This window comes from Serratia oryzae, from assembly GCF_001976145.1.
Lineage (GTDB): Bacteria > Pseudomonadota > Gammaproteobacteria > Enterobacterales > Enterobacteriaceae > Chania > Chania oryzae.
The window spans coordinates 51-49,960 of the sequence record NZ_MOXD01000016.1 but is presented as its reverse complement, the minus strand read 5'-3'; the positions used below and the strand labels follow the sequence as shown (position 1 = coordinate 49,960).

The following is a 49,910-nucleotide window of genomic DNA, read 5'->3' as shown; positions in this document are numbered from 1 at the left end:
TTTAATTATATCGAGTGCGATTACAATCGTTGGCGTCGCCACAGTGCCTGTGGTGGTCTTAGCCCGGAACAATTTGAAAAACAGAACCTCGCTTAGCCATGTGTCCATTGTTCGTGGGTAAGATCAAACCCGCATCCAGGGAAATAGAGGCGGGTGTGATTAATCAATGCAGGCGATTATTGTTGCCGTAACGATTTAACGTTCGGTGTTCTGGTGGTGGCGGTGCCGGAATAGTTTCCGGTGGCAACGGTTGCCGAATAACATGCTCAATACTTTCCCGCGTTTTAAACGTGCTGGAGCAGTCGATATTCTGGCACTGGTAATACGCCTCTTTGGTCTGCTCGGTTAAATAACGGCTGGTGCGAGTATGCGCGCCACTGCGGCAAAAGGGACAACGCATCATGATTTAATCCCTCGCGCTTTGAATTGCTTGCGTTTTTCCGCTATTTCCGTTGCCAACCGCATGCGCTTGATCGGGTTGTCACGCAGCGCCGGTAATATCCCCGTTTCCTCGGGCTGTGCCAGTCCGATTTCACTCAGCACCGGGTGCTCAATATTCTTTTGCGCCGTAGCCGTAATAACATGCGCAGTCAGCGCCCTCAAGACGCTCTGTTCAATCACGCTCATCGGGTTATCGTGGTAAACACTGTAGGCTTTCTTTGCCAAAGAGCAGGCATTCACAACACCGGCGGTCAGAAGCACTTTCTCAACCTGTGGTCATTGCGTGCTCGGCAAATGCGTTCAACGCTCCCCTGTGCGCGGCAACCGGCCCCGGCCGGTTTTTTTGTGCGTGCGGGTTGCCACTGTTCACGCAAAAGTGAACAGTGTGACCAGTTTTCCTATAAGTCTTTATTTCTGAGGTAAACCCAATTGACTTATCGAAGACTGTTCCAGTCAGGCAACTTATTCACCCGCCGCCGCCAGTAATGGAATAAAGCAGTGAATAAACCAAACAGCAGCCCAGTTGTGAAACTGGTTTGCAACGCTGTTAATGCGCTATACCCCTCACTTCTCCAGATTGTAAACCACATAATTACGCCCCAAAGAGAGCCAAAGAAACCGCCAAAAAAAAGCATATTTAGCCAGAATGGCGCAAACGGCGGTGGCGGGATTTCCACTCCCCATTTCCATAACAGGCGTAGGATTGGTGGTGCATAATTACTCCGCCACATTTTTTTCTCTTCCATCAATGCCACTGCACGTCTTTTCTTTTCATCAAAGGTCATAATCGGAACCCCCGTCACTTCGCCGCCCAAAAAGATACCTGTAAAATACCCTTTTTAGTTATGTGTATTTATACAAGGAGCATTAATTAAATGAAGAAAATGATAATAGTTGCCGCCACTCTTTTCTTGGGCCTTACCCACTTTATCGCGGCTGCTGAGCCCCTGTCCATTGAACCGGGCTTGTGGCGCGACGGCGGTACCATAATGATCAACGGGCAAGCCCTAACTCACTCACCCGAGGATGATGAAGATGAAGAGTGCGTGTCAGCCGAGCAAGCTAAAGATTTGCGTGCTGCAATGGCGTCAAGCTATAAAGATTCTGGCTGCGAAATCACCTCATGGGACAGGGCTCCGGGAAATAAGCTAGAGATTGGGCTGGCGTGCGTTAACGAAGAGGGGAAATCTAAAGGCAAACTCAGCGGTGTATACACCAGCACCAGCTACGATCTCAAAGGGCGCCTGGATGGCACTCATATCCATGCAGGCCCATATTTTCTCGATATGCATATGTATGGAAAACGAATTGGCGAATGTCATTAATCCGTATTCGCACTAAAAGACGTTCCCCCTTCTGAGACTCAGAGTTGTTGGCTGCGCCAGTCAATCTGGCGCACTGTTCCCAAAGCTCCCCCATCCCTTTAACACACCAACCCGCACAGGGAAAAACAGTCTTATGCAAATTTAGGGTTTATAGCACCCAAAGTCGCAAACAGTGAAGTTAAGCAGGACTTTTCGAGCAGATCTCGCTATAACGAAACGGTATTTCATTTTTCTTTTAAAAGGGATGTTTTGTGGAACGCAGTCCGCTTCTTTTCACCAACAAAAAATTTGTCTTCTTCGGTGCCACCTTCTGCTGCCTCCTGTGGGGAAGCGCCTATCCGGCGATCAAAAACGGTTATGAGCTATTTAATATCTCGCCAGATGATATCCCCAGCAAAATGGTGTTTGCCGGTTATCGCTTTTTGCTGGCTGGGCTCGTACTGTTGATGTTTGCCGTTGCCAGCGGCAAATCAATCACCAACATGAAACCGCTGCATTACAAGCAGATGGCTATCTTGGGCTTAACCCAAACGTCGCTGCAGTACGTGTTCTTCTACATTGGCTTGGCGTATACCACCGGGGTCGCGGGTTCCATTATGAATGCGACCAGCACCTTCTTCAGCGTGCTGCTGGCGCATTACCTCTACCAAAACGATCGGTTAAGCTTCAATAAAATCATTGGCTGCGTGCTGGGTTTTGTGGGGGTGATGGTGGTCAATTTCAGCCCCGACCTCACCTTCACCTTCACGCTGATGGGCGAAGGTTGCGTAGTGCTGGCCGCCTTTATCCTCTCGGCGGCGACGATTTACGGCAAACGCATCTCTCAACATATCGACAGCACGGTGATGACCGGCTATCAGCTTGCTATCGGCGGCCTGGTGCTGACGCTGGGCGGCTATCTCTTTGGCGGTAAATTGACAGAATTCGGCTGGCAGGCGTTGCTGCTATTGGGCTATCTGGTCCTGCTGTCATCGGTGGCGTTTGCCCTGTGGAGCTTGCTGTTAAAGTACAACCGTGTCGGCATGGTCGCCCCCTTTAACTTCCTGATCCCGGTGTCGGGTGCCGTCCTTTCCGCTATCTTCCTCAATGAAAGCATTATGGAGTGGCGCAACGTTCTGGCTCTGCTGCTGGTGTGCAGCGGTATTTGGCTGGTAAACCGGATTAAACAGGTCTAAGCCACCGCTTTGCGCGGTAAGCCTGCAAACTTGCCGCGTTGCTTCCTTTCTCCGCGAACAGCGCCTTTTGCCGATAACGCAAAAACCCCGCGGCAAAATCCTTGTTGCAACGGGGGAGGGTTGTCAATGTAATGCTTGGGGTCGGTGATAACGCGGGTCATGAACCCGCGTTATTGGCTCTTAATGGCTCACCCTTATAACTTGCGGCGGTTCACTCAGCTCTTGTGTCATCAACAGAAATAAACCTACCCGCCACTATTTTCGCAATATTTTCTGCAAACGCTCCTGCTGCCAGCGGGTCAACCAGTCTTGCAAGAAAAAGACCTTTGCTCCTTGGAGCAGAATAAACGTCCCCCAGATGGCCAACGGCCAGATAAACCAGACGCTGGCCGGGGTGATAAAACGGTTGATGGCGTACAGGAACAGGTTCACCACCACATAAACCAGCAGGCTATGGTAGAAGCCGCTCTCTGCGGCAACCCTGGCCTTGGCTCTTTCAATCTGCTGATCCAGGGCATTATCGCGCTGCTCAATATAGGGCTGCTCACCGTTGCCAGAAATCTCTGTCACACTGATGTTAAAAACGGCAGCAATCGCACTGAGTGTCTCTAGGCTGGCCTGCTCACCATTCTCGATACGCTGTATGGTGCGCACGCTGAGGGACGAAAGCTCCGCTAGTTGTTCCTGTGACCAGGCTCTGGAAAGCCGCAGTTGTTTAATGCAATTCTGGCTCATGGACATCATCCTTTATAGGCGAATAGAAACTGTGCGCACTATGCAATGAAGCCACGCGCAACAACAGGTCAGCAACCCGACAGTAACCTGACACCTTGCCGACAGCATGAGTAAAGCACAATTCAGCCGCTTGGATAATACGTAGGAAGGCCCATTTACAATGCAAAGAGCAAGCAGACGTGATTTGTCACAACGGGCACTGGTAAAATTTTTACCTGCGCGTTATCGCCACCGTTGGCAGGTTGCGTGCATGATCGCTCCCCCTTACCGCGAGGAGCGATTTTCCACACAAACGCTTAACTGGCCGTTAGCGGTTCTGCCCGCCGTGGTTTAACCACCAGCGGCAACAGCAAAAACGCAGAAGCCAAGGTCGTTGCCGACAGCACCACAAAGAAGCCATCCCAACTCCAGGTTTCGAGCACTTTAGCCAGCGGCCAACCAGATAGCCCTGCGCCCAGGTACCCAAAAATACCGACAAACCCGGTTGCCGCCCCGGCAGAATCTTTATGTGCAGATTCTGCCGCCGCGATACCAATCAGCATCTGCGGGCCAAAGATAAAAAAGCCGATAAAGAAGAAACAGGTGGCATTAAACAGATAGCTATCAATACGCAACAGCCAAATCAACAGCACGCTGACAAAAATACCGAGCATAAAAATGATATTCATCGGCACCCGGTTACCGGCAAACAGCTTATCCGAGCCCCAACCGGCCACGATGGTGCCGATAAAGCCACCAATCTCCAGCATGGTCAGCGAAGAGTTGGCTTTCACCAGCGAATAGCCGTGATTCTGTATCAGATACAGGTTCCCCCAGTCGTTAATGCCGATGCGCACCACATAGACAAATACATAGGAGATCGCCAACAGCCAGATATATTTATTGGTGAAAATATAGCGTTTTAAGATCGCCATCAGCGGCAGTTTGGCGCTGGCCTGCTCCTGATCGAGCTCTTGCGCATCCTGCCGCCACTGCCCCACGGTCGGCAGGCCCATGGCTACCGGGCGATCGCGCAGGCGAAAGCAAAGGAAGCAACCGCTAACAATCGCAATAATCCCTGGCACGATCATCCCGTAGCGCCAGCCATAATTCACCGCCAATACTCCTGCCAGTAGCGGGATCACCGCTCCACCGACGTTGTGCGACGTATTACAGATGGCCCACCAGAATCCCCGTTCATTACGCGAATACCAGGTCGTGAGCAGTTTGGAGCAAGGAGCCCATCCCCAGCCTTGGAAGAACGCATTGGCGATCCAGAACACCATCAGGGCAAACAGCGAAGAACTGAAGCCAAACAGGATGTTGATCACCCCTGTCAGGATCAGCCCAATGCCCATAAAGTAGCGCGGGTTAGCGGCGTCGCTCAGCACTCCCGAGATAAAACGCGAAGCGCCGTACATAAAGTAGAACAGCGTCCCCATCAGGCCGACATCCGCCACGGTCAGCCCCAGATCTTTCAGCATCTCGGGCATCACGTAGTTAAAGCTTTTGCGCGTGAAGTAATACACCGCATAGCCGACGTACATACCGAGCATGATATGAATACGCCAGTAACGGTAGGTGCGGTTAACCTGCTCGGTCTCGGCGATTGCTGGCTGCTCCGGTGCTGATTTCATCCATTTGATCATCATATTCACCTGTCATGCGAGAGAGTTAGGCTGTGAACTGCTGTGATGGGTGAGCGCCGCCAGCACCTGCGCATGCAGTTGTGGATCGCCCGCGGCAACAACGGTGGATTTGGAATACAGGGTGAGCGGCTCGCCGTACCAATCGGTGATTTTGCCGCCGGCCCCTTCGATGATCGGCACCATGGCGCAGTAATCGACCTCGCGCATACCGCCGCTGTCGACGCTGAGATCGATACGGCCAGAAGCCAGGCAGCCATAGGAGTAGCAAGCCGCGCCGTAGATCCGCCATTTGCTGGCTTTGAGCAGATGGTTGTAGCCCGCCCGATGTTCAGGCAGCACAAACTCGGTATTGCTGGTGGACATCAGGGCATCAGCCAGATGTTTACAGGGGCGGGTGGTGATCACACGGCCATTCAGCGTGCTGGGCTGCCCGGCAACGCCGACCCAGCGTTCATCCAGCGCCGGGATATCAATGATCCCAACCACCGGCCGGCCATGGTGGCACAGCGCCAGCAGCGTGCCGTAAACCGGAACGCCCGCGATAAACTGTTTGGTGCCATCGATGGGATCGATCACCCATACCCACTCTTCGTTTTGCGCTTCGGCACCGAACTCTTCCCCCAAAATGCCATGGGTAGGAAATGCCTGGTTTAACTGCTCGCGAATTAACTGCTCGGTTTGCTGATCAATGAGGGTGACCGGGCTGAGATCGTCTTTGGTAGCAAATTCCCGGCCGCCGTAAAGGTAGCGCTGGCGTTCTTGTTTCAGTAACTGACGAGTCCGATCGGCGATGGATTCAGCTACCTGAGTGAAATACTTCAGTTCCATATTGATGCTCCCAGTTGCAGGTTCTTGTGAACAACGTTGCGGCTGACAGACTCTGTTTAACGGAAGTGAAAAGCCGCCGATGAATGAGACATCTAACGCTTATGTGTATGTTTTTTTGTTTATTTTTTGTTAAACAGAATCATCACTATGGTATTGAAGGGAGTCAGATGCTTGAGGGATTTCTTTAGCGAAGATGGCGAAATTGGCATAACGGTGGGCAAAAACCGCTTCAGGTCAGTATTAACACGGGTTAAAAACTCTGCGTGCATTTGATGGATAAATAATTTAGAATTTACTAAATTTAGAACTTACTAAAGTAATGATGACAACAAACCAAGACCTGCAAGCACTGCTCGCCAGCGCCGATGCTGCATCAAAACTGCTTAAAGCCATGAGCAATCCTCACCGCCTACTGATCCTTTGTATGCTGGTGGATTCCCCTGGCACGGGTGCGGGCGAATTGGCCGCCATCACGGGGTTGAGCCCGTCGGCAACCTCGCAGCATCTGGCCAGAATGCGTGATGAAGGGTTGATTGAAAACGCCAGAGATGGGCAACGCATCAACTACTTCATCAAAAACACCGCCGTGCAGGAAATCATCAGCACGCTAAAAGCCATCTATTGCCCATGAGGATGATATGAACGTAGAAACGATAACGTCACAAGACGCTCAACAGCGGCTAAAGCAAGGGGCACGCTTATTCGACATCCGCGATGCCGATGAATATGCCCATGAGCATATTGCCCAAGCCTGTCTGCTCTCTCTGTCGGTGATTGAAAAAGGTGAAAAACCGCAGCCGCTCTGCGAGCAGGATGTGGTTATTTTCCACTGCCAGTCCGGCAAGCGCACCGCGCAGAATGCGGCAGTGCTGGCAACCGCCGCTTCACCGGCCAAGGTTTATCTGCTCGAAGGCGGCATCAACGGCTGGAAACAGCAGGGATTGGAGGTAGTGAAAGATAAAAATCAGCCGCTGCCGCTGATGCGCCAGGTGCAGATTGCCGCAGGCTCGCTGATTCTGCTGGGTGCGGCCTTAGGCTACACGCTCACCCCGCTGTTCTTCCTGCTGCCCAGCTTTGTTGGCGCAGGGTTGCTGTTTGCCGGGCTCAGCGGCTTTTGCGGCATGGCGACGTTGTTAGCCAAGATGCCCTGGAACCAGCAGCGCACCTAGCCTGCCGCCAAGTGGCCCCTTTGGTCACCTTATGCTGCCGGTTTCAAAAATCGTATCTCTCTGCCCACACTAGAAAAAGTGTGAACTTGTTCTAGTCTTTACTAGGTACAACCACATCATTCCGTAGTGGCTAAGGGGTTCACGATGAGCGAAAGTTTAAAAGACAGCACCATTCTGTTGTCCAGAATACTGCTGATGGTTTTGTTTATTGTTTTCGGTTGGATGAAGCTGACCAACTTTGGTGCCACGGTAACGGCGATGGAGGGCTACGGCACCCCGCTGCCCTATCTGGCTGCGATCATTTCTGTGGTGGTTGAGTTTATTTTCGGTATTGCCATTGTCCTGGGGGCTTTTACCCGGCCGCTGGCCATTATTTATGCGGTCTATGTGCTGGGCACGGCTCTGATCGGCCATCCATTCTGGCGGATGACCGGGCCAGAAATGCTCGGCAACGAGATTAATTTCTTTAAAAACATCAGTATTATCGCTGGGTTACTGCTGCTCTCGGTCACCGGCGCGGGCCGTTTCTCACTGGACCATAAGTGGTTTAAACAGTAATTTTTTACTGCCAACGGCGTTTAACCGCGCCGTTGGCTTTGCCTTTTAACGTGGCTTCGGGCAGTTCTGCTCTTTCCATCCGTACAACCACGCCAACGCCCGATAAAACTCCTGCTGCGATTTGCCTTGCCACAACAGGTTGCGCACCGAACGTTCAACGCCTTTGGCATGATACAGCCGCCCCATTTCACGGGTAGACCAAACGATGCGTGTTCTGGCGCAAAAAATGACATTCCTTCCGGTGTGCGACAACGCTTTCTCAATCAGCCGATCGGCAATTTCGCCGAAGAAAACGCTTAACGGCTGCGCTTGGCGTGGCGTTCGAAGTTATCGGCCTTCGCCGCAGCAGATTTGCGCAGCGTCACATAGCAGGCACCGTCACCACCGTCGCGCGGCAGCGCCCGGCAAAAGGCCTGCACCTGCTCAAACTGTGCCAGCCATTTGGCCACGTAGCTGCGCACGATATTCGCGTGGCTCTGATCTTCCCGCCCGCGGCCATGTACGATCAGCAGCGAACGCAGGCTCGCCTGCTGCGCCTGCATAATAAAGCGGAACAGTTCCTGGCGGCAGGTTTCTACCGGGCGCTTCAGCAGATTCAGGCTGGCCTGTGGCGGGTAGTGCCCACTGCGCAGTTTGTCCAGCACGCCCTGCTGAATGCCTTCCCCCTTGTATTCCAACGGGATATCGCACGCAATAATGTCGAGAAAACCGGTACTGAGGAAGTTTTCCAACTGTAACGCCTGCGCTTCGCGGCGGGCGCGTTTGTCGATGGGATCTTGCGGTTTAAAATACAGCGTCTGCTGCCCCTCGGCTAACGGGGTTACATCGGCCATGGCCTGCTCAAAAAAACCTTTGTCTTCGTTGCTCATTTCGCGTCACTCTCGGGGGAAGTTATGCCAACCAATAAACGACCTGAGGATCCTTGTGATGGGGGGGAATAAAGAAGATTGTAAAACGCCCCACACAGGTTGCAAGCCAGGAATTAGCCGCAACGGGTGAGCTTCTGAGCCATTTTCGTTATACTGCAGGCCATCATCGAGTGCCGCAAAGGGAAAAAACCATGACCATGCGTGAACTGGATATCCAGTTTCAGAATGCAATGAATGAGTTGCAGGCCAGCTTTGAAAAACAGCACCGCGAATGGCAGCAAAGTTATCAGGCTTTGCAACAACAATTAGAAGCAGCCCAACAGCGAGAAATGGCCCTGCGGATGCAGAATGAGCAACTGATGCGCAAGCTGAGCACCGCCAGTTCCGTGCCGGAGCAACATGCGCTGATCAAGCAGATCAAAATGCTGGGGGCGCACCTGGATGCCCTGGCAAAAGACGCCGCCACCTTCAATCGCTATGCCCATAATCAGCAACACGCCAGCGGCAATTTCAGCGGCGAGCAACACGGATAATTTCAGGCGCTGTTTGCAGCGTCTCCTGCCAACTGCTGGCGCTCCAAGACGGTAAGACATCATCAATGACGTGGATCATCATCGCCGCCCTGATCGTAGTATTTATTATTGGTTACCGCATTCTGACTTCCGACACCCGCAAAGCGGTAGATTCGCTGGCACACCTGCTGAAAGTCAAACCGATGCTGATTGAGTCGATGCTGCAAGAAATGGGCAACCGCAACAGCCAGACGTTTATCCGCATGCTGAACAACGGCTACACCGAAGAGATGCATCAGGCCGCCTATCTGCTGTTTATCTATCTGACGTTTATCAAGCAGGCAGACGACGAACAGATTGGCCTGTGGCGCGAAGCGCTGTTGCGCGCCGGGCTGTCGCCAGAACTGCATGCCGAGCACACGGAGGCCGCGCTGTTTTATTTCGCCGATCTGGATTTGGATGCGTTCGAACTGGCACAGTTCCGCCGCGCCTATAACGAGCGCTATAACCGCGAAGCCTTGGCTAATTGGTAAGTTTTCCCCGGTAAACGATGGGGATAGACAGCAGAAATAACAAAGAAAACCCGACGTCTCCCAACCTCAAAGACTGCTGGTCAGGAACAGATCCCAGGCAGCAACCAGGCCACACAGCGTTACGGCACTGAAGATCACTTCAAACAGATAGCGGTTAATCATGATGACGTAACCTCAAAAGAAGACACCCGGAGAACCGGGTGTCAGGATATTTCACTGATGACGCGGAACCGTTAGCGGCTCCGCAGTCTTCACTTACTTAGCGGCTGGAGCAGCGGCTTTTTTGCTGGCTTTGTGGTGTTTTTTAGCAGCCTGAGCTTTCTGATCTACAGGGGCTTTTTTGTCAGCTTTGTGGTGCTTTTTAGCAGCCTGAGCTTTCTGATCTACAGGGGCTTTTTTGTCAGCTTTGTGGTGCTTTTTAGCAGCCTGAGCTTTCTGCTCTGGGGCTTTTTTGGTGGCTTTCTTGTGTTCTTTCTTATGATGAGTCGCTTTTGCAGGCGCTTTGTCACCACTTGCAGGAGCGGCCATGGTATCAGTCGCCGCTGGGGCAGCCGCCGGTGCTGCAGTATCAGCAGCGAAAGCAATTGAAGACAGACCCATAGTGGCAGCAACGATCAGCGCTAATACTTTTTTCATCTTTAATTCCTCAGAGAGTGTTTTTTCGGTAAGCCCCATTTGGGCCGTTAAACAGATAATAAAGGAATCAATTCAGTACTTCCGTGAGTGATTGGTTTCGCCGAGTAACCAAATGTACAGAGCTTGTGAACCCTGTACGGCAAAGTTTGTTTAGTTCCATGATCCCAATCGCTGCCAACGGTGACTTTATCGCTGCCGGTTGCTGAAGATGGCCGATAGCATGCCGAGATAATGACGAACTTTCCGCGCTCGCCTGCACAGGTCAAAAAATGGTCTATACTGAGGAGATATATGCGAAACGGAGAATCGAATGTTCAAGAAAGCCGAAAAAGTCGAACGAGACATCGATGAAGACGTAGCCCTGCTGGCCGATACGCTGGATGAGGTATTACGCGATTCCGCCAGCAAAACCAAAGAGGAGATAAGCGAACTGCACCGCAAGGCAAAAGGCGTTTTACGTGATGCCCGTGCGCGCTTCAACGACTCCAGCAGCCTGACGCAGCATGCACGTGACATGGCAGATCATGCCAATAGCTATGTGCGAGACAAACCCTGGCAGGGTGTCGGTATCGGTGCCGCCGTTGGCATCGTCATCGGCCTCCTGCTCGCCCGGCGTTAAACACCCCCTGTAGCTAAAAAGATGAAATAGATGTGCGTCTGGCCCACGGGAAACCGTGGGCCGTTTAGTTTTATACCCTTCATACTTCAAGTTGCTTGTGTGTTGGCTGCGTTACTCGGCCCATATTGGGATTCGCTCTGTTGCCGCCTACAAGCAACTCGAAGTATTTTGGGTATAGTAATACCCCAATTCTCTCTGGCTGCGGATCGCCAGCACAAGCGCCGTGTCGATATTGGGAATATAGCGGTAAAGTGCCACATAACCTCTGGTTTGATAACCAATCACCAGTTCACGCATCCCTTTATTTACCACTCGGCCGATCAGAAGGTTATGTTCCAGGACGGAAATAGCCTGAATAATCTCCTGGATCCTCAATATTCCCTTAAAAAACCCCGCCGGAAGGCAGGGCAACTCACACATCAGAAGAAATGCGCCAACGCCAGCAGCGACAGCGAAACGTTAATCGCACCACCGATACGCGTGGCGATCTGGGCGAATGGCATCAGTGACATACGGTTACCCGCAGTCAGGATCGCCACGTCCCCCGTACCGCCCTGCCCACTCTGGCAACAGGAAACGATGGCCACATCGATCGGGTACATACCAATCTTCTTGCCGACCAAGAAACCGGTGCCCACCAGTGCGCACACCGTTGTCACAATTACGATCAAGTTCTGCACGGTGAAAGCATTGACCAGTTCCTGCCACGGCGTGATCGCCACCCCCACGGCAAACAGAATGGGATAAGTCACCGCCGTACGGAAAAACTTATATACCACCTGCGAACCTTGCTGAATGCGCGGAGAGACCCCGTGCGCCAGCTTCACCGCCACGGCGGCAAACAGCATACCAACCGGCGCAGGCAGGCCAATCATCCGGTTCAGCAACATCCCGACCATATACAGCAGGATCGCCAGCAGGGCACCACAGGCAATGGTGCTCACATCCACGCTCTTACCGCTGGCCTGCTCGGCCACCGGCATCTCGCTCTCCCCCTGTTTGCTTGGCATCAGGCTGCCTTCGCCAGTTAAATGCGGGTAACGTTTCCCCATCTGGTTGAGCAAACCCGCGATCACAATGGCGGTCAGGCCGCCCAACATCACGATCGGCAGAATGCGCCCCAGTGCCACACCCTGCTCCATATGCAAGATAGCGGCATAGCCCATCGACAACGGAATCGCCCCTTCCCCGACGCCACCGGCCATAATCGGCAAGATCAGGAAGAAGAAAATCTGGAACGGCTCCAGGCCAAGCACCATACCGACCCCCATCCCAACCAGCATGCCGACAACTTCGCCACACAGCATAGGAACAAAGATCCGCAAAAACCCCTGAATCAGCACCTGGCGATTCATACTCATAATACTGCCGACGATAATGCAGCAGATGTAGAGATAAAGAATATTGGTCGACTTATAGAATTTGGTGGTAGACTCCACCACCACATCCGGCAGCAGGCCATAATGCACCAGCGCGGAAGGAATAAAGGTGGCACAGATGGCTGCGGCCCCCATTTTCCCCACCAGCGGTAAACGCTTACCGAACTCACCACAGGCAAAACCGAAGAAGGCCAGCGTGGCCACCATCACCACGATATCGCTGGGTAATTTACCTGCCAGACAGTCCAGTAAAATAAGCACCCCAGCCAGAATAAAGAATGGCAGCGGAATAATGCCTATTTGGTAATTATCCAGAATATGCCACCACTTTTCGCGCAGCGAACGCGGGGGCGTTTTATCTTTGGCAACGAGGTAGGAATCATCGGTTGTGCTCATAATCTGGCCTCTTATTTATTTGTCCGGCCATCATAGAGAAATGCGCAGATTAACCGCTGTGATTATGTTCAAAGTTAAACAGGGTTTTTAATGGTGGTTATGGTTTCTATGGTGTTAATAGGCTTTATGTAAAATAACACGTGGAGTTAATGGTGTTAACAATACTGCCATTTTAAATTTTACTGGCTTTATTGCACGACAATATACTCATTAACCCGCACTATAAAGCTGCGCAGGCAGTCACAACATGATCAGGGGCAAGATTACTTTAACGATGTCTCATGATAGGGTAAGTGCTCAAACAGACTTCAGGGCCAGCAGCAAACCATGCGGATAAAACTCTCATTTCAGATCAAACTGTTTCTCTGCCTGGTGGCCTTTTCCTCCCTGCTGTTGACGTTAATTGGCGCTTACACCTACTACCAACTGGATGCCCAGTTGCACCGCGATCTCGGGGCTCGCGCCCAGGTACAGGCACGGGAAATTGCCCTGATCCCGACGCTGGTCGATACGGTAAAGAATAATGATACCGACGGTATTGCCGCGCTGATGAATAAAATCCGTGCCAGCAGCGATGCCAGTTATATTGTGATCGGTGATAATCACACCATGCACCTTTACCATTCCGAGCACAGTAACTTGCTGGGCACGCCGATGATCGGGGGGGATAATAAAGAGGTGTTGGAAGGAAAAAGCATTATTTCTATCCGCAAGGGGGGAATTGGCGTTTCATTACGCAGCAAAGCCCCGATTATGGATGAAAATAACCAGGTGATTGGCATTGTCTCGGTGGGCTATCTGAAATCCCATATCGACAGTTTAAATGCCCGCACCCTGACACAAATTGTCGGATCCATTGTCCTACTATTAATCGCTTTATTTATTTTCTCCTGGTTATTATCCAAAAATTTAAAACGTCAGATGTTTTCCCTAGAGCCCAAAGAGATTGCGCTGCTGGTGCGTCAGCAAAAAGCCCTGCTGGAGGCCATTTATGAAGGGGTTATCGCCGTTGATCCACAGTTGCGTATCATCACCATCAACCACGCCGCCCGCGAGCTGCTGGATCTGCGCCAGCCCGCCAGCAGCCTGATGGGGCGCGAAATCAGCGAAGTGATCCAATCACAACCCGATTTCTTCAGCATGACGCAGTTAGAGCAAGATACGCACGACGAAGTGTGTCGTTTCAACCACGCCCGGGTGATCGCCAGCCGGGTCAGGATCATGCAGGAAGAAGAGTTACAGGGCTGGGTGATCAGTTTTCGCGACAAAAATGATATCAACACCCTCAGCAGCCAGCTCAGCCAGGTGAAACGCTATGCCGATAATCTGCGTATCATGCGCCATGAACAGCTGAACTGGACCGCTACCCTGGCCGGTTTGCTGCATATGCAGCGTTATGACGAAGCCGTGCGCTACGTGGAGGCCCAGTCTGAAGGCGCACAGGAGATCCTCGATTTTATCTCCCAACGCTTCAGCTCTGCCGCGTTATGCGGCCTGCTGCTGGGTAAGTATGCCAGCGCGCGTGAAAAAGGCATTGAACTGCGTTTTGATCCGGCCTGTCAGCTGCGCCAACTCCCGGCATCGCTCAACGAAACCGAACTGATGTCGATTATCGGCAACTTGCTGGATAATGCGGTGGATGCCACACTGCATTGCTCTGCGCCGCACGACGCGGTAGAACTCTATATTAATGACAGCAGTAATGAACTGGTGATTGAAGTGGCAGATCGCGGCCCCGGCATCGCCGCGCAGGTGCGTGATACGCTGTTTGAACAAGGCGTCACCACCAAAGACAAAGGCGATCACGGTATTGGCTTGCATCTGGTGGCCAGCCACGTTGCGCAGGCGCATGGCAGTATAGAAGTGTCGGACAACGATCCGCACGGTGCCATTTTCTCGCTGTTTATACCGAAAGCTTAAGCACCTGGACTCACCCTATGCAACATGAAACATTGGACGTTCTGATCGTGGAAGATGAGCCGCAGCTGGCCACACTGCATACCGAATTTCTTGAGAAGAACTTTAACCTGCGGGTGGTCGCTTATGCCGCCACACTGGCGGAAGCCAAAGCCAAAGTTAACGCTCATCAACCGCGCCTGATCCTGCTGGATAATTTTCTGCCGGATGGCCAGGGGATCGCGCTGATGGAAGAAGCGGCGGTGAAAAACCCGGCCTGTTCAGTGATCTTCATCACCGCGGCCAGCGACATGCACACCTGCAGCCAGGCGATCCGCAACGGCGCGTTCGACTACATTATCAAACCGGTGTCTTACAATCGGCTGCGTAATTCACTGGAGCGCTTTATCCAGTTTGCTCAGACGCAGCGCACGTTCAAGGTGATCGACCAAAGCAGTGTCGATGCGCTATATAACCTGCACGCCAAGCAGTTTGCCAACGAAACCGGTGCCAAAGGGATCGAGGCCAACACGCTGGAACTGGTAAAGGCGTTGTTCAATAATCAACCGGATGTCGCGCATGCGGTAGAAGACGTGGTTGAACAGGTCGGCATCAGCAAAACCACCGCGCGCCGTTATCTGGAGCACTGCGTTACCACACAGTTCGTACGCGTCGAAATGCGATACGGCAATATCGGCCATCCACGGCGCTTGTATCGTAAGGTTTAGCCGAGCGCAGGCACCCATTGCCATTGAACTGTCATATTACGAAGATATTCTGCAATGGCGATATCCCCTTGATATCAGCTTGTGCCGTTTGACATTGATGTGTGTCTATTTTCACCCGGCACCAAAGCCTAATGCCGGTCAGTTAAACGCAAAACTGCATAATCGTGTGCAATTGCTAAAGGAGCCGCCCCCACCCCAAGGGAGAGGGAACTGGTTAGCCTTAACTGACAAGCATTAGGCACCAAAGCCGGGTTTTTTGTCGTTGTTATTCAAAAGGTATAGCGCAGCCCCACACGGATACGATATTGCTCCGCATTATAATCCAGCCAGCGATCCAACCATTGCAGTTCTAAATAAGGCATCCAGTGCGCGTCTATTTTATAACTGAACTTGTTGGTGATCTCCCAGTGGTGGCCTTTACCGTTTTTACTGTAGAAATCATTAACCCGAATAAAATAATGCGGTTCAAAGGTATAATTAAGCTCATCGGTGAGTTTAAAATTCCAGTAACTGGCAAACTCATGGGTATCATTACGCGCAGGCTGGCCGTTAAAATCGATGGAGTCATAGTTACTGCGGTTATAACGGTAACGCACGGTCAGGTTAAACATGGGCAGGAATTTATAGTTGTTATCCAGATACAGTGCCCCACCAGAGCCAGCGCTGTTTGAGTTAACCAACCCACCGGAGGAAACTGTCCATTTATCCGTTGGACGGAACAGCGGATACCAGCCCTCCAGCTCGTTGTAACTGTGCTTTAGCTGATCAAACTTGCCAATGTTATAAGCATTGGTAGCCATCACTCCGGCACCGCCATCAAAGTTGTAGCCCGCACGCAGAATAACCTCATTCAACTCCGAGGCGGTATTGTAAGCTTCGCGCGTTTCAAGATAAGCACGCCCGGCCTGAGCGCTGGCAGAGGCAATTAATGCCGTAACCAACAGCGCTGAATTGACTTTATTCATAATAGATTCCCTAACACTCTGAATAATAGAACGTAAACGGCCCACCGCCATGTAATAATACATGGCGACAGAGCGTTGTTTTAAATAATTAAACTTCTTTGATTATTTTCGCATTCATTACCGGCTGAAAGGTCACGTCCTTTCCTTTACGCATATTAATTTCATTTATAATCTGCATAAACAGTTGCTCATTTAATTTGTAGAAAGCCCCCATCATAATTGCCGCAGCCATCGCTAACAGACAAGGGTAAATAAAGATCAACTGACGTAAGCCCTCTAACACCGCTGGCGACTGCTCAATATTGGGGATATAGCCAATTTGCGTCAGCATGATTCCAGGAAGTAACCCCGCCAGCGCAGCGGAAATTTTGCGTGAGAAGGTATAACCGGTGTAAACCGAGCCTTCTGCACGGATGCCGGTCTTCCACTCGCCGTAATCGACGGTATCTGGCACCAGCGCCCAGTTCAGGCTGTTAACAAACGCCGTACCAAAAAAGGCCATACAGGAGAAAGCCACAAAAGACACCGAACTACTGCCCCAAGCGTAATTCAGCAGATCGCCCAGGCACCACAGTAACAACCCGCCGAGATAAACGCGTTTCTTGCCAAAACGCTTTACCGCCGCTGGCACCATCAACACGCCAATCAGAATGCAACCCATGCTGAAAAAACCCATGTAGGACAATAAATGGATATCGTGCAGCACGTACTGCGTGTAATAAACCTGGATCGCCAGCTTGATATTAAACGCCGCCAGCGTACACAGGTTGGCGAGACACAGCACCAGCAGCGGTGGATTCTTGAAAATGGCGCAGAATGATTTGAAGATCCCCGGTTTATGGTGATCCGGCACTACCTCAACATAGCGTTCTTTCACCCCGGTATAGCACCACCACATGCAGAATACGCCGCAGGTAGCAAACACCGTGGCCGCCACCAGATAGCCGATCTCCGGGCGGGCAGTAAATAGCACCTGGATCGGCACAAACCCGACGGTGCACAGCAGCAGGCCAAGCGTAGCACCACCTTGCCGCCAGGCGGCCAATTGTGCACGCTCATTCGGGTTCTTGGTGATCGCAGGCACCATCGCCCCGTAGGCACAGTTCATCAGGCTATAAAACAGGCCAAACAACATAAACAATACGGTGGCCAGCACGGTTTTGGCATTCAGGCTAAAACCACTATTGAGGAAGTTAGCCACCGCCAGCAACGCCACCGGCAGTGAGGCATAAAAAATAAAGGGGCGAAACTTGCCTTTAGCGCCGATATTACGCCGCGAATCCAGCAGCACGCCGGTCAGCATATCGGTGAAGGCGGTAAAGAATTTGGCGATCAGGAAGATCACCCCGCCGTAGATCGCGGGCAGCCCAAGAATGTCGGTATAGAATTTCAGCAAATACAGCGTGCCAATGCACAGCATCAGGTTAGAACCGAAGTCCCCCATACCGTAGGCCAGCTTTTCACGCAGCGGTAACCGCAGCGTGACGGGATCGTTGTAGGGTGTAGAGTTGGCCATATAACAGGTCCTTATTATTTTTATACCCTGCGTCTTTCAAGCTACAGCGTTGTTGGCTACACGCACTTGCCGCCTAGCTGTAACTTGAAATCCGGTGGGTACAGCATCCATTAATTACTGATAGCACTTATGTATCTATCGAATTAGCAGGCTGCATCTGTTTACACTGCCGGGCTCATCTTGCGCTTACGGGTTTCCAGCTCATCCACAATCTTGAGGTAGTTTTTCTCCGTCAGGTGGTAGAACAGGCCCATGGTCAAGGCCGTCAGCACGGCCAAGCCGCAAGGGTAGATAAAGATCAGTTGCCGCAACCCTTCCAGCGTGCTGGCCGCTTGCTGCACATTAGGCACATAGCCGATATAGGCCAGCATCACGCCGGGGAAGAATCCGGCCAACCCTTGGGAAACCTTGCGGAAGAAGGTAAAACCGGTATAAACGGTGCCTTCAGAACGCACGCCGGTTTTCCATTCACCGTACTCCACGGTGTCGGACACCAGCGCCCAGTTCAGGCTGTTAACGAAGGCGGTACCAAAGAATGCCAGGCAGGAGAACAGCACAAACAGCGTGGAGGTGTTGCCCCACAGGTAGTTCATCGCATCGCCGAGGATCCACAGAGACAGGCCGCCCAGGTAGACGTTTTTCTTACCAAAGCGTTTCACCACCGTCGGCACCAGCAACACGCCGAGCAGAATACAGCCCATGCTGAAGAAACCCATGTAAGACAGCAGGGTAATGTCGTTAAGCACGTATTGGGTGTAGTAGATCTGGATAGCCAGCTTGATGTTAAACCCGGCCAGCGTGCACAGGTTGGCGACACACAGCACGAACAACGGTTTATTGCCGGTGATGGCTTTAAAGGATTGCAGCAGGCCCGGCTTTGGTGCGCCCGGTTTAGGCAGCTCGACATAGCGCTCTTTCACACCGGAATAGCACCACCACATACACAGCATGCCAGCAAACGCGAAGATCGCCGCCGCTACCAGATACCCCACCTGCGTTTGGCCTTCAAACAGCGACAGGATCGGCACAAACCCGACGGTGCACAGCAGCAGCCCGATCGTCGCCCCGCCCTGACGCCAGGCGGCCAGTTGCGCCCGTTCCTGCGGGTTTTTGGTCATCGCAGGCACCATGGCGCCGTAGGAACAGTTCATCATGCTGAAGAACAGCCCGAACGCCATAAAGATCAGCGTGGCAATCACCGTTTTCGCCAGCACGTCGAGCGACATCCCAACGCCGATAAAGTTGGCGACCACCAACAGCGCTACCGGCATCGAGGCATACAGGATAAACGGCCGGAACTTGCCTTTGGGGCCGATATTGCGCCGGGAGTCCAGAATCAGCCCGGTACCGATATCAGTAAAGGCGGTAAAGAAGCGTGAGATCAGGAAGATCAGCCCGCCCCAGGCGGCCGGGATGCCCAACACGTCGGTATAAAATTTCAGCAGGTACAGCGTACCCACGCACAACAGTAAGTTAGATCCTACATCGCCCATACCGTAGGCAAACTTCTCGCGCAACGGCAGCGTCAATTTAACCGGATCCTGGTTGACTTCACTCATGGTGATTCTCCTTGGAACACACCCAATCCCGAGGTAGCCGCCATAGCCGCAGGGGCCAATGGCGGCGACAGTTTTTTTATGCTTACAGCGCCTTTAACGAGGCAAACAGATCGGCCCACTCACTGTTGGCGCGGTAGAACACCGGCGGCTGGCCGATTGGCGCCGCTACCGTCACTTCACACCCGCCGCTGTGCGGTTCACCGGTCCACAGGTTGATCCAGCTATCCTGCGGCAGATAAAGCGTCCAATCGCTGCGCCCTTCTTCATGCACCGGAGCCACCAGCAGATCGCGGCCAAACAGGTATTGGTATTTCAGGCTGTAGGTGTGCGCATCCTCTTCGTAATGCAGGAACAGCGGGCGCATCACCGGCAGGCCCGATTGCGCGTTCAGCGCCACTGCCTGCTTGATGTACGGTTTCATGGCGCTGAACACCCGGCTCATGCGGGCGAACTGGCGGATGGTTTCCACGTCGTGATCAAACTGCCAGTTATCGTCCGGGCGGTTACCCTCGTGGGTACGCATCAGCGGCGTAAAGGCGCAGAATTCACACCAGCGCATCAACAGCTCTTTGCTGCGTTTCATGTCGAACAAGGTGGTGTAACCGCCGATATCGCTGTGATGCAGGCCGTGGCCGGTCATGGCCAACGACAGCGCCGCCGGGATCACCGAGGCCAGGCCGTCGTCCAGGCTCCAGTCGACGTTCTGATCCCCCGCCCACATCATCACCGAATATTTCTGGCTGCCGGTGTAGCCTGCGCGCATAAAGAACAGGATCTCCCCCAGCTTGCCGCTTTCCACCAGCGCGTCGTAGTTGCACTTGGCCCATAGCGCAGGCCAGGCGTTATGCATAATCTCCGCATCCACGCCGTTGTGCATTACGGTGTCGGTTGGCAGGTATTCGCCAAAGTCCGCCATCCAGCCGTCAAGACCGAATTCAATCAGGTTCTTTTTGATGACGTTTTTGTACCAGTCATAAGCCTCTGGTTTGGTGAGATCGACCACCCCGGCATAGAACTCACCGAATTCGACCTGATAATCGTTACCGCTGTAATCCTTAGTCAGATAGCCCTGCTCGGCGGCTTCGGCGTACAACTCTTTTTCGATCGCCACATAAGGGTTGATGTAGCCGAGGAAACGCACGCCCTCTTTCTTCCACTGGGGAATACGCTTATCCAGCTCAGGGTACAGTTCGCTATCCCAGCGCCAGTTCCACATCAGGCGCTTGCCGAACGAGGTGATGCGGCGGCCCTCCCAGTCTTGTGCCCAGATGCCGCTGACCTTGACGCCGTGTTCGCGCATCAGATCCAGCTTCTGCTGGCAAACCTCTGTGCCACCCTGAATGCCGAGGATCACCCCGTCGTATACCCAATCCGGCAGCTCTGGCTGGCGCCCCAGCAGCGCGGTGAGCTTCTCCAGCAGGCCGATGTAGCTGCTGGCGCAGTCAAAGCGCAGCACGGCCTGATCCTGCCAGATCGCCAGTTCGTGGAAATCAGGAGCAGAAAAATCAAAGTTCATGTAGCAGCTGTTTTCTACATGGCAGTAATACTTCTGGCTGCTGACAAAGGTCGGCTGCGGGAAGAACGTCCAGTAATAGTCGCCACCGGCGTTCTCTTTGCAGTCCGCCTGCCAGGTGACGTAGCTCTGCTTGTTGCGCCCCACGCCCTGCTCGCTGGTCCACAGTGGGAACGGCTTGCCGCGCAGATCGAAGTAGGAAAACTGCTCGCCACAGCCGTAAACGTGATCGGCCTGCTGAGCGGCTAAGCGCAGCCACATGCGGTTGTTGGTCTGGTCGCTGTTGTGCAGTTGCATTTCCAGCCGCCCTTGCGCATCGGTGGTGATGCGCAGCGTGCTGTGCGCCACATCGCCACGGCTGAAACGGATGTTCCAGCCCTGCCCCTGCGGGGTGATGCTGACATCGGTCAGCGCCAGTTTTTCACTGAGCTGGTCTTTAATGCTGAAGTTGCCGCGGAACATATCGATATCCGCCTTGCCGCGCCCGATCCACAGGCAAGGAGCTTCCGGGGTATGGCGCAGCAACACGCGCTGTTGAAAAGTCAGGGTAAAGCCACCAGCCTGTTGCGTCAGTTCCAAGCCTTGCTGAGAAGTCATGTTCAATTCTCCAAAAGGTTAAATGCGGTATATTGCGAAAGCGTTAGCGCCACGCTTAGGTCAGCTCAATCACGTCCAGCCCCAGCAGATCGGCCACTTTGCGCAGCAGCGGGCGATGTTCGCCGTACACCAGCGAGGTGTGATGCTCCATCCCGGCGGCGATCAAGCGCTGGCGGTAGGTGTCGGCATCCACATCCAACCGTGCGGTGCCGGCGGTGCCGGAAAACGCCAGCGGAGCCTTGATCATCTCGCCGCCGGCCAGCATCAGGCGCAGCTTGCCTTCACCCTGGGTAATGCGACACAGCGTGATGCGCCCCGGTTTGAGGGCAAATTCAGACAGCAGCGGCAGCTTGCGGTTGGAGTGGATGGTGGCCTGCACCGGCCCATCGCGATCGGCCATTTCGATCGGTGCCTGGCCGCAGTGCCAGAACACCACGCTGTTATCCTGCGGATCGATATCCACCAGATCGGTATTGAATGCGGCATTGCCGGAAGCCCACTGCGCCATCAGCGAAGACAGCACGCCAAACATGTCAGCTTCACAGCCGCACGGCACTTTGTCTTCGTTCATCAGCGCCAGCGCGCCGCAGGCGGCACAGCCGTAGTCGGTGAAGAAATCCGGCCAGCAGCGTACGGCAATGCCGGTGTAACCTTCACGCTGCGCCTTTTCCCGCAAGGCTGAATACACCTTGAGGGTCTTGCGGGTGGCGGTCTGGTCCATTTCTGCCAGATTAGGGAAGTCTTTAGCGCGGCGGGCATAAGGCGCATCGGCCACGCTGTCCGGCAGCGCTTTCACTTCGTCGATAAACTCCAGCACCGGCTGGCGCGTCACTTCCACGCCAAAGTGCTGCTTCAACTGTTGCTGGTTATAGTTACAGGCGTCAAAACCCAGCGGATGCTCGCCGATCACCATCACTTTGGCCTGCTTAAAGCGCTTGACGATCGCCGCCGCCTGCGCCAGTTGCTGCAATTCGTTGATGACACGGCTATCGCTTGGCAGGCCGTGCAGGGTCTGTACCTTGATCGCTTCACGGCTCAGCGCGTGGCAGGCCAGATTCACCCCACAGAACGAGTTCAGGCGCAAACGGCCACCGGTACGCGCTTCGGGGAATGACCACAGCGCCGTCGGCACCGGGAAGTCACGCGCCACTTCGGTGGTCAACGAAGCATCGGTAAAGGTCACCTGCAGGATCAGCAGCAGATCGAGATTGGCCTGTTTGAGCGCGGGTAGCGCCTTCAGTGCCGATTCGGCATCAAACTGCAGCATCGGTTCCCCGACCAGTTCGATATCCATACCACTGAGCGCCTGCCAGGCCTGCGCCAGCATTTCCTGCGCATACGGCACGTCAAAGGTGTTGCGGCCTAACGCCAGCACGCCGACTTTTGCTTTATTTGTCATTATGTTGCTTCCAGTAATCGGTGAAGTTAATCAAGAGCTATGCCAAGGTGCTGAAACGGTGCTCGGTACGGCTGAGATACTTGTCACCTGGGCGTAACACCACGTTGCTGAAGTGGGCGTGGTGGATGCTGTCGGGGAAGGCCTGCGTTTCCAGGCAAATGCCGGAAAACGCCTGATAACGATGCCCTTCTTTGCCGTTCCAGACTTTATTGGAGAGCTTGAAGGCGTTATAGAACTGCATGCCCGGCAGCGAGGTGTGTACCTCCATCACGCGTCCGCTGTGCGGGCAAATCAGGCTGGCCGCAGGGCGCAGCGCGCCGTCGCCGGGTTTGAGCACGTAGTTCATATCAAAGTCCTGTGCCGGGCGGTGCAGCATCGCATCCCCCAAACGACGGGCGTTGCGGAAATCAAACGCCGTCCCCGCCACGCGGCGGATCTCGCCGGTGGGCAGCATGGTGCTTTCATCCACCGGCGTGATGAAATCCGCTTCGATCTTGAGCTGCTGATCGTGGATCAGGTGCGTATGGCCGCGCAGGTTGTAATGGCTGTGATTCACCAGATTGACCAACGTCGGCTTATCCGTTTGCGCTTCAAAGCTGAACGTCATCACGTTGTCTTCGGTCAGGCCGATGCGGTGGCGCACCTGCAGGTTGCCCGGATAGCCTTCCTCGCCGTCGGCAGAAGTACGGCTAAAAATAATGCCGTCGCCGTCTTCCTGCGCCTGCCAGACATACTTGTCAAAGCCGCGCACTCCGCCGTGCAGATGCTGGCCGGTGGTCAGTTCGTTGGTGGCTAACACATATTCCTGGCCGTCAAGCTTGAAGCGCCCACCGGCGATGCGGTTGGCACAGCGCCCGGCGATCGCGCCAAAGAACGGGTGCCCGGCCTGGTAAGAGGCCAGATCGTCAAACCCCATCACAATATCTGCTGCTTGGCCGTGCCGATCCGGCACCCACAGTTGGGTGATGATGCAGCCGTAATCGGTCACACACAGCCGCATGCCGTTAGCGTTGCTCAACGTGAACAGGGAAACCGCCTGTCCTTGATGCTCACCAAAATGCTGGCGTTGAATGGTTGTCATAGTCTGTCCCTAATGGTTTAAAACTGTGCAGCCTTGCCGTTGCTGCCAAACAGCCGAATTTTTTCCACCACTTTCTCTTTCATCACGTCGCGGCCATGCCCAAGCGAAACCGCCAGCACAAACTCTTCCGGGTCTTTGTTCAGCACTTCCGCCACGCCTTGGGTGAAAGCCTGACGCAGTTCGGTATCCACGTTGATCTTGGCCACGCCCAGCGCCACCGCTTTACGGATTTGCTCATCCGGCACGCCGGAACCGCCGTGCAGCACGATGGGCTTACGGACGATTTCGCGGATCTCATGCAGGCGGTCAAACGCCAGCTTAGGTTCCTGCTTGTACAGGCCATGGGCGGTGCCGATCGACACCGCCAGATAGTCCACAGTGGTAAGTTCGGAAAACTTCAGCGCTTCATCACTGCTGGTGATCAGGGCGTCTTTTTCATCGACCGAGATGTCGTCTTCGGTGCCGCCGATCTTGCCGATCTCCCCTTCCACGCCGATATTCAACGCGTGGGCCACATCCGCTACCGCACGGGTGATACGCACGTTTTCGTCGAACGACAGATGCGATCCGTCAAACATCACCGACTGGAACCCTGCCTGAACCGCCTGCATGGTTTGCGCAAAGCTGCGGCTGTGATCGAGGTGAATACATACCGGCACGGTAATATCCTGCATAAAGGCATCGATCATTGCTTTCATCGGCTCCAGGCCCATCACGCTGATCACTTTCTGGCCCACCTGAATCATGATCGGCGCCTGTTCCTGCTCGGCAGCCAGCAAAATGGCGCGAATGGTTTCAGCGTTATGGGCGCTAAAGGCACCGATGGCGTAGCCGTTTTTCCACGCGTGCTGAACCATGGTGTAACCGGATAAATAAGGCATTTTCTCTCCCCTGTGCGCGCTGAATATCAGGCGCTTGCGTTATCAATTAATGTTTGCCTGCCAGGCCGGAAGCCACGCGAACCTGCTCCAGAATGGCGCTCCAATCCTGACGCCCGCGCCCGCTGGCGCGCGCCTGGCTGTAAACTTCGCGCGCCGCCGCGCCCAGTGGCATGGCAACGTGCAACTGGTTGGCGACATCCAGCGCGATCCCTAAATCCTTGTGCGCCAGGTCGATCATGAACGCCGGGCTGAGATCGCCCTTCAGCACCTTGTTTGGCCAAGTGGTGGTGAAATGCCCTTTGCCTGCTGGCGTGCCGCTCATCACTTGCAGCGCCACGTCGAACGACAGCCCTAAGGCTTCACACAGCACCGCCGCTTCGGCCGACAGCGCGTTGAGCGCGATGCTCATGTAGTTGTTGATCAGCTTCACGCGGATGCCCATACCCGGCCCACCGGCGTTGATCAACTCCGAACCCATCGCCATCAGCACTGGCGTAGCACGCTGTACCTGCTCAGCGGTGCCACCGGCCAGGATCAGCAAGGTGCCTGCCTGAGCGTGATCGGAAGTGCGCCCTACCGGGGCGTCCATCAGGCTGAAACCGCGCGCCTGCATGTCGGCGATCAGCCGGTCGGTTTGTAGCGGGTGAATGGTGGACATGTCGATTACCAGCGCCGCAGGCGATAGCGTGCTGCACACCCCTTCGGCACCGAACAACACCTCACGCACCAGATCGCCATTTGGCAGCATGGTGATCACTAACTCTGCATCCAGCGCCGCCTGCGCCGGGCTGGCCGCCGCCGTTGCACCCTGCGCCACCAAAGCGCTGACCGCCGCTGGGCTGATATCAAAAACGCTCAACCGGTGGCCCTGCTTAATCAGGTTGCTGGCCATCGGCGCTCCCATTTGCCCTAGCCCGATAAATGCGATCTGTGCCATGGTTCTCTCCTGTTTGTTACGGTTGTCCGCTTTGTGTCAACTTATGCGTCACAATTCAGATTGTTTTTGTCTGTTTTTGATCGTATTTGTAATTTATGGTCAAAAAATTGACATGCGTCACTCTTTTAACATTTGAGAAAATTAAAATGGTGGCATCGTGATCGGCCGCCACTTTTTGGCGCAAACCGTTTTGGCAACAACAGAGGACCCAGACCATGACTCGCATTGCCTGTGTAGGTATTACGGTGCAAGACCGTTTGTATTACGTGGAAAAGCTGCCACAAGGGGGCGGGAAATATGTCGCCAACGACTACCGTGAAATCGGCGGTGGCCCGGCGGCAACCGCCGCCGTTGCCGCGGCCAGACTGGGGGCGAAGGTCGACTTCATTGGCCGCGTTGGTGACGATGCCACCGGGCAAACGTTGCTGGCTGAGTTAGCCAGCTATGGCGTCAACGTCGGCTACACCCGCCGTTACCCGCAGGCGCGTTCGTCACAGTCGGCAGTGCTGGTGGATGCTCAGGGTGAGCGGATCATCATCAATCACCCCAGCCCGGATCTGCCAGAAGAGGCCGGCTGGTTGAGCGAGATCGATTTCAGCCAGTACGACGTGGTGTTGGCGGACGTACGCTGGCATCAGGGGGCACTGGCGGCTTTTACGCTGGCCCGCCGTGCCGGAGTGACCACGCTGCTGGATGCCGATGTGACGCCGCAGGATATCCGCCCGCTGGTGGCGTTAGCCGACCATGCCGCCTTTTCCGAACCAGGATTAGCACGCATGACAGGAGAAACTGAGGTTGAAAAAGGATTACGATTAGCAAAAAATGACAAAAATGGACAAATTTATGTCACAAAAGGGAAACAGGGTTGTTTCTGGCTGGAAAACGACCAGCTAAAACATCAGCCGGGCTTTAAGGTCGAGGTGGTCGATACTACCGGTGCTGGCGACGTTTTTCACGGTGCACTGGCGGTCGCACTGGGTTCACAACCGGATATCGCACAGGCGGTACGCTACGCCAACGCAGTTGCAGCGCTGAAGTGTACCCGACCAGGCGGGCGCGCAGGCATCCCCAACTGTGATCAAACAGGCTCTTTCTTGGCCAGTTTTGTATAAAATGATCAACTGATGACAATATTCAAGAGAGCAAAACATGAGTCTGACTGAACTTACCGGCAACCCGCGCCACGATCAGCTGATTCAGTTGGTCGCCAAGCGTGGCTACATGAATATCGACGAACTGGCTCAGTTGCTGGCGGTTTCAACCCAGACGGTACGGCGCGATATCCGCAAGCTGAGTGAACAAGGGTTAATCACCCGCCATCACGGCGGCGCTGGGCGTGCCTCCAGCGTGATCAACACCGCGTTTGAGCAGCGCGAACTCTCTTATACCGAAGAAAAAATCGCCATTGCGGAGGCGATCGCCGATTACATTCCCGATCGCTCCACGGTATTTATCACCATTGGCACTACGGTTGAGCATATCGCCCGGGCGCTGATGAATCATAGCCACCTGCGGATTATCACCAATAGCCTGCGGGTGGCGCATATTCTGTACAAAAATACCGAGTTTGAAGTCATGGTGCCGGGGGGCACGTTGCGGCCTAACAACGGTGGCATTATCGGCCCCAGCGCGGTAACGTTTGTTGAAGGCTTTCGCGCCGATTATCTGATCACCAGCGTGGGGGCGATCGAGGCCAATGGCGATCTGTTGGAATTTGATGTTAACGAGTCCAGCATAGTGAAAGCGATGATGACTCATTCACGCCATATTCTGCTGGCGGCGGATCACACTAAATTCCATGCTTCAGCGGCGGTAGAGATTGGCAATACACGCCTGGTCACGGCACTCTTTACCGATGCGCCACCGCCGCTGCCGCTGGAAACGCTGCTGCAACAGCAGCAGGTGGAACTGGTGGTTACCTCAGCCACCGCCGAAGAACCGACGCTTTAATTTCCGGCGGTCAATCCGCCGGATTTTCAGTTAATCATTAATGCGCGCATAGCCTTATTCTGCGTGCATTAATTGACCCATATTATCCATCGATTACAGAGACTCATTATCCACGAAATACACCCATAATTAGGCATTATCAATACGCCTGAAACAGCCTAATTAACCCATCGCATAATCCCTCAACCGACCATTATATTAACATTAAGGGTTGTCTCAGATTGTCAGTATGTTAGGGTATGTAGCACTCTTATTTTCTATTAGGAAATTTTTATCGCTCGATAATACATCACAGGAAACCGATATTTGCATGGCAATTAAACTCGAAGTAAAGAATTTATATAAGATATTTGGTGAGCACCCGGAACGGGCATTTAAGCTGATAAAAAGAGGCCTGACAAAAGATCAGCTACTGGAAAAAACAGGGTTATCATTGGGCGTAAAGAACGCCTCTCTGGCCATTGAAGAAGGCGAGATATTTGTCATCATGGGGCTTTCCGGTTCCGGTAAATCCACCCTGGTACGCCTTCTCAATCGTCTGATAGAACCCACGCGCGGTCAGGTGTTGGTTGACGGTGAAGATATCGCCCAAATATCTGATACTGCGCTGCGTACGGTGCGGCGAAATAAGATCAGCATGGTGTTTCAATCATTCGCGTTAATGCCGCATATGAACGTATTAAATAATACCGCTTTCGGCATGGAATTAGCGGGAATACCGTTACAGGAACGTCAGGAAAAAGCACTGGATGCCTTGCATCAGGTTGGGCTGGAAAATTATGCCCACGCTTATCCTGATGAACTCTCTGGTGGGATGCGCCAGCGAGTGGGATTAGCCCGCGCGCTGGCGAATAACCCGGATATATTGTTAATGGATGAGGCCTTCTCTGCCCTTGATCCGTTAATTCGTGCCGAAATGCAGGATGAACTCGTCAAATTACAGGCTAAACATCAGCGTACTATCGTGTTTATTTCCCACGATCTGGATGAAGCCATGCGTATTGGCGATCGTATTGCCATTATGCAAGGCGGCGAAGTGATTCAGGTGGGAACACCGGATGAAATATTAAATAATCCGGCCAATGATTACGTGCGCACGTTCTTCCGCGGCGTGGATATCAGCCACGTTTTCAGCGCCAAAGATATTGCCCAACGCCGCCCGGTTACGCTGATCCGTAAAACCCCCGGTTTCGGCCCGCGCTCGGCGCTGCAGCTGCTGCGCGAGGAAGACCGTGACTATGGTTATGTGGTTGAACGCGGTGAGAAATTTATCGGCGTGGTGTCGATAGACTCGCTCAAGCAAGCGCTGGCGGCCAAGCAAACGCTGGACGATGCGCTGCTGGATACCCCGTTCCCCGTGCCTGCGGATATGCCGCTGAGTGAGTTGATCTCACTGGTAGCGCAAGCCCCCTGTGCCGTGCCGGTGGTAGGGGAAAATAACAACTATATCGGAATCATTTCCAAGGCCATGCTGTTGCAGGCCTTAGACAAAGAGGGCCCAACGAATGAGTAATCAACAGGATCCGTGGGCAACCGCCTCAACAACCGTCAACGATGCCAGCGCCGCCGCCAGCAGCGATCCCTGGTCAAGCAGCGCACCGGCCGCTCATGATGCCGTCAACCAGACCGCACAGGGCGCCGACTGGCTGAACAGCGCTCCGGTTCAGCCGGAACACTTTAACCTGCTCGACCCTTTCCATAACACCTGGATACCCTTGGATTCGTGGGTCACCGAAGGCATCGGCTGGCTGGTGCTGCATTTCCGCCCGCTGTTCCAGGGTATTCGCGTACCGGTAGATTTCATCCTTAGCGGTTTCCAGCAACTGCTGTTGGACATGCCAGCCCCAATCGCCATTGTGCTGTTCTCGCTGATCGCCTGGCAAATCACCAGCCTGGGGATGGGGGTGGCAACGCTGGTGTCGCTGGTCGCCATCGGCGCGATCGGTGCCTGGTCGCAAGCCATGGTCACGCTGGCGCTGGTGCTCACCGCACTGTTTTTCTGCATCCTCATCGGCTTGCCGTTGGGCATTTGGCTGGCACGCAGCAAACGTGCCGCCAAGGTGATACGGCCGCTGCTCGACGCCATGCAGACCACGCCCGCCTTCGTCTATCTGGTGCCGATCGTCATGCTGTTCGGTATCGGTAACGTGCCTGGGGTGGTAGTCACCATTATCTTCGCGCTGCCGCCGATTGTGCGCCTGACCATTCTGGGCATCAACCAGGTACCGGAAGATCTGATCGAAGCCGCAGAATCCTTCGGTGCCAGCCCGCGTCAGCTGCTGTTTAAGGTGCAACTGCCGCTGGCGATGCCGACCATTATGGCCGGTGTTAACCAGACGCTGATGCTGGCGCTGTCGATGGTGGTGATCGCCTCGATGATTGCCGTCGGTGGCTTGGGCCAGATGGTGCTGCGCGGAATTGGCCGCCTGGATATGGGGCTGGCCGCCGTCGGTGGGGTGGGTATTGTCATTCTGGCGATTATCCTCGATCGCCTTACCCAGTCGCTGGGGCGCGATCGCCGCAGCAAAGGGATTGGCCGCTGGTACGCCCACGGCCCTATCGGGCTGATGACGCGTCCGTTTATCAAAAAAGCCTGACTCAGCCGTCTAATGCTTGTCAGTTAAGGCTAACCAGTTCCCTCTCCCTCGGGGAGAGGGAGGCCACACCTTTAGCACCTGCTGCATAATTATGCGGCTTTGCGCTTAACCGATCAGCATTAGACTCAACCGTCTGTCTTATTGTCTTTACCGCCGGTGGCGCTTTGCCCCGGCGGGCTATACCCAAAACGAGAGGAATAACTATGCGCACCACAGGAATCTGGGCGATTGCCCTTACCACACTGCTCGGCTCACAGGTTGCCTCCGCTGCTGATTTGCCGGGAAAAGGTATTGTGGTACAACCGGTACAAAGCACCATTTCTGAAGAAACCTTCCAGACGTTGCTGGTCAGCAAAGCGCTGGAAAAACTCGGTTATGAGGTGAAAGAACCCCGTGAGGTGGATTACAACGTGGCCTACACCTCCATCGCTTCCGGCGATGCCACCTTTATTGCCGTGAACTGGGATCCGCTACAGGCCGATCAGTACCGTTCGGCCGGGGGCGACAACAAGTTCTATCGTGAAGGGATCTACGTCAGCGGTGCCGCGCAGGGCTACCTGATCGACAAAAAAACCGCCGACCAGTATCACATCACCAACGTCGAGCAGCTAAAAGACGCGAAAATTGCCAAGCTGTTTGATACCAACGGTGACGGCAAGGCGGATCTGACCGGCTGTACGCCAGGCTGGGGCTGTGAGGCAATGATTAACCATCATATTAAAGCTTACAGTTTGAGCAACACCGTTGAGCATAACCAGGGCAACTATGCCGCGATCATTGCCGATACCATTACCCGCTTCAAGGAAGGCAAACCGGTGCTGTACTACACCTGGACGCCTTACTGGGTCAGCGATGTGCTGGTTCCGGGCCGCGATGTGGTTTGGCTGCAGGTGCCCTTCTCGTCGCTGCCAGGTGAGCAGAAAAACATCGATACCAAGCTGCCTAACGGCGCCAACTATGGTTTCCCGGTCAATAACATGCGGATTGCGGCCAACAAGCCGTGGGCACAGGCCAACCCGGCGGCCGCCAAGCTGTTCTCCATCATGAAATTGCCGATTGCCGACGTGAATGCGCAGAACCTGCGGATGCATGAAGGCCAGTCTTCACAGGCTGACATTCAGAATCACGTTAATGGCTGGATCAAGGCCCACCAGGCAACCTTCGATGGCTGGGTGAAAACCGCAGCAGAAGCGGCAAAGCACGCTGTGCACTGAGGGGCACTCCGACGGCTTACGCCGTTACGGCCCCTTAGGCATGCTCCCCCTAATAACTGGCTTTTTCAGCAGTCTGTGGGCGCAGCACGCTGCGCCCTTTCCACTGTAGATAAACAGCCCAAACCGTTATGCGGTTTTGGGATCAGTTGGAATTAAACATTGTTTTAACAACCTGCCTTGCACGATACTCTGCACCACTGAATATTCTTTTAACTGCATACTGATGAAGCCGCACACCGAAAATCAGGGCCTGAGCCCAGCATTAACCCTTATCATTGCCATGGCTACCGGCCTGGCCGTCGCCAGCAATTACTATGCCCAACCATTGCTGGAAACCATTGCGCAGAGCTTTAGCCTGTCGGTTAATCAGGCTGGGTTTATCGTTACCGCCGCACAGCTCGGCTATGCGGTCGGCCTGCTGTTTCTGGTGCCGCTTGGTGATATGTTTGAACGCCGCGGGCTGATCGTATTTATGACGCTGCTGGCCGCCGGTGGCATGCTGATTACCGCGCTTTCCAGCACCTTATCCATGATGATCCTCGGCACCGCCCTCACCGGATTATTCTCGGTGGTGGCGCAGTTGCTGGTGCCCCTGGCCGCCACGCTGGCCCGCCCGGAGAAACGCGGTAAAACCGTCGGCATCATCATGAGCGGCCTGTTGCTGGGGATCCTGCTGGCGCGGACCGTTGCCGGAGCGCTGGCAGCCATCGGCGGTTGGCGCACCATTTACTGGGTTGCCAGCGTGCTGATGATCCTGATGGCGCTGATCCTATGGCGCGCCCTGCCGCGCTATAAGCTGCATTCCGGCCTGAATTACCCGCAGTTGCTGAAATCCATCTTCTCGCTGTTCTGCTTCACGCCGCTGTTGCGCACCCGCGCCATTATTGGCGCCCTGTCATTCGCCAACTTCAGCATCTTATGGACTTCAATGGCGTTCCTGCTGGCCGCACCGCCGTTCAATTATTCCGAAGGGGTGATTGGCTTGTTCGGCCTGGTCGGTGCTGCCGGTGCGCTGGCGGCGTCACGCGCCGGGCACCTGGCGGATAAAGGCAAGGCGGGGCTGACCACCAGCGTTGGTCTGATACTGTTGCTGCTGTCCTGGATCCCGATTGCGCTGGCGAAGCACTCCCTGTGGGCCTTGATTGTCGGTATTTTGGTGCTCGATCTGGCGGTACAGGGCGTGCATGTCACTAACCAAAGCGTGATTTACCGCATTATGCCGGAAGCACGCAACCGCCTGACGGCAGGCTATATGACCAGCTATTTCATTGGTGGGGCTGTGGGTTCCGTACTTTCTGCCAGTGCCTACCAACATGCGGGCTGGAACGGCGTTGCGGCGATTGGCGGAGTTTTATGCCTGCTGAACCTGCTGACCTGGTGGCGAGGGAAACGCTATGATCCACAGGGATCGGTAATTTCTTAGTTAGCAAACATATAGTTTTTTTTGTTATTTATTAGAGTGCAGAGAGTATAAACCCTACTAACTCTCTGGTATTGTTATCGGGATAAATTATTAGTACCCCCATATCCGATAACCTTCAAAATGCAGGTCGATGGCAGTTGAGTAAACCTCAATGAGTTTTCACTCCGGTAAATGGAGTGAAAACAAACCCATCGACGCATATTAGGGGATGACGGATATATTCTGTAACCCGAATACTCATGCAAAACTTTGTTACTGCAGCTTTCTGTTCCTATTTTACTTTCTTCGTCAATACAGAGAACTGCGGAATTAATCTGCATTAAGTAAATAAATCTTATGTATTTCAACCGAGCGGGAAAGCTCAATATGCGTCGCCACACATAAAGCCATATGATTTGTCATGTTATTCATTTACAAACGGCTTACAAATGACACGAATTGCTAAATTATTCCCCTTGCTGAAGATTTACATTATTAATCACTCTCGTTACTATATCGAGCGAAATTAATGAGGCTAAAAATTATGGAAAGTTCGTTTGCTCCCATAGAACAAATGCTTAATTTCCGCGCCAAGCGCCAGGCAAACTTCCCTTATCAGGAAATTCTGCTGACCCGCCTTTGCATGCACATGCAAAGTAAGTTACTGGAAAATCGCAATAAAATGCTGAAAGCACAGGGAATCAATGAAACCTTGTTTATGGCGCTCATTACGCTAGATGCGCAAGAAAACCACAGTATTCAGCCTTCTGAGCTAAGCTCAGCCTTAGGTTCTTCACGCACCAACGCAACCCGCATTGCCGATGAACTGGAGAAACGTGGTTGGATTGAACGCCGGGAAAGCGACAATGACCGTCGGTGCCTGCACCTGCACCTGACCCCAGCCGGAGAGGCGTTTATCGCCCAGTTGCTGCCCCCGCAGCACCAATGTCTGCATTTCCTGTGGTCCACGCTGAATGACGAAGAGCGGCAGCAGCTTGAAAAACTGACGCGCAAACTCTTGGCCCGCCTGGATCAGATGGAAGTTTCAGAACAGTTATCCCAATAATTTCTGTTCAGGTAATTAATTTATGCGATCCCCGTTAACCTGGAGATTCACCCCGCTGTGCGCTGTTTTATTGCTGGCGGGGTGTGCATCTACCGACAATATTGCCCCGCAATCCAAACTGATGGATCCGCAACACCTGCAGCTTGCGCAGCCTAAGGGCAGCTCACTGGCCGTTAGCCCGCAGTGGTGGCGCGCGCTGAACGATCCACAGCTTGATGCACTGATGGCCCAGACGCTGCAAAACTCACCGTCGCTCAAGCAAGCGGCTGCCCGCGTGCGTGAAGCCCAGAGCCTGGTAGGTGAAGCCAGCGCTGCCAACGGCCCACATCTGGATCTCAATGCCAGCAGCGATCGCATGCGCATTTCCCAAAACACCAACCAGGGTTTTGGCTACCCGACATCACCGATTTATGAAACCAATAATTCACTGGGCCTGAATCTGGCCTATGAATTCGACTGGTGGGGCAAATATCGCAATCAGGTGAATGCGGCCAAAGCCCAGGTTGATGCCGCGCGCGCCGAGCAGGCACAGGCGGCACTGGCGCTCACCAGTTCGGTAGCCTCGGCCTATTATCAGCTGCAGGCCAGTTATGCACTGGAAAAAGTGCTGCAGCAGGAAGTAGACAACCAGCAGCGCTTGGCCGATCTGCGCCAGCAGCAATACAAAGCCGGGATCTACGGCGTTGATGTTCCGCAACAGACCTTGGCACAGGCCGACGGTACCCAGCAGCAGATCATCCAGTTGCGGTCACAGATTGAACAGTTGAAGCACCAACTGGCGGCCTTGGCCGGCCAGGGCCCGCACGCAATGCAGTCTCTGCATCCGGTCGCCTTACCCGCAGAACAACTGTTGGCGCCGCAAGGTGAACTGACCGCCGATTTGCTGGGTAAACGCCCGGACATTGCGGCACAGCGGCAACTGGTGGAGTCATACGACCAGCGCGTCAGTGCGGCGCGTAAAGAGTTTTACCCCAGCCTGTCGATTTCAGCCTTCGCCGGTTTGAATACCACCCATGTCGGTGGCACCAGCCCGAATCTGCTGGAAGCGGCAAGCCAGGCCTGGAGTGTGATGCCGGCGATCTCTTTGCCGATCTTCCACGCCGGTGCGCTGCGCAGCAAGCTGGGTGAGGAATCTGCACTCTATGATGAAGCAGTGGAATCCTATAACCAAACTATCCTGAATGCGGTACAGGAGACGGCCGATGCCATTACCGTCCAGCAAAGCAGTGCCAAGCAACTGCAGCAGGCGGCTTCGGCTTCCCAATCCATGCAGCAGGTGTACCGCGTCGCTAACGCCAAATACCAGGCAGGGATTATCGGGCGTGACGAACTGTTGACCAGCCAGACGCAGCTATTACAGCAGCAACAGGCGGAACTGAGTGCCAGCAGCAATCTGATGCAGGCGAAGATAGGGTTGGTTCGTGCGTTAGGAGGGGGTTATCAGGCCCCGGCGACGGATTCGAAAGCCTAGTAAATACCTATAAATAGAGAGCGTGGAGAACACCATGAGTGCAAGCGCGGAGATTCAACCCTCGCAGCAACCGAAAGGCAAAAAGAAGCAGCGTAAATTTTGGCTGCTGTTGCTGACGGTTATTTTTATCGTTATTGGAGCGGCCTATTTCGTGTATTGGTTCCTGGTGCTGCGTCACCATCAGGAAACGGATAACGCCTATGTCGCCGGTAACCAGGTACAAATCATGGCGCAGGTGTCCGGGAGCGTAAACAGCGTCACCTTCGACAACACCGATTTCGTGCAGAAAGGGGACGTGCTGCTGACGCTCGATCCTACCGATGCCGAACAGGCATTTGAGCGCGCCAAAACCGCGCTGGCCAACAGCGTGCGCCAGACGCATCAGTTGGTGGTTAACAGCAAGCAGTATCAGGCCAACATTGCGCTGCGCAAGTCTGAACTGAGCAAGGCAGAAAACGATCTCAAGCGCCGCGTGGTGCTGGGCAGCGTTGATGCGATTGGCCGGGAAGAGTTGCAACACGCTCGCGAAGCCGTAGACAGCGCCAAAGCCATGCTGGAAGTGGCGGTGCAGCAATATAACGCTAACCAGGCCATGGTGCTGAATACCCCACTGGCGAAGCAACCCGCGATTCTGCAAGCCGCCGCGCAGATGCGTGATGCCTGGATGGCGCTGCAACGCACCCGCGTGATCAGCCCAATTACCGGCTTTGTCTCACGCCGCAGTGTGCAGGTTGGCGCGCAGATCTCGCCAGGCACGCCGCTGATGGCGGTGGTTCCGGCCGATCATCTCTGGGTGGACGCCAATTTTAAAGAAACTCAAATCGCCAATATGCGCATTGGTCAACCGGCTACCGTAGTCAGCGACGTATACGGCAGTGACGTGGTGTTCAAGGGCAAAGTGGTGGGTATCGATATGGGCACCGGCAGCGCCTTCTCGCTGCTGCCCGCGCAAAACGCCACCGGTAACTGGATCAAGGTGGTGCAGCGGTTACCGGTACGTATTGAGCTGGATCCCAAGCAGATTGCAGAGCATCCGCTGCGGATCGGCCTTTCGACCTTGGTCACCATTGATACCAGTAATCGCGATGGGCGGGTACTCTCCAACGTGGTGCGTGAGCAGCCGCTGTATGAAACCAGCGCTCTGATGCTGGATCTGGCACCGGTTAACCAAATGATCGCCGATGTGATCCATGCAAACGCAGGTTAAGCGCGCAGGAGGCTACCTTGGCACAAAAACCGCTTGAAGGTGCCCAGCTTGCCTGGATGACGATCGCCCTCGCCATGGCGACCTTTATGCAGGTGCTGGATTCCACCATTGCCAACGTTGCAATACCGACCATCGCCGGTAACCTCGGGTCTTCCACCTCACAGGGAACCTGGGTGATCACCTCGTTTGGGGTGGCAAACGCCATCTCCATTCCGATCACCGGTTGGTTGGCAAAGCGTATCGGCGAAGTGCGCCTGTTCCTGTGGTCCACGGCGCTGTTTGCCATCGCCTCCTGGCTGTGTGGTATCTCCAACAGCCTGGGCATGCTGATCTTCTTCCGCGTGATCCAAGGGCTGGTGGCCGGGCCGTTGATCCCACTGTCGCAAAGTTTGCTGCTGAACAACTACCCTCCCGCCAAGCGATCGATGGCCCTGGCGCTGTGGTCAATGACCGTGATCGTCGCGCCGATCTTCGGGCCGATTCTGGGTGGGTATATCAGTGATAACTATCACTGGGGCTGGATCTTCTTTATCAACATTCCCATCGGGCTGTTTGTCATCCTGGTGGCGATGTCAACGCTGAAAGGCCGGGAAACCAAAACCGTGATCAAGCCGATCGATACCGTTGGGCTGATTCTGCTTGTCGTGGGTATCGGTTCACTGCAGATCATGCTCGATCAGGGTAAAGAACTGGACTGGTTTAGCTCGACGGAAATTATTGTCCTGACGGTGGTAGCCGTGGTTGCGCTGGTGTTCCTGGTGGTGTGGGAACTGACCGACGATCATCCGGTGGTGGATTTGTCGTTGTTCAAATCGCGCAACTTTACCATTGGCTGTCTGTGTATCAGCCTGGCGTACATGCTGTATTTCGGCGCGATCGTACTGTTGCCACAGTTGCTGCAGGAGGTGTATGGCTACACCGCCACCTGGGCAGGTTTGGCCTCCGCACCGGTGGGGCTGATCCCGGTGCTGCTGTCACCGATTATTGGCCGCTTCGGTAACCGGCTGGACATGCGCCGTCTGGTAACCTTCAGCTTTATTATGTATGCCGTGTGCTTCTACTGGCGCGCCTATACGTTTGAGCCGGGGATGGATTTTGGCGCTTCGGCATGGCCACAGTTTGTGCAGGGCTTTGCCATCGCCTGCTTCTTTATGCCGCTGACCACCATCACCCTGTCTGGGTTGCCGCCCGATCGCATTGCTGCTGCGTCGAGCCTGTCGAACTTCCTCCGTACGCTGGCGGGTTCTATTGGCACGTCGATCACTACCACCTTGTGGACCCAGCGTGAATCGATGCACCATGCGCATTTGACGGAGTTTGTGAATCCGTTCAACCCACAGTCGCAGGAGATGTATACCCAGCTTGAACAGCTCGGGATGAGTAAACAACAGGCTTCGGCGTATATCGCCAATGAGATCACTGCGCAGGGGCTGATTATCTCAGCCAACGAGATTTTCTGGCTGTCTGCCGGCGTGTTCCTGATCCTGCTGGCGCTGGTGTGGTTCGCTAAACCACCGTTCAGTTCCGGCGGTGGCGGTGGCGGCGCTCACTGACCGAGCGATAAACAAAAACAGGCGGTCACAATTGCTTGTCAGTTAAGGTTAACTTGTTCCCTCGCCCTTGGGAGAGGATGAGGGAATGAGTTACCACGAACAGGGATTTACGCAGAATCACAGCCACCGGATGGGGCAATGCCCAATATGGGCAGAGTAATGTGGCCAATACCCAAACAACGGTATGATGGGTATATATGGACACTGACACGATGCAAGCATGGGCGTTTATTTTCTCTGACAATGTAGCCACCCAATATATTTAGATTTAGCGGCGATGTTTCCTGATGAACTGCCGTACTCCCAGGCCTCATTAGTGACTAATAGTAGAATACTGAAGAGAACTTAATCCGGTTTGAGCGATCTGAGCAATAGCTTGTAAAAAAATAAGGTTTTACAGGATCCATTTTTCATCCTGTAACTACCTGCTGTTTTAGAAAAATGAAACCACAATCCAAAGTAGCCGAACTCAGTGTACCGCTAGCTAAGTAGCACTTAGATTTTTCGAGGTAAGTTTAATCACTTCTAAATAAATTTTTACGTTTTTGATACGTCATACCAGAAAGCTATCCCTCTCAAGGTCGGTTCAGCTTTTACACGTAGATAAGCATTCTGGGGAGGACAGAATTCAGTTTAAGAAGTACAATCCGGTGATTTTTCAATTACTGTATTCGCATCTATGGAGCTACTTTTATGGCACAATTTGCCGTTATAGGCCTTGGACGGTTTGGCTCCACGGCTTCACTTGAGTTAATCCGGCTTGGGCACCAAGTTCTGGGCGTAGACTCAGAGCCAAAATTTATCAATAGACTGGCAGATAAACTCAGTTATGCCGTCATTGCCGATGCCACAGATGAGCAAGCTCTTGCAGAGCTCGATTTATTGCGCTACGACGCGGTGTTGGTCGCCATTGGCGAAGATCTGGAAGCCAGTATTCTATGCGTTCTGCATCTGAAAAATTTAGGCGTACAACAACTCTGGGTCAAAGCCAGCTCCAAACCACATCATACGATTTTATCTCGCCTTGGGGTCAGCCGTATTATCCATCCTGAAGAAGAGATGGGGATAAAAGTTGCTCAAGCACTCAACTACCCGATGATCAACCAATATTTATCCTTGGGTCATAACCACTATTTGGTTGAAATACTTGTGAACAACCACCTTGAGGGTACCGTGCTATCCACTTTGCTGAAAGATACCAAGCAGGACGTGAAAACGGTGCTTGTAAAAAGGCATAGCAAGTTACTCTCCCCTGTGCCTGATGATTTTATTTTAGAAACTAATGACTGTTTAATATTAGCTGGCACTCTGTCGATGTTGGAATCACTGGCACCACGGTTGGTCTAACAATGAAAAATTGGTTACCACAGCGTCAACCCTACTTACGCTCCCATCCCTTGCGAACAAGGTCGTTGACACTCAGCCCACCAGCCGTTTTGGCTCTGGGTTTTCTTGGATTGGTCCTGGTAGGCTGCTTGCTGTTACTGTTACCTATTTCGACCCATAAACCCATAACGGTGTTACAAGCGCTTTTTACCTCCACATCGGCCGTTACCGTCACCGGTCTTGTGGTGCTGGATACAGGTTCTCAGTTCACACTGTTTGGTCAGTTTGTTATTGCTTTACTTATTCAGGCCGGTGGGCTGGGGTTTATGACCTTTGCGATAGTAGCCGCGATAAGCCTTGGGGTTAAAATTGGCCTTTCCCAGCAAAAAATAGCACAAGAAGCGTTGAACCAGACGTCACTGGCTCAGGTGGCTCAAACGGCAAAAGCGGTATTGTTCTACTCTGTAGCCATTGAACTGATAGGTATTTTCCTGCTTACCCTCGTATGGTGGCCTGAGTACGGTTTCACCAAAGCGTTATATCGTGGTTTCTTTTATACCATCTCTGCCTTTAATAATGCAGGCTTTGCCTTAAATAACGATAGCCTGATGCAGTATGCTGGCAACATACCTGTCAATCTGGTGATCACGTCGCTATTTATTATTGGCGGCATTGGTTTTTCTGTATTGATAGACCTAAAAAGACACCGTCATTGGTATCAACTGAGTACCAACACGCGTGTTATTCTACTGGCGACCTTAATAATAAATACTTTGGCCTTTTTCCTGATCTGGCTGTTGGAAGCCAATAATCCGGAGACATTAGGTAGTATGCCTGTGAAAGAACAAGTTCTTGCCGCCTGGTTTCAGGCTGTGACGCCAAGAACCGCAGGTTTTAATACCCTCGACTACAGCACAATGACTGATGCGAGTAATATATTGACATTACTATTGATGTTTATTGGTGGGGGCTCGTTGAGTACAGCTAGTGGTATTAAGTTAGGGACTTTTGTTATCCTGATCATGGCAACTTACACTTTTTTGCGCCGCCGTGATGAGGTCACCATCATGCAACGTACCGTGCCACATTCGCAGGTTTTAAAAGCATTGGCTCTGGTTTTTATTTCAATGGGGTTTGTCTTTATCAGTACATTTGTGCTTTCCATTACTGAGCAAGCATCATTGTTGGACGTGGCGTTTGAAGTGGTTTCAGCCCTGAGTACTGTTGGCTTGTCGCGTGGATTGACAGCAGAATTAAGTTCACCAGGACAATTTTTGATCATTATTTTGATGATTACTGGCCGCCTTGGCCCATTAACATTGGCTTATTTTCTCGCTACGCCGCAGAAAAAACGTATTCGCTACGCAGAAACTCGGATCCAGATTGGTTAGTCTGGATAAGTCATTTCCCTTGAATATCGCCGTATAACAATCTGACGGGTGCTCTGGTGAGCACCCGTTTTTATCCTGCGCAAAAAATCACGCCTGATTCTGACGCCACCAATCAGCCAGCAGAATGCCGGTCGCTACCGAGACGTTGAGGCTTTCGACCTTACCGGTACCACCGATAGACACGCTCATATCACCCTGCTGCCAGGCGCTGTCGCTCAGACCATCGCGCTCCTGCCCTAATACCAGCACCATCTTGGCAGGCAGTTTGGCCTGTGCCAGTGCGGTGCCTTTATGACTGGAGGTGGTGACAATGGTGTAGCCCGCCTTGCGGAAGGTATCCAATACCGAGAGAAAATCGTCGGCGTTGATCGCCTTGATATGCTCTGCGCCGCCTTCAGCGGTACGCACCGCCGCGCCCGATTCCAGCAAGGCCGGATCCTGCAGCATCACCGCGTTAACACCGAAATGCGCACAGGAGCGCACGATCGCCCCCAGGTTATGCGGGTTGCCCACTTCTTCCAGCGCCAGCACACAATCTTTTACCGGTGCGTTTTGCAGATAGGTCTGCGCATCCAGGCCCTGACGTTTTTTGATCAGGAAGCACACGCCGCCGTGGTGTTCAGTACCGGAAGCTTTCGCCAGCTCTTCTTCGTCCACCACGTGGTAAGCTTTGCGGTTAGCGGCCATCCAGCGCAGCGCTTCCCGAAAACGCGGCGTAACCGACTGCACGAACCAGGCACGCACGATGGCGTCTGGGCGGCTGGCGAACAGCGCTTTACAGGCATTCTCACCGTAAACGCGGGTTTCTTCAGCGCGCTGGCGGCGCAACTGCTCGGGATCGATAAAGCTTTTGCCGCTGATGCCACCGTGATCAAACGCCGGTTCGTCTTCCGGGCCACGGGACACGGTTTTCCACGGAGAATCATAACCACCACGATCTTCAGTACGCGCCGGGCGACGAGGACGATCGCTTTCACTGCGGCGGGAATCAGCACCACGGCGGTCATTGCTACGTGATTTATCCTGAGCGGAGCGGCCACCCGTGCGTGCATTGTCAGGGCGGCCTTTGCCGTCCGGACGCTTATTCTTGTTACGGTTATCGCCGCTGTCATCGTCACTGCGGACGTACATCACTTTGACCTTACCGTTCTTGCCACTAAATGAATCGTTCATTGTCTTCTCCACCAACGCGCAGGGCGCGAAGATTACCTGATGTTGATACGCTAAGCCACCAACTTGCGCAAAAGCCAGCAACTATCACACTCATCGAACAAATCACTTTGTTCAATGCGCCACTTTTACCGATAATAAGCAACATTAAAGATACCTATATCCAACGTACTTGGAGCACCCGAGGTCACCATGAATACAGTTTGTGCAGCGTGTAATGCCATCAACCGCGTCCCTGCAGAGCGCCTGGCCGATGGAGCCAAGTGTGGCCGCTGTGGCCATCAACTGTTCAGCGGCGAAGTGATTAACGCCACTGCCGCGACGCTTGACCACCTGTTACAGGATGATCTGCCAGTAGTGGTTGATTTCTGGGCCCCCTGGTGTGGCCCGTGCCGCAGTTTTGCGCCCATTTTTGAAACCGTGGCCAAAGAACGAGCCGGTAAGGTGCGCTTTGTGAAGATCAACACCGAGGCCGAACCCGAACTGGGCGCTCGTTTCCACATCCGCAGCATTCCCACCATCATGATGTTCCGTGAAGGCAAAATGGTCGACATGCTCAACGGTGCCATGCCAAAAGCGCCCTTTGATAACTGGCTCAACGACTTAGTTTAACGCAAAAAGCCTGGCAGCGCCGCCTCCCGTTTAGCGCACCTGTTAAAGCCCGAGCTGCTCTCCCGCCGGGCTTTTTTCTGCGCTACAATAGCGGTTTTTCTCAGGATCGTTATGACCGACAACGCCGTACTTCGCCTGCGCCAATTTCGTTTAGCCAATGCTACCCGCCCATTTCGCGCCCGTGGTTGTCGTGCGGTGCGTTGTCAACATTGCCTGTTACCACAGCAGAACTGCCTGTGTGCCACCATTAAACCCCAGTTGGCTGGCAGCCGCTTCTGCCTGATTATGTTCGGCACCGAGCCGCTCAAGCCCAGCAACACTGGCCGCCTGATCGCCGATATCCTGCCAGATACCCAGGCATTCCTCTGGTCACGTACCGACGTCGATCCCGGGTTACTTGAGGCAATTAGCGATCCCGAACGCCAGCCCTACGTGGTATTCCCGGCCTCTTATGCCAATGCCGATCGCCCGGTATTCAGTGAATTGCCCCGCGGTGGAAAGCCCCCTTTATTTATCATGCTTGATGGAACCTGGGCAGAAGCACGCAAGATGTTCCGCAAAAGCCCTTATCTGGATCAGTTCCCGGTCTTCTCGCTGAACGTGCTGGCGGCCTCCGGTTATCAACTGCGTGAAGCCAGCCGCACCGAACAGCACTGCACCGCCGAAGTGGCGGCGGCGCTGCTGCAACAGGCAGGAGACGAACAGGCCGCTGCCGAGCTTGCTCAACATTTCAATTACTTCCGCGCGCAATATCTGGCGGGGAAAGCTTGCCGCTCAGAGGCACCGGTCACAGCAAACCTGCCACAAAGCGCCTAAAATCAGGCAATAAGTCGTCTATACGCAAAAAGCCAGGGGATATCGGGAGCCGCATATGAGCCAGCGAGGGTTAGAAGCACTGTTACGTCCCAAATCGATTGCCGTTATCGGCGCTTCACAACAGCCCAATCGCGCGGGTTATCTGATGATGCGCAACCTGTTGGCCGGTGGCTTTACCGGCCCGATTTTACCGGTGACGCCCCGTTACAAAGCCGTATGTGGCGTCATGGCCTATCCCGATGTCACCAGCCTGCCGCTCACACCCGATCTGGCCGTGCTGTGCGTTAACGCTCAGCGTAATCTGTCCTTGATCGAGGCGCTGGGTAAGCGCGGGTGCAAAGCCGCGATCGTGCTCTCGGCCCCGCATCAGCAATTTGCCGAACTCAAAGCCACCGCGCAGCGTTATTCGATGCGGCTGCTCGGGCCAAACAGCCTGGGCCTGCTGGCACCCTGGCAAGGCATCAATGCCAGTTTCTCTCCGGTTCCGATTCAGAAAGGTAAACTGGCGTTTATCTCCCAGTCCGCCGCCGTGGCCAATACCGTTTTAGACTGGGCGCAACAGCGAGAGGTTGGCTTCTCTTATTTCATCGCGCTGGGTGACAGCCTGGATATCGACGTCGACGATCTGCTCGACTTTCTGGCGCGCGACAGCAAGACCAGCGCCATTTTGTTGTACCTGGAAAATATCAGCGATGCGCGGCGCTTCCTTTCGGCTTCGCGCAGTGCCTCGCGCAATAAGCCAATCCTGGTGATCAAGAGCGGCCGCAGCCAACAGGCGCAGCAGCTGCTCAACAGCCAGCAAGGGCTGGATGCGGCCTATGATGCCGCGATCCAGCGCGCCGGTTTGCTGCGCGTACAGGATACCCATGAACTGTTTTCCGCCGTGGAAACCCTAAGCCATATGCATCCACTGCGCGGCGAACGGCTGCTGGTTCTCAGTAATGGTGCCGCCCCCGCCGCCATGGCGCTGGACGAGTTGCTTAGCCGTAATGGCAAGCTGGCGGTGTTAACGGAAGAGACGCAGGAAAAACTCAAAGCAGCCCTGCCGGAATTTATCCAGGCCAGCAACCCGATCGACCTGCGTGATGATGCTACGCCGCAGCGTTATCTGGCAGCGCTGCAGCCATTACTTGATAGCCATGATTACGATGCGCTGCTGTTGATCCACGCCCCTAGTGCGGCGTCACCAGGCACTGAAACCGCCGAACGGCTGATCGAGGCCATACGCCAACACCCGCGCGGTAAACGCATTACGCTGCTGACCAACTGGTGTGGGGAGTATTCCTCGCAGGAAGCCCGCCGCCAGTTTACCGAAGCCGGGATCCCTACTTACCGTACCCCAGAAGGCGCCGTCACAGCTTTTATGCATATGGTGGAATACCGCCGCAACCAGAAACAGTTAAAAGAAACGCCGGCGCTGCCCGTGGGGCTCACCGCCAATACCGCTGATGCCCACCAGTTGATCGATCGGGCACTGGCAGAAGGCGCTACCCAGCTCGATACCCACGAGGTTCAGCCTATCCTGCAAGCTTACGGCCTCAGCACATTGCCAACCTGGATTGCCGGTGACAGCGCTGAAGCCGTGCACATTGCCGAGCAGATTGGTTATCCGGTAGCGCTGAAGCTGCGCTCGCCCGATATTCCACACAAATCCGAAGTGCAGGGCGTGATGCTTTATCTGCGCACCGCCATCGAAGTGCAGCGCGCGGCAGAAGCGATCCTCGATCGGGTAAAACGCACTTACCCGCAGGCGCGTATTCACGGGCTATTGGTGCAAAGCATGGCCAACCGGGCCGGAGCGCAGGAGCTACATATTGCCGTAGAACAAGACGCCATCTTTGGGCCGCTGATTATGCTCGGGGAAGGCGGGGTCGAATGGCGGCAGGAAAATCAGGTGGCCGTCGCACTGCCGCCGTTAAATATGGCACTGGCGCGCTATCTGGTATTGCAGGCGGTGAAGGGCGGCAAAATCCGCAGCCGCAGTGCGCTGCGCCCACTCGACATCCCCGGCTTAAGCCGCCTGCTGGTTCAGGTTTCCAACCTGATCCTGGATTGCCCGCAGATCTCGCGCCTGGATATTCACCCGGTGCTGGCTTCCGGCCATGAATTCACCCTGCTGGATGTGTCAATGCAGCTCGCGCCTTTCAGCGGCGACCCACAGGCGCGGCTGGCTATCCGCCCGTATCCTCATGAATTGGAAGAAACCATCACACTGAAAGATGGCTCACAATGCCTGTTCCGCCCGATCCTGCCGGAAGATGAACCTGCGCTGAAGCATTTTATCGATCATGTCACCAAAGAAGATCTCTACTACCGCTACTTCAGTGAGATCAACGAGTTTACCCACGACGATTTGGCTAATATGACGCAAATCGACTACGATCGTGAGATGGCTTTCGTTGCCGTGCGTAACGGTGAAGAGATTATCGGCGTTACCCGCGCGCTCTCCGATCCGGATAATACCGATGCTGAATTCGCCGTGCTGGTGCGTTCCGATCTGAAAGGATTGGGCCTTGGCAGGCAGTTGATGCTGAAGTTGATCGGCTATGCCCGCATGCGCGGTCTGACTCGCCTGATCGGGATTACAATGCCCAACAACCGTGGTATGGTCACGCTTGCGCAAAAGCTTGGCTTTGCGGTCGATATTCAAATTGACGAAGGCATTGTCAATTTAGCCCTGCCGCTACAGGCCGCTGTGACGCAGTGATCTCTGTCGCAATGCGCTACGAATCCACCACTTACCGCCAAAAAATACGCGCGGTTGGGCAAGTAGTGGTATTATCCCCGGTTATTCGAATGACGGTTTTAATACGAATGGCGTTCCGGCCATCCAAACATGAGAGAAGAAGCGCACTGTGATGTTGTCAAAATTCAAACGTAGTAAACATCAACAACACCTTGCACAACTGCCCAAACTCCCCCAGACGGTTGCTGATGTCCGTACCCTTTATGCGCCGTCTGATTTCCGCACGACGCTGCTGGAAGCGATCGCTAATGCCACAACGCGTATTTATCTGGTTGCGCTCTATCTGGAGCATGACGATGCAGGTCGCGATATCCTTGAGGCACTTTATCAGGCCAAGCAGCAGCGCCCGGAGCTGGAAATTTGCGTTCTGGTAGACTGGCATCGCGCTCAGCGTGGGCGTATCGGCGCAGAAGCCACCAATACCAATGCGGATTGGTATTGTGCGATGGCAGCGCAGCACCCACAGCTTTCAGTTCCGGTTTACGGCGTTCCGGTCAATACCCGTGAAGCCTTGGGCGTGTTGCATCTGAAAGGTTTCGTGATCGACGATACCGTCATTTACAGCGGTGCCAGCATTAATGATGTCTATCTGCATCAGCACGAGAAGTACCGTTACGATCGCTATCAGTTAATCACTAACGCCGTACTGGCTGATACCCTGATCGATTACATCAAGCAACACCTGCTGATCGCCGGTGCCGTTCAGCGCCTTGACCGTGACGATCGCCCCAAAAGCCCGGAAATCAAGAACGAAACCCGCATGTTTCGCTTTGCCCTGCGTCGCGCCAGTTATCAGTTTCGCGATAATGCAGGCAACGATGAACTGGCGGTAACTCCGCTGGTCGGGCTGGGTAAACAGAGCATACTGAATAAAACGATCCACCATCTGATGGCCAGTGCCGATCAGAAACTGACGCTGTGTACGCCTTACTTCAACCTGCCAGCCCTGTTAGTGCGCAATATCATCTATCTGTTACGCCAAGGGAAACAGGTTGAAATCATCGTGGGCGACAAAACCGCTAACGACTTCTACATTCCTGAAGATCAGCCGTTTAAGATTATCGGTGCATTGCCCTATTTGTATGAAATCAACCTGCGCCGCTTTCTGAGCCGCCTGCAGCGCTATGTCGATACTGGCCAGCTGATTGTGCGCCTGTGGAAAGACGGGGATAACAGTTATCACCTGAAGGGGATGTGGGTCGATGACCAATGGCAGTTGATCACGGGTAACAATCTTAACCCGCGCGCCTGGCGGCTGGATCTGGAGAATGCCATCCTGATCCACGATCCTAAGCAGGAAATGCGCGAGCAGCGTCACAAAGAGCTGGAAATGATCCGCACACATACCACAGTAGTCGATAACTATGCCGACCTTCAGAGTATCCAACAGTATCCGGTTAAAGTCCGCAAACTGATCCGCCGCTTGCGCCGTATCCGCATTGATAGATTGATTAGCCGTATACTCTAGCCTCGTTATAATGATTTTCAACGCAGCCCGGTATAGATGCCGGGCTTTTTTGTCCCCACTACAACAGGATGCTTTCACTATGCGCCTACTCCGTCTGCTTATCCTGCTCCCTGGGTTGCTGTTCATTAGCGGCTGTACGCACATGGCTAATGACCGCTGGACCGGGAGAGACAAAGCTCAGCATTTTGTTGCCTCTGCCGCCCTTGCTGCTGCCGGAGCGGCCTATGGCGATCGTCAAAACTGGAATGAAGCCCGCAGCCGCAGCTTTGGTTTGGCATTCTCTATCGGCATTGGCGCTGCCAAAGAACTGTATGATAGCCGCGCAGGCGGTACCGGCTGGAGCTGGAAAGATTTCGCCTGGGATGTGGCTGGCGCAGCCACTGGCTACAGCCTGTACCACATCGCCCGCTAACTTACAGCTCGATCTCTTTATCCTTACGGTGCAGTTTTAACGACACAAACAGTGCCAGCAAACACATCGCGGAGACATACCAAAAGAACGCATGCTCCACCCCAAAGGACTTCAGCGACAGCGCAACATATTCAGCCGAACCGCCAAACATGGCATTAGCTACCGCATAAGACAGGCCTACCCCTAATGCTCGTACTTCTGCAGGAAACATCTCTGCTTTCAACAGCCCGCTAATTGAGGTGTAGAAACTGACGATAAACAACGCCAGCACGATCAGGCCGAATGCCGCATAGGGGCTGGTAACACTTTTCAGGGTGAACAGAATTGGCACCGTCAGCAAAGTCGCCAACGAGGTAAAAATCAGCATTGAGCTGCGGCGGCCAATCTTATCTGATAATGCCCCGATCAGCGGTTGCAGCAGCATGTAAATGAACAGCGCGGCGGTCATGATGACGCTGGCGAGTTTGGCGTCCAGGCCGGTAGTATTGACCAGGTATTTCTGCATGTAGGTGGTGAAGGTATAAAAGCTCAGCGAACCACCGGCGGTAAAGCCCAGCACCATCAGGAATGCTTTACGGTTTTTCCACAGCCCTTTCAGCGAACCGGCATCTTTATGACTACGGGTTTTCTCGTTGGACGTTTCATTCAGCGAACGGCGCAGAAACAAAGCAACGACCGCCAACGCGGCCCCCAGAGCGAACGGAATGCGCCAACCCCAGGCTTTTAACTCTTCAGTGGAAAGGATCTGCTGCAATCCCACCAGAACCAACAACGCCAACAGTTGACCGCCAATCAGCGTTACATATTGGAAGGAAGCATAAAAACCTCGCTTCCCCTTCACCGCTACCTCACTCATATAAGTGGCGCTGGTTCCATATTCACCGCCAACTGACAGCCCCTGAAACAGTCTGGCAATCAACAACAAGGCCGGAGCCCAGCTACCGATCGCCTCATAGGTCGGCAAACAGGCGATCGCCAGCGAGCCGGCACACATCATGCAGACCGATATCAACATCGAGTTCTTTCGGCCGTGTCGATCGGCAATATAGCCAAACAGCCAACCTCCGATGGGCCGCATAAAGAAACCGGCGGCGAAAACGCCCGCAGTCTGCAACAGCTGTGTCGTGCTGTTGCCTGCAGGGAAGAATGAGGCAGCAAAATAGATTGAGCAAAAAGAGTAAACGTAAAAATCAAACCACTCCACCAGGTTCCCTGATGAAGCTCCAACAATAGCGAAAATCCGCTTCTTTTTATCTTGTGCCGCCAGATCGGCGTTTTCCTTATTATCAATAACCAAGGTGGTTTCTACCATTATGTTTCTCCGCGCTAACTCAGCAATCTAAGCCGATGTATTGTCAGTTAATTGTTTATTAATTGTTGGTTTTTAGTTAACAATAAATCCTGATAACAGGCTAAACATAACTGACAAAACAGGGAGTTAAACGTGAATTTTGTGACGGAGGCTAAATAGTAGGGTGTAAATAGATGAAACTACGTTAAATTTTCTTCATGATAAAACAAAAAACCCCATGCTTTCGCATGAGGCTTTTTGTTTTGTTTGATGCCTGGCAGTGTCCTACTCTCGCATGGGGAGACCCCACACTACCATCGGCGCTACGGCGTTTCACTTCTGA

General features: G+C 53.7%; 48 protein-coding genes and 1 pseudogene. 28 read left to right on the top strand and 21 right to left on the bottom strand.

All coding sequences use genetic code 11. The features are described from left to right. On the top strand, positions 1-96 hold a 96-nt coding region (locus BMI79_RS21300), incomplete at its 5' end, for an IS3 family transposase (RefSeq protein ID WP_143555414.1). A gap of 67 nt (positions 97-163) precedes the next feature. Here the strand turns inward: BMI79_RS21300 and BMI79_RS21295 are convergent. The 3 genes from BMI79_RS21295 to BMI79_RS21285 all read right to left on the bottom strand — a co-directional run bounded on the left by BMI79_RS21295 (position 164) and on the right by BMI79_RS21285 (position 1,226). Further along, on the bottom strand, positions 164-403 hold the full coding sequence (locus tag BMI79_RS21295; protein WP_076944159.1) for an ogr/Delta-like zinc finger family protein: 240 nt from the start codon (positions 401-403) through the stop codon (positions 164-166). Further along, positions 400-702: a hypothetical protein gene (locus BMI79_RS21290; RefSeq protein ID WP_076944158.1), complete on the bottom strand. Its 303-nt coding sequence runs from the start codon at positions 700-702 to the stop codon at positions 400-402. Before BMI79_RS21290 ends, BMI79_RS21295 begins: the two co-directional genes overlap by 4 nt. A gap of 173 nt (positions 703-875) precedes the next feature. Continuing rightward, positions 876-1,226, bottom strand: a complete 351-nt coding sequence (locus BMI79_RS21285; protein WP_076944161.1) for a DUF6404 family protein — start codon at positions 1,224-1,226, stop codon at positions 876-878. Between the two features lie 90 nt (positions 1,227-1,316). Between BMI79_RS21285 and BMI79_RS21280 the strand changes: the two genes are divergently transcribed. Beyond that, positions 1,317-1,766, top strand: a complete 450-nt coding sequence (locus BMI79_RS21280; protein ID WP_076944157.1) for a DUF3617 domain-containing protein — start codon at positions 1,317-1,319, stop codon at positions 1,764-1,766. 251 nt (positions 1,767-2,017) lie between these two features. Further along, positions 2,018-2,941 (top strand): DMT family transporter, encoded by a 924-nt coding sequence (locus BMI79_RS21275; protein ID WP_076944156.1) that lies wholly within the window; start codon positions 2,018-2,020, stop codon positions 2,939-2,941. Positions 2,942-3,196: 255 nt separating this feature from the next. Here the strand turns inward: BMI79_RS21275 and BMI79_RS21270 are convergent, their stop codons facing one another. The 3 genes from BMI79_RS21270 to BMI79_RS21260 form a co-directional block, all read right to left on the bottom strand. After that, positions 3,197-3,676 carry a 2TM domain-containing protein gene (locus BMI79_RS21270; RefSeq protein WP_076944155.1) on the bottom strand — a complete coding sequence of 160 codons (480 nt, stop codon included), beginning with the start codon at positions 3,674-3,676 and terminating at the stop codon, positions 3,197-3,199. A gap of 296 nt (positions 3,677-3,972) precedes the next feature. Further along, positions 3,973-5,304: an MFS transporter family glucose-6-phosphate receptor UhpC gene (gene uhpC, locus BMI79_RS21265; RefSeq protein WP_076944154.1), complete on the bottom strand. Its 1,332-nt coding sequence runs from the start codon at positions 5,302-5,304 to the stop codon at positions 3,973-3,975. A 12-nt stretch (positions 5,305-5,316) separates the two neighbouring features. Then, positions 5,317-6,132 carry an inositol monophosphatase family protein gene (locus BMI79_RS21260; RefSeq protein WP_076944153.1) on the bottom strand — a complete coding sequence of 272 codons (816 nt, stop codon included), beginning with the start codon at positions 6,130-6,132 and terminating at the stop codon, positions 5,317-5,319. A 322-nt stretch (positions 6,133-6,454) separates the two neighbouring features. Between BMI79_RS21260 and BMI79_RS21255 the strand changes: the two genes are divergently transcribed. From BMI79_RS21255 to BMI79_RS21245, 3 genes are all read left to right on the top strand, one after another. Next, positions 6,455-6,763: an ArsR/SmtB family transcription factor gene (locus BMI79_RS21255; RefSeq protein ID WP_076944160.1), complete on the top strand. Its 309-nt coding sequence runs from the start codon at positions 6,455-6,457 to the stop codon at positions 6,761-6,763. 7 nt (positions 6,764-6,770) lie between these two features. Then, on the top strand, positions 6,771-7,301 hold the full coding sequence (locus BMI79_RS21250) for a rhodanese family protein (RefSeq protein ID WP_076944152.1): 531 nt from the start codon (positions 6,771-6,773) through the stop codon (positions 7,299-7,301). A gap of 144 nt (positions 7,302-7,445) precedes the next feature. Then, positions 7,446-7,859 carry a DoxX family protein gene (locus tag BMI79_RS21245; protein ID WP_076944151.1) on the top strand — a complete coding sequence of 138 codons (414 nt, stop codon included), beginning with the start codon at positions 7,446-7,448 and terminating at the stop codon, positions 7,857-7,859. Positions 7,860-7,904: 45 nt separating this feature from the next. On the opposite strand, the pseudogene BMI79_RS21240 reads toward BMI79_RS21245, so the two are convergent. Continuing rightward, positions 7,905-8,069, bottom strand: a pseudogene (locus BMI79_RS21240) (3-hydroxybenzoate 6-monooxygenase); the annotation flags it as partial. An 86-nt stretch (positions 8,070-8,155) separates the two neighbouring features. After that, positions 8,156-8,728 (bottom strand): DNA endonuclease SmrA, encoded by a 573-nt coding sequence (gene smrA, locus BMI79_RS21235; RefSeq protein WP_076944149.1) that lies wholly within the window; start codon positions 8,726-8,728, stop codon positions 8,156-8,158. 191 nt (positions 8,729-8,919) lie between these two features. On the opposite strand from smrA, the gene BMI79_RS21230 reads away from it, so the two are divergent. After that, positions 8,920-9,261: an MbeD/MobD family mobilization/exclusion family protein gene (locus BMI79_RS21230; RefSeq protein WP_076944148.1), complete on the top strand. Its 342-nt coding sequence runs from the start codon at positions 8,920-8,922 to the stop codon at positions 9,259-9,261. Positions 9,262-9,326: 65 nt separating this feature from the next. Next, a complete protein-coding gene (locus BMI79_RS21225; RefSeq protein ID WP_076944147.1) occupies positions 9,327-9,773 on the top strand; it encodes a DUF1198 family protein in 447 nt (148 codons plus the stop codon). 255 nt (positions 9,774-10,028) lie between these two features. Here the strand turns inward: BMI79_RS21225 and asr are convergent, their stop codons facing one another. Beyond that, positions 10,029-10,409 (bottom strand): acid resistance repetitive basic protein Asr, encoded by a 381-nt coding sequence (gene asr, locus BMI79_RS21220; RefSeq protein WP_076944146.1) that lies wholly within the window; start codon positions 10,407-10,409, stop codon positions 10,029-10,031. Between the two features lie 310 nt (positions 10,410-10,719). Here asr and BMI79_RS21215 point away from each other — a divergent pair, with 310 nt between their 5' ends. Beyond that, positions 10,720-11,028 (top strand): ElaB/YgaM/YqjD family protein, encoded by a 309-nt coding sequence (locus tag BMI79_RS21215; protein WP_076944145.1) that lies wholly within the window; start codon positions 10,720-10,722, stop codon positions 11,026-11,028. Between the two features lie 147 nt (positions 11,029-11,175). On the opposite strand, the gene BMI79_RS21210 is transcribed toward BMI79_RS21215, so the two are convergent. Both BMI79_RS21210 and BMI79_RS21205 read right to left on the bottom strand, forming a co-directional pair. Beyond that, positions 11,176-11,403 (bottom strand): type II toxin-antitoxin system RelE/ParE family toxin, encoded by a 228-nt coding sequence (locus tag BMI79_RS21210; RefSeq protein WP_241680049.1) that lies wholly within the window; start codon positions 11,401-11,403, stop codon positions 11,176-11,178. A 44-nt stretch (positions 11,404-11,447) separates the two neighbouring features. Beyond that, on the bottom strand, positions 11,448-12,803 hold the full coding sequence (locus BMI79_RS21205) for a 2-hydroxycarboxylate transporter family protein (protein ID WP_076944143.1): 1,356 nt from the start codon (positions 12,801-12,803) through the stop codon (positions 11,448-11,450). Positions 12,804-13,130: 327 nt separating this feature from the next. Here BMI79_RS21205 and BMI79_RS21200 point away from each other — a divergent pair, with 327 nt between their 5' ends. Next, positions 13,131-14,723, top strand: a complete 1,593-nt coding sequence (locus BMI79_RS21200; protein ID WP_076944142.1) for an ATP-binding protein — start codon at positions 13,131-13,133, stop codon at positions 14,721-14,723. 17 nt (positions 14,724-14,740) lie between these two features. Further along, positions 14,741-15,427 carry a response regulator gene (locus BMI79_RS21195; protein WP_076944141.1) on the top strand — a complete coding sequence of 229 codons (687 nt, stop codon included), beginning with the start codon at positions 14,741-14,743 and terminating at the stop codon, positions 15,425-15,427. Positions 15,428-15,696: 269 nt separating this feature from the next. Here the strand turns inward: BMI79_RS21195 and ompL are convergent, their stop codons facing one another. The 8 genes from ompL to yihU all read right to left on the bottom strand — a co-directional run bounded on the left by ompL (position 15,697) and on the right by yihU (position 25,875). Beyond that, positions 15,697-16,392: a porin OmpL gene (ompL, locus tag BMI79_RS21190; RefSeq protein ID WP_076944140.1), complete on the bottom strand. Its 696-nt coding sequence runs from the start codon at positions 16,390-16,392 to the stop codon at positions 15,697-15,699. A gap of 88 nt (positions 16,393-16,480) precedes the next feature. Continuing rightward, a complete protein-coding gene (locus tag BMI79_RS21185; protein WP_076944139.1) occupies positions 16,481-17,908 on the bottom strand; it encodes an MFS transporter in 1,428 nt (475 codons plus the stop codon). Positions 17,909-18,069: 161 nt separating this feature from the next. Continuing rightward, positions 18,070-19,467, bottom strand: coding sequence for an MFS transporter (locus tag BMI79_RS21180; protein WP_076944138.1), 1,398 nt, complete (start codon positions 19,465-19,467; stop codon positions 18,070-18,072). Positions 19,468-19,549: 82 nt separating this feature from the next. Next, positions 19,550-21,577: an alpha-glucosidase gene (locus tag BMI79_RS21175; protein WP_076944137.1), complete on the bottom strand. Its 2,028-nt coding sequence runs from the start codon at positions 21,575-21,577 to the stop codon at positions 19,550-19,552. A 55-nt stretch (positions 21,578-21,632) separates the two neighbouring features. Then, positions 21,633-22,976 carry an L-fucose/L-arabinose isomerase family protein gene (locus BMI79_RS21170; protein ID WP_076944136.1) on the bottom strand — a complete coding sequence of 448 codons (1,344 nt, stop codon included), beginning with the start codon at positions 22,974-22,976 and terminating at the stop codon, positions 21,633-21,635. A 37-nt stretch (positions 22,977-23,013) separates the two neighbouring features. Further along, positions 23,014-24,057 (bottom strand): aldose epimerase family protein, encoded by a 1,044-nt coding sequence (locus tag BMI79_RS21165; protein ID WP_076944135.1) that lies wholly within the window; start codon positions 24,055-24,057, stop codon positions 23,014-23,016. A 17-nt stretch (positions 24,058-24,074) separates the two neighbouring features. Next, a complete protein-coding gene (locus BMI79_RS21160; RefSeq protein ID WP_076944134.1) occupies positions 24,075-24,938 on the bottom strand; it encodes a class II fructose-bisphosphate aldolase in 864 nt (287 codons plus the stop codon). A 46-nt stretch (positions 24,939-24,984) separates the two neighbouring features. Beyond that, positions 24,985-25,875 carry a sulfolactaldehyde 3-reductase gene (gene yihU, locus BMI79_RS21155; RefSeq protein ID WP_076944133.1) on the bottom strand — a complete coding sequence of 297 codons (891 nt, stop codon included), beginning with the start codon at positions 25,873-25,875 and terminating at the stop codon, positions 24,985-24,987. Between the two features lie 215 nt (positions 25,876-26,090). Between yihU and BMI79_RS21150 the strand changes: the two genes are divergently transcribed. From BMI79_RS21150 to BMI79_RS21095, 12 genes are all read left to right on the top strand, one after another. After that, on the top strand, positions 26,091-26,987 hold the full coding sequence (locus BMI79_RS21150) for a sugar kinase (protein WP_076944132.1): 897 nt from the start codon (positions 26,091-26,093) through the stop codon (positions 26,985-26,987). Between the two features lie 37 nt (positions 26,988-27,024). After that, the gene (locus tag BMI79_RS21145) at positions 27,025-27,825 is read left to right on the top strand and encodes a DeoR/GlpR family DNA-binding transcription regulator (RefSeq protein ID WP_076944131.1); all 801 of its coding nucleotides are present in this window, start codon (positions 27,025-27,027) and stop codon (positions 27,823-27,825) included. A 310-nt stretch (positions 27,826-28,135) separates the two neighbouring features. Beyond that, positions 28,136-29,338 carry a glycine betaine/L-proline ABC transporter ATP-binding protein ProV gene (gene proV / locus BMI79_RS21140; protein WP_076944130.1) on the top strand — a complete coding sequence of 401 codons (1,203 nt, stop codon included), beginning with the start codon at positions 28,136-28,138 and terminating at the stop codon, positions 29,336-29,338. Continuing rightward, complete coding sequence (gene proW, locus BMI79_RS21135) at positions 29,331-30,422, top strand: glycine betaine/L-proline ABC transporter permease ProW (protein WP_076944129.1); 1,092 nt, start codon at positions 29,331-29,333, stop codon at positions 30,420-30,422. The genes proV and proW overlap by 8 nt, the downstream gene beginning before the upstream one ends. Positions 30,423-30,625: 203 nt before the next feature. After that, complete coding sequence (gene proX, locus BMI79_RS21130; protein ID WP_076944128.1) at positions 30,626-31,636, top strand: glycine betaine/L-proline ABC transporter substrate-binding protein ProX; 1,011 nt, start codon at positions 30,626-30,628, stop codon at positions 31,634-31,636. A gap of 223 nt (positions 31,637-31,859) precedes the next feature. Further along, entirely contained in the window at positions 31,860-33,059 is a 1,200-nt protein-coding gene (locus tag BMI79_RS21125; RefSeq protein WP_076944127.1) for an MFS transporter, read from the top strand. Between the two features lie 523 nt (positions 33,060-33,582). Then, entirely contained in the window at positions 33,583-34,104 is a 522-nt protein-coding gene (gene mprA / locus BMI79_RS21120) for a transcriptional repressor MprA (protein WP_076944126.1), read from the top strand. A 22-nt stretch (positions 34,105-34,126) separates the two neighbouring features. Continuing rightward, complete coding sequence (locus tag BMI79_RS21115) at positions 34,127-35,575, top strand: efflux transporter outer membrane subunit (protein WP_076944125.1); 1,449 nt, start codon at positions 34,127-34,129, stop codon at positions 35,573-35,575. A gap of 34 nt (positions 35,576-35,609) precedes the next feature. Beyond that, a complete protein-coding gene (gene emrA, locus BMI79_RS21110) occupies positions 35,610-36,782 on the top strand; it encodes a multidrug efflux MFS transporter periplasmic adaptor subunit EmrA (protein WP_076944124.1) in 1,173 nt (390 codons plus the stop codon). 17 nt (positions 36,783-36,799) lie between these two features. Then, positions 36,800-38,335, top strand: coding sequence for a multidrug efflux MFS transporter permease subunit EmrB (gene emrB / locus BMI79_RS21105; RefSeq protein WP_076944123.1), 1,536 nt, complete (start codon positions 36,800-36,802; stop codon positions 38,333-38,335). A 693-nt stretch (positions 38,336-39,028) separates the two neighbouring features. Next, positions 39,029-39,682 (top strand): potassium channel family protein, encoded by a 654-nt coding sequence (locus tag BMI79_RS21100; protein WP_076944122.1) that lies wholly within the window; start codon positions 39,029-39,031, stop codon positions 39,680-39,682. Between the two features lie 128 nt (positions 39,683-39,810). Beyond that, entirely contained in the window at positions 39,811-41,052 is a 1,242-nt protein-coding gene (locus tag BMI79_RS21095) for a TrkH family potassium uptake protein (RefSeq protein ID WP_197091825.1), read from the top strand. An 87-nt stretch (positions 41,053-41,139) separates the two neighbouring features. Here BMI79_RS21095 and BMI79_RS21090 read toward each other — a convergent pair whose 3' ends face one another. Continuing rightward, positions 41,140-42,225, bottom strand: coding sequence for a tRNA/rRNA methyltransferase (locus tag BMI79_RS21090; RefSeq protein WP_076944120.1), 1,086 nt, complete (start codon positions 42,223-42,225; stop codon positions 41,140-41,142). Positions 42,226-42,414: 189 nt separating this feature from the next. Between BMI79_RS21090 and trxC the strand changes: the two genes are divergently transcribed. The 5 genes from trxC (at position 42,415) to BMI79_RS21065 (ending at position 48,276) form a co-directional block, all read left to right on the top strand. Then, complete coding sequence (gene trxC, locus BMI79_RS21085) at positions 42,415-42,834, top strand: thioredoxin TrxC (RefSeq protein WP_076944119.1); 420 nt, start codon at positions 42,415-42,417, stop codon at positions 42,832-42,834. A gap of 111 nt (positions 42,835-42,945) precedes the next feature. Then, positions 42,946-43,650: a tRNA-uridine aminocarboxypropyltransferase gene (locus tag BMI79_RS21080; RefSeq protein ID WP_076944118.1), complete on the top strand. Its 705-nt coding sequence runs from the start codon at positions 42,946-42,948 to the stop codon at positions 43,648-43,650. A gap of 55 nt (positions 43,651-43,705) precedes the next feature. Beyond that, positions 43,706-46,357 (top strand): bifunctional acetate--CoA ligase family protein/GNAT family N-acetyltransferase, encoded by a 2,652-nt coding sequence (locus tag BMI79_RS21075; RefSeq protein WP_076944117.1) that lies wholly within the window; start codon positions 43,706-43,708, stop codon positions 46,355-46,357. A 154-nt stretch (positions 46,358-46,511) separates the two neighbouring features. Beyond that, complete coding sequence (pssA, locus tag BMI79_RS21070; protein WP_425272366.1) at positions 46,512-47,864, top strand: CDP-diacylglycerol--serine O-phosphatidyltransferase; 1,353 nt, start codon at positions 46,512-46,514, stop codon at positions 47,862-47,864. Positions 47,865-47,943: 79 nt separating this feature from the next. Continuing rightward, complete coding sequence (locus BMI79_RS21065; protein WP_076944115.1) at positions 47,944-48,276, top strand: YfiM family lipoprotein; 333 nt, start codon at positions 47,944-47,946, stop codon at positions 48,274-48,276. A gap of 1 nt (position 48,277) precedes the next feature. Here the strand turns inward: BMI79_RS21065 and BMI79_RS21060 are convergent, their stop codons facing one another. Continuing rightward, positions 48,278-49,588, bottom strand: coding sequence for an MFS family transporter (locus BMI79_RS21060; protein ID WP_076944114.1), 1,311 nt, complete (start codon positions 49,586-49,588; stop codon positions 48,278-48,280). Positions 49,589-49,910 lie beyond the last annotated feature (322 nt).

What these genes read in the sequence shown, in the direction of transcription:
- BMI79_RS21295 (WP_076944159.1), bottom strand. Translation starts at nt 403, where the DNA reads ATGATGCGTTGTCCCTTTTGCCGCAGTGGCGCGCATACTCGCACCAGC.
- BMI79_RS21285 (WP_076944161.1), bottom strand. Translation starts at nt 1,226, where the DNA reads ATGACCTTTGATGAAAAGAAAAGACGTGCAGTGGCATTGATGGAAGAG.
- BMI79_RS21280 (WP_076944157.1), top strand. Translation starts at nt 1,317, where the DNA reads ATGAAGAAAATGATAATAGTTGCCGCCACTCTTTTCTTGGGCCTTACC.
- BMI79_RS21270 (WP_076944155.1), bottom strand. Translation starts at nt 3,676, where the DNA reads ATGAGCCAGAATTGCATTAAACAACTGCGGCTTTCCAGAGCCTGGTCA.
- uhpC (WP_076944154.1), bottom strand. Translation starts at nt 5,304, where the DNA reads ATGATCAAATGGATGAAATCAGCACCGGAGCAGCCAGCAATCGCCGAG.
- BMI79_RS21260 (WP_076944153.1), bottom strand. Translation starts at nt 6,132, where the DNA reads ATGGAACTGAAGTATTTCACTCAGGTAGCTGAATCCATCGCCGATCGG.
- BMI79_RS21255 (WP_076944160.1), top strand. Translation starts at nt 6,455, where the DNA reads ATGACAACAAACCAAGACCTGCAAGCACTGCTCGCCAGCGCCGATGCT.
- BMI79_RS21250 (WP_076944152.1), top strand. Translation starts at nt 6,771, where the DNA reads ATGAACGTAGAAACGATAACGTCACAAGACGCTCAACAGCGGCTAAAG.
- BMI79_RS21245 (WP_076944151.1), top strand. Translation starts at nt 7,446, where the DNA reads ATGAGCGAAAGTTTAAAAGACAGCACCATTCTGTTGTCCAGAATACTG.
- smrA (WP_076944149.1), bottom strand. Translation starts at nt 8,728, where the DNA reads ATGAGCAACGAAGACAAAGGTTTTTTTGAGCAGGCCATGGCCGATGTA.
- BMI79_RS21230 (WP_076944148.1), top strand. Translation starts at nt 8,920, where the DNA reads ATGACCATGCGTGAACTGGATATCCAGTTTCAGAATGCAATGAATGAG.
- BMI79_RS21225 (WP_076944147.1), top strand. Translation starts at nt 9,327, where the DNA reads ATGACGTGGATCATCATCGCCGCCCTGATCGTAGTATTTATTATTGGT.
- asr (WP_076944146.1), bottom strand. Translation starts at nt 10,409, where the DNA reads ATGAAAAAAGTATTAGCGCTGATCGTTGCTGCCACTATGGGTCTGTCT.
- BMI79_RS21215 (WP_076944145.1), top strand. Translation starts at nt 10,720, where the DNA reads ATGTTCAAGAAAGCCGAAAAAGTCGAACGAGACATCGATGAAGACGTA.
- BMI79_RS21205 (WP_076944143.1), bottom strand. Translation starts at nt 12,803, where the DNA reads ATGAGCACAACCGATGATTCCTACCTCGTTGCCAAAGATAAAACGCCC.
- BMI79_RS21200 (WP_076944142.1), top strand. Translation starts at nt 13,131, where the DNA reads ATGCGGATAAAACTCTCATTTCAGATCAAACTGTTTCTCTGCCTGGTG.
- BMI79_RS21195 (WP_076944141.1), top strand. Translation starts at nt 14,741, where the DNA reads ATGCAACATGAAACATTGGACGTTCTGATCGTGGAAGATGAGCCGCAG.
- ompL (WP_076944140.1), bottom strand. Translation starts at nt 16,392, where the DNA reads ATGAATAAAGTCAATTCAGCGCTGTTGGTTACGGCATTAATTGCCTCT.
- BMI79_RS21185 (WP_076944139.1), bottom strand. Translation starts at nt 17,908, where the DNA reads ATGGCCAACTCTACACCCTACAACGATCCCGTCACGCTGCGGTTACCG.
- BMI79_RS21180 (WP_076944138.1), bottom strand. Translation starts at nt 19,467, where the DNA reads ATGAGTGAAGTCAACCAGGATCCGGTTAAATTGACGCTGCCGTTGCGC.
- BMI79_RS21175 (WP_076944137.1), bottom strand. Translation starts at nt 21,577, where the DNA reads ATGACTTCTCAGCAAGGCTTGGAACTGACGCAACAGGCTGGTGGCTTT.
- BMI79_RS21170 (WP_076944136.1), bottom strand. Translation starts at nt 22,976, where the DNA reads ATGACAAATAAAGCAAAAGTCGGCGTGCTGGCGTTAGGCCGCAACACC.
- BMI79_RS21165 (WP_076944135.1), bottom strand. Translation starts at nt 24,057, where the DNA reads ATGACAACCATTCAACGCCAGCATTTTGGTGAGCATCAAGGACAGGCG.
- BMI79_RS21160 (WP_076944134.1), bottom strand. Translation starts at nt 24,938, where the DNA reads ATGCCTTATTTATCCGGTTACACCATGGTTCAGCACGCGTGGAAAAAC.
- yihU (WP_076944133.1), bottom strand. Translation starts at nt 25,875, where the DNA reads ATGGCACAGATCGCATTTATCGGGCTAGGGCAAATGGGAGCGCCGATG.
- BMI79_RS21150 (WP_076944132.1), top strand. Translation starts at nt 26,091, where the DNA reads ATGACTCGCATTGCCTGTGTAGGTATTACGGTGCAAGACCGTTTGTAT.
- BMI79_RS21145 (WP_076944131.1), top strand. Translation starts at nt 27,025, where the DNA reads ATGAGTCTGACTGAACTTACCGGCAACCCGCGCCACGATCAGCTGATT.
- proV (WP_076944130.1), top strand. Translation starts at nt 28,136, where the DNA reads ATGGCAATTAAACTCGAAGTAAAGAATTTATATAAGATATTTGGTGAG.
- proW (WP_076944129.1), top strand. Translation starts at nt 29,331, where the DNA reads ATGAGTAATCAACAGGATCCGTGGGCAACCGCCTCAACAACCGTCAAC.
- proX (WP_076944128.1), top strand. Translation starts at nt 30,626, where the DNA reads ATGCGCACCACAGGAATCTGGGCGATTGCCCTTACCACACTGCTCGGC.
- BMI79_RS21125 (WP_076944127.1), top strand. Translation starts at nt 31,860, where the DNA reads ATGAAGCCGCACACCGAAAATCAGGGCCTGAGCCCAGCATTAACCCTT.
- mprA (WP_076944126.1), top strand. Translation starts at nt 33,583, where the DNA reads ATGGAAAGTTCGTTTGCTCCCATAGAACAAATGCTTAATTTCCGCGCC.
- BMI79_RS21115 (WP_076944125.1), top strand. Translation starts at nt 34,127, where the DNA reads ATGCGATCCCCGTTAACCTGGAGATTCACCCCGCTGTGCGCTGTTTTA.
- emrA (WP_076944124.1), top strand. Translation starts at nt 35,610, where the DNA reads ATGAGTGCAAGCGCGGAGATTCAACCCTCGCAGCAACCGAAAGGCAAA.
- BMI79_RS21100 (WP_076944122.1), top strand. Translation starts at nt 39,029, where the DNA reads ATGGCACAATTTGCCGTTATAGGCCTTGGACGGTTTGGCTCCACGGCT.
- BMI79_RS21090 (WP_076944120.1), bottom strand. Translation starts at nt 42,225, where the DNA reads ATGAACGATTCATTTAGTGGCAAGAACGGTAAGGTCAAAGTGATGTAC.
- trxC (WP_076944119.1), top strand. Translation starts at nt 42,415, where the DNA reads ATGAATACAGTTTGTGCAGCGTGTAATGCCATCAACCGCGTCCCTGCA.
- BMI79_RS21080 (WP_076944118.1), top strand. Translation starts at nt 42,946, where the DNA reads ATGACCGACAACGCCGTACTTCGCCTGCGCCAATTTCGTTTAGCCAAT.
- BMI79_RS21075 (WP_076944117.1), top strand. Translation starts at nt 43,706, where the DNA reads ATGAGCCAGCGAGGGTTAGAAGCACTGTTACGTCCCAAATCGATTGCC.
- BMI79_RS21065 (WP_076944115.1), top strand. Translation starts at nt 47,944, where the DNA reads ATGCGCCTACTCCGTCTGCTTATCCTGCTCCCTGGGTTGCTGTTCATT.
- BMI79_RS21060 (WP_076944114.1), bottom strand. Translation starts at nt 49,588, where the DNA reads ATGGTAGAAACCACCTTGGTTATTGATAATAAGGAAAACGCCGATCTG.